The following is a 56725-nucleotide window of genomic DNA, read 5'->3' on the forward strand; positions in this document are numbered from 1 at the left end:
ATATAAAAACAAACTGTTTCCTCTATTTTATTGTTTGTTCTATGATTCTTTCATCAAATAAATATTTACTCCTTTGGAGACGTTAGCAATGTTAGACCAAAATACTTCAGCTCAATTAAAGACACTTCTTGAACGCCTTGAAAGCCCAATTGAAATTGTTGCGACTTTAAATGGTTCTGATAAATCAGACAAAATTAAAGAACTTGTGACTGAAATTGCTGCACTTTCTAATTTAGTCACTGCTCGTTTTGACGGTACTAATTCTCGTGCGCCAAGCTTTGGTATTGCTAAAGTAGGTGAGCAACCTCGCGTAAACTTTGCTGGTTTACCAATGGGACATGAGTTCACTTCTTTGATTCTTGCATTGTTACAAGTATCAGGTTATGCACCTAAAGTTTCTGATGAAGTTCTTGCTCAAATTAAAGGTTTAAACCTAACTGCTGACTTCGATGTATTTGTATCTTTAAGCTGCCATAACTGTCCTGACGTTGTTCAAGCGCTTAACTTAATTGCAATTAACAATCCAGGTACAACTGCAACTATGATTGATGGTGCATTCTTCCAAGACGAAGTTGAAGAACGCAAAATTATGGCAGTTCCAATGCTATTCCAAAATGGTGAGCACATTGGTCAAGGTCGTATGACTTTGGAAGAAATTATTGCAAAGTTAGATACAAATTCTGCTGTAAAAGATGCTGAGAAGTTAAATGCAAAAGAAGCATTTGATGTATTGGTAATTGGTGGTGGTCCTGCAGGTAACACTTCTGCAATTTATGCTGCACGTAAAGGTATTCGTACAGGTATCGTCGCTGAACGCATGGGCGGTCAGGTGATGGATACTATGGATATTGAAAACTTTACATCAGTACAAAAAACTCAAGGTCCTAAATTTGCTGCTGAAATGGAAGCACACGTTCGTGAATATGGTGTAGACATCATGAACTTACAACGTGTATCTGACATTAAAGGTGCAGATCAAACAGCAAATGGCTTAGTTGAAGTCACTTTAGAGAATGGTGCAAAACTAGAATCTAAAACAGTGATTCTTTCAACAGGTGCACGTTGGAGAGAAATGAATGTTCCTGGTGAGCAAGAATACCGTACTCGTGGTGTTGCTTACTGCCCACACTGTGACGGTCCATTATTCAAAGGCAAACGTGTTGCTGTGATTGGTGGTGGTAACTCAGGTGTAGAAGCAGCGATTGACCTTGCGGGTATTGTTGAACACGTAACATTGGTTGAGTTTGATACTAAATTACGTGCTGACCAAGTGCTTCAAGATAAATTGAACAGCTTGCCAAACACAACAGTCATCAAAAATGCGTTATCTACAGAAGTGGTGGGTGATGGTTCACAAGTAACTGCACTTAAATACAAAGACCGTGCAACAGATGAAATTAAAACGGTTGAGCTTGCTGGTATCTTTGTACAAATTGGTTTGTTACCAAACACAGACTTCTTAAAAGAAACTGCTGTTGAGCTTTCAAACCGTGGTGAGATTATGATTAACGACCGTAATGAAACCAATGTAAAAGGTGTATTTGCCGCAGGTGACTGTACAACTGTTCCTTACAAGCAAATTATCATTGCGACAGGTGAAGGTGCTAAAGCTTCTCTATCTGCTTTTGATTATATTATTCGCTCAGGTCAATAATATTCACTTTTAACTGTAAAGTTATTACAAAAGGTTTAGCTATTAAAACAGCTAAGCCTTTTTTTTAATAGAAGTTTTTACTCAAAGCAGGTTACATTTTGTAAACAATTATAGATATTTTTATTAAAGAAAATTAGATTATATTTTGAACTCACCCATAACTGGGTATAACAAAAGGAAAAAATCAAAATGAATAAGTTACTTCTTGCGTTAGGTCTTGTTGCTACTGTTGCTCTTGTAGGCTGTAACAAAGATAAAGCACCTGAAACAGGTGCAACTACTGGGGAGCATTTAGAAAATGCTGCATCTCAAGCAACTCAAGATATTGCAACTGCAACAGATCACGCTACATCTGAAACTAAAGCTGCCACAGACACTGCTGTTGCTAAAATTGATGCTGCAACTAAAGATGCCGCTGCTGATATTAAAGATGCAACAGCTCATGTAGCTGATGCTGTTGAGAAAGGCGCTGCAGACGTTAAAGAAAAAGTTCAACAATAATCCATTCTTTGAATAAGCCCCTTTCTAGGGGCTTATTTTTTATATTTAAATGTTATATCAATTGCATATTCATCAACATTATCGCTAAAGTGGTGTCACAAAATACAATAAGAGTAATGTAATGTCTTATTCACATCACCATGAAAAACATTTAATTCAACGTGCAGGTTGGCTTCGAGCATCAGTTTTAGGTGCAAATGATGGCATTATTTCTGTAACAAGCCTGATTATGGGTATGGCAGCAAGCGGTGCCTCTACTCAAACTTTACTTATTACTTGTATTGCAGGATTAATTTCAGGTGCAAGCTCTATGGCTGCAGGTGAATATATCTCTGTAAAATCTCAAGTAGATATTGAAGAAGCCGACTTACATACAGAGCGTAAAGAGTTAGAGAAAAATCCAGACTTAGAACTTAAAGAACTAACGCATATTTACGTATTACGTGGCTTAGACCCCAATTTAGCACATGAAGTTGCTGTTCAATTGACAGCTCACAATGCTTTGGAAGCACATGCACGCGATGAAATTGGTATTCATGAAAATACATCTGCAAATCCTTTACAGGCAGCAGGCTCTTCTGCCCTTGCATTTTCTTTAGGTGCTCTTTTTCCGATGTTTGCCATTCTGCTAAGTCCAGAAGGCTTAGTCGATAAAACTGTTATGATCGTAGGAGTTTTATCCTTAACAGTTTTAGGTGCAATATCAAGCTATTTTGCAGGAACATCAGTTATCCGAGGTGCTTTACGAGTCACGATTTGGGGAATTATTGCCATGGCATTTGCAAGCTTAATCGGCTCTTTTTTTGATGTAAGTTCTTTTTAATTCATCAATTAATAGTTATCAATATAACTGATTTAATACATCAATTATATTCAGGAAAAAATAACACTTTTCCAAAACAAATCTAATTAAAATAATCCCAACTATTTTAGTTGTATTTGTTTCTCCCATGTCAATTATTGCTGCGCCAGCAAATCGATCGAATACATCGGTTTGGGTGGCTTTTTTACTTTTAATTCTAGGTACGCTTGGTGCTTATCAAGTTGTCGGTCTAAATCAAGCACTATTATTTCTAATTGGTGGTGCTTTAGGTATGACGTTATACCACGCATCATTCGGCTTCACTTCTAGCTGGCGTGTATTTATTAAAGAACGTCGTGGTCGTGGCTTACGAGCTCAAATGATTATGCTTGCTTTTGCTGTTTTACTTTTCTTTCCTGCCTTAGGCGCTGGTGAGTTATTTGGTAATCCTGTAAAAGGAAATGTAAGCCCTGTTTCAATGTCTGTAATGATTGGTGCTTTTATCTTTGGTATTGGCATGCAATTAGGCGGTGGTTGTGCTTCTGGTACGCTTTACACCGTTGGCGGTGGTAGCGCACGTATGATCGTAACGCTGTTCTTCTTCTGTCTAGGCTCTTTAATTGCAACTTCACACATTGGCTGGTGGTTTGCACTTCCTCATTTAGAACCTATTTCTCTTGTAAAAAGCTTAGGGGTTGCTCCTGCTTTAATTCTAAACTTTGTTTTATTTGCTGTTATTGCCGCAATCACAGTTTTTGCAGAGAAAAAACGTCATGGTTCACTTGAAGTTGAACCAAAAAATGAACATCAAGGTTGGAAGCGCTTTATTCGTGGCCCTTGGCCTTTAATTTGGGGCGGTATCATCCTTACCCTTCTTAACTTTGCAACACTTGCACTTGCAGGTCGTCCGTGGGGTGTAACTTCTGCACTTGCTGTTTGGGCAGCTAAATCTGCAAGTTTTGTGGGTGTAGATGTTGCATCATGGTCATATTGGCAACAACCCGGCAATGCAAAAGCACTGACTGAGTCACTTTGGTTCGACATTACCTCAATGATGAACTTCGGGATTATGATTGGTGCTTTATTTGCAGCAAGCCTTGCAGGTAAGTTTGCACCAAACTTCAATATTCCAAAGCGTTCTTTAATGGCAGCTGTTATTGGTGGTTTATTGTTAGGTTATGGCGCACGTTTAGCTTATGGTTGCAACATTGGTGCTTATTTCAGCGGTATTGCTTCTGGTAGCTTACACGGTTGGTTATGGTTGATTTTCGCATTTATTGGTAATGGAATTGGTGTAAAACTTCGCCCTATTTTCTTCCCTGGTGAAAAACCAAAACCTGAACAACTGACTGGTTGTTAACTTAGAAATTCAATTTTTAAAAGCCCATCTCATGATGGGCTTTTTCTAACTAAAATAGATTTTTATCACGACCCAATCGCAACACAACCTACTCTTAAATTTATGTAAAATTTCACGCTCAATAATTTAAAAATCACAAAATGAAAAACATCTTTTATATTTAAAATTCTATTAATGATTATTCTATTTATAACTATGTTTATCGCTGGAAAAATAGCAACTATTTTTTAGTGCAGAAAAAAAATTTATAGGAAGTATTATTAAATGGATTTATTTTTATATTTCTTTTTTCATTGCAATATATGATTTCAATGATAAATCTAATGATATATAAACAATAAGTTTTCACAAAAAAAGCCCCGAGGGGCTTTTTAAAATTCTTAGATTAAGCTTTCTTTTTTAAAGTTTCATCTAATACTTCTTTATCTAAAGCATTGTCCCAACGAGCTACAACAATAGTTGCACACGCATTACCTACTAAGTTAGTTAATGCACGACATTCAGACATGAAGCGGTCAATACCAAGAATTAATGCCATACCTGCTACAGGAACCGCAGGAACAACAGATAACGTAGCCGCTAAAGTAATGAAGCCTGCACCAGTTACGCCTGCTGCACCTTTAGAACTAATCATAGCAACTAATAACAAAGTAATTTGTTCGCCAATCGTTAAGTCGATATTACATGCTTGTGCAATAAATAATGCTGCCATAGTCATGTAAATATTCGTACCATCAAGGTTAAATGAATAACCCGTAGGAACAACAAGACCAACAACTGACTTTTCACAGCCCGCTTTTTCCATCTTATTCATAAGCGTAGGTAACGCAGCTTCTGAAGAAGATGTACCTAATACAAGCCATAATTCATCTTTAATATAACGAATTAAATCAATAATTGAGAAACCGTTATATCTCGCTACCGCACCCAAAATAACCAATACAAAAAGTAAAGATGTAATGTAGAACGTTGCGATTAATAACATTAAGTTACCAATACTTGAAATACCGTATGCACCAATAGTAAATGCCATCGCACCGAAAGCACCGATCGGAGCAAACTTCATTAACATGCCTACAAGTTTAAATACTGGCGCAGTTAAATGATTTAAGAATTCTGTAATAGGTTTGCCTTTTTCGCCAACACTAGCAACAGCCAAACCAAATAATACAGCAACAAATAATACTTGAAGAATTTCGCCACCAACCAAAGGACTCACCAAAGTCTTTGGAATGATATTCATGAAGAAATCTACAATAGATGCATCATGTGCTTTTTCAACGTAAGTTGCTACTTTATCACCAGAAAGATGTGCAGGATCGATATTCAAACCTTTACCTGGCTGAATGACATTGGCAGTAACCATACCAACAATAAGTGCCAAGGTAGAGAATGTAATAAAATAAAGCATTGCTTTACCTGTTACACGACCTACAGACCCCATATTGGTCATACCAGCAATACCAGTACTTACCGTTAAGAAAATCACAGGCGCAATAATCATTTTTACAAGCTTAATGAATGCATCACCAAGTGGTTTTAAGCTTTCACCAAATTCAGGAGCAAAGTGACCTAATGCAATACCCGCAAGAATTGCAAAAATTACTTGTACATATAAAACTTGATAGAACTTTTGTTTTTTAGGCGGCTGAGCATGCTCATCTGCATGAATATCCATGGGAGACCCTTTCACAAAATCTAAAACATTTAAACGCTATATGCTTACAGTAACTATAAACAATAACTACAAAAAAAATAACTGCGGGGGATTTTAATGAAAAGTTATATCCAATGATAGTAATAGATCTAAGCCTTTAGTCTAGTATTTAGATTAAAAATATCGTTAATTTACAATGTCTTAAAAAAATACAGTACAAAATTAAATCAAAAAGTGGTTAAAAAATTAAGGTAGCAAAACCAACAATGTTTATAAATTAAACAAAATAATTCATATAAAAAATCTATTAATACATAAAATACAGATGCTTAATTATTTAAATAAAAAACCACAACAAGTGAATATTTATCAGAAATATTAAAGGACTTTTTGCATCCTCTTTATCAGTATTATTTTCTTAATTTATAGTTATACAAAAAAGTCTATCAATCAATGATAGACTTTTTAAAAATGTAATTACAATGCTGCTTTTAAATTACAACCATAGCCCATTACTTGTTGAACTTGGCGATAGGTTGTGTATCGATTTAAAATAAAATCATAAAAAGAATCTACCGATAAAAAATCCTGTTGAAGATTTTCTTTGTCAGCATTCGGCAATTTAATATCATTTATTAGCTGTAAATTGTAATGACCTAAACGGTACATTTCAGCAAAGTAACCATTCATCAAATCACAATATGCAATTTTAGTTGGTTTTAAAGATGTACTCGCAACTAAATGCATATTTAAGGTTTTCAAATCATTTACATCTAATGGAAATTGATGTGCAAAAGCAACACTTTCCGTTTGTTTGAATTTCTTAAAATCTACAGCAAAATTTTCATTTAATTGTACAAAACGCTTTTGTAAGGCCTCTGCACTGTCCACCTTATATTGGCTTGCATTCACAATAGGCTTAGCATCTTCAGTTTTCGAACAACCTGTAAAAACCACACTTGCAATTAAAGTCGTCCAAAGCAACGGCTTCATATTTCAATCACCAACATTTATTTAATTTCAAAATCATTATGCCTGAAACATTCAAGATCATGCTTTATTTAAATACTCTTTTTATTCACAACATGTGACCAACCAATTTAACTTCAACATTTTCACTTTTTATTCCAACAGTTAACCAATCTCTCTAAATGTTTACTGCTGTATTTTTAAAGTAAATATTGAATATTATTTGCCTATTTTTGCGAGCTTGGGCAAAGTATTCAAAAAGGAGACATTCAATGGATATACTTACACGCCTCGGCATTCGACACCCCATTTTCCTTGCCCCTATGGCTGGCGTCTCTACTCCAGAGCTAGCAGCAGAAGTCTCAAATCAAGGTGGTTTGGGTGCATTAGGTTTAGGTGCAAGCTCGGTTGAATCTGCTCGACAACAAATTATAAAAACAAAAGAACTCACCGATCATCCATTTCAAATTAATTTTTTTTGTCATAACAGCACATTAGTCGATGAAAATATTGCCACTCAATGGATTACTTCACTTCAAGATAAATTTGCAAAATATGGTGTAAAAGCCCCTCAAGCTTTGCAGTGTATTTATCCTAGCTTTAAAGATAACGATGATTTTTTAAATTTAGTATTAGAAACAAAACCTAAAGCGGTTAGTTTTCATTTTGGTTTGCCACATGCTCATCAAATTCAGGCATTAAAAGATGCTGGAATTATCACTATGGTATCTGCAACCAATCTTGCAGAAGCTAAAGTTATTGAACATGCTGGCATTGATATCATTATTGCTCAAGGTATTGAAGCAGGTGGGCATCGTGGTATTTTCAATGAGGATTTTGATGCTTCAATATGTACAAGCGACTTAGTTCAGCTTATTAAACAACACTGCACTCTGCCTATTGTTGCAGCAGGCGGTATTATGAATGGTCATCAAGCAAAACAATTTCTAGATTTAGGTGCAGATGGCGTACAGCTAGGAACTGCTTTTGTTCAATGTAAAACATCTAATGCAAATGAAGCTTATCGTAAGGCTTTATTTAACCAACCGCTTACTCAAATTACAGCAAGTATTTCAGGTCGCCCTGCTCGTGGTTTAATCAACCATTGGCATAAAGAAGTAGATACACCCAATCGACCTCTGGTTCCTCCTTATCCATACACTTATGATTTAGCAAAGCAGTTACATGCTGCTGCAAGCCAACACGGCGATCATGACTATGGTGCATTTTGGGCTGGTGCTCATGTTGCACAAATTCGTGAACTTGAAGCACCCGATTTAATAAATCAGCTTATTCTTGAAATGAATATAAACTAAGCTGTAATAAAAAAGCTTCTCTTAGAGAAGCTTTTTACTTTATTTCGTTTCAAGTAAATTCACGTGTTCAACTTGAACATCACTCATAATTTCACCATGAGCAAGTAAATTATTAAAGTAATCTTCCACAACTTTAAATTGATCGACCGTCGATTCTACCTTATACATATTTTGGCGAAACTCATTACTTGCACGTAAGCCTTTTGTATACCATGCAATATGCTTACGAGAGATACGACATCCTGAATATTCACCATAAAACTCATAAAGCTCAGATAAATGTCCAAGCAAAACATCTTTCACTTCTTGAATACTTGGTGCAGCTAAATGCTCACCTGTTTTTAAATAGTGTCCAATTTCACGGAATATCCAAGGTCGACCCTGCGCAGCACGACCAATCATGACAGCATCTGCACCTGTATAATCCAAGACATATTTGGCTTTTTCAGGGCTGTCGATATCACCATTAGCAATAACTGGAATGCTCAACATGTCTTTAACATCTTTAATTAAAGAATAACGAGCCGTATTTAAATACATATCTTCACGAGTACGACCATGTAAAGCTAACGCAGCAATACCTGCTTCTTCCGCACGTTTCGCTACTCGCATAATATTTTCATGACCATTTAAATAACCCAAACGGGTTTTTAATGTCACTGGCACATCTACGGCTTCCACAACAGCATCTAAAATACGGGCAACTAAATCTTCATCTTGAAGCAATGCCGAACCTGCAAGCTTATTACAAACCTTTTTTGCAGGGCATCCCATGTTGATATCTACAATTTGTGCACCATTTGCGACCTGATAACGTGCAGCTTCAGCCAAATCGGCAGGATCTGAGCCTGCAATTTGGGCAGAAATAGGCGCTAGTTCACCATCAAAGTTGGCACGATATAAGCTTTTCTTACTCATGCGTAAGGTCTTATCTGACGTCATCATTTCACTCACAGCATGCCCTGCACCAAAGTACTTGCATAGTGTTCGAAATGGACGATCTGTCACACCTGCCATAGGAGCGACAATCAAATTATTTGACAGTTGATAAGGACCAATATACATATATATTCTTAACTTTTAGGACTTGCGTAGTATACTGCATCTCCCCTATTAGCTCATCACCTGTGAACGAGTTTTCCATATATGAAAGAAAAAGTGTTTAGTTCAGTGCTTAAACCTGTATCTATTTTAGCCTTTTCAATTGCCTTAACAGCGTGTGGCAATGGCTCTTGGTGGGCAAGTGATGAACCGACATTAAAACAAGAACAACTCAAACGATTACTTCCAAATCGTGTAAACGACCGTGAATCTTGGTCTAAAGATATTTATGATATTGCTGAACAGTTTGGTATTCCACAAACCAAAGAAAACATGTGTTCTATTATTGCTGTGGTCGATCAGGAATCAAATTTCCATGCAGATCCAGAAGTTTCAGGCTTAGGTGCAAAAGCAGTTAAAGAAGTACAAGAACGCTTAGAAGAAAAATTTACTGACAAACTTGGTGATACTATTGGAACACCTATTGCAGGCTACTTCCAAGATGTTTTAAAAAATCAGCCAAGTCCTGAAGACAACTATTTAAGCCAAATGCGTCGAGTTAAAACGGAACGCCAACTTGATGAACTTTACCGTGAAATTTTTGACTATATGTCTAAACACTATCACGTTAGTGCTTTAACAGGCGCTGCAAAATTAGTAGGACAAGATATTGGCGAGAAGATGAACCCGATTACAACATTAGGTTCTATGCAAGTTCATATTGGTTATGCCAAAGAACATAAGCGTCAAAGTGGTAGCGTGGCAGATTTAAGAACCGATTTATACAGTCAATATGGCGGTTTATATTATGGAATTCATCGTTTAATGATGTACCCTGCTAGCTATGACAAACCGATATATCGTTTTGCTGATTACAACTCTGGACGTTATTCCAGCCGTAATGCTGCATTCCAAAGTATGCTCAATGACTTAACCACAACAAAACTTGATTTAGATGGTGACTTACTTCTTTACAATAAAGATGGTGATCCAAAATCGGTTCAAAGTCAGTCTGAACGTGAACTTATTAACGTGTTTTCAAAAAATAATGTTCTCATAACACCGCGCCAAATACGTTCAGATTTGAAAAAAGAAAAAGATCAGGATTTTGAAGACACAGCAACCTATGCCGCGGTTAGCAAACTTTATAAAGAAGCGACAAACAAAGAACCAATCTATGCGATTATGCCTGAAGTTGTTATTACAGGCCCGAAACTCAGTCGTGACTACAATACAAATTGGTTTGCTTCACGTGTAAATGGACGCTTTGAAACATGCATGAGAAAAGCAAGAAATATAAAAATTTAGCGATTTTTGATTTCGATGGAACCCTGTACAAGAAAGATAGTTTCACAGGGTTCATCTTCTATACACATTCAAAAAAGCACATCATAACGCAAGGGTTTAAAATTTTACCTTGGATTCAGGCTTATTATTTAAAAGCCTATCCTGCGCATGCGATGCGTCCAAAGTTATTTCAGGCGATGTTTAAAAATGCCGATGTAAATACCATTGAAAAAATTGCCGAAGAATATGCCCACCATATTACAAAAAACTATAATCCTGAACTATTACTCAGACTACGAGATCACCAAAGCTTAGGAGATGATGTTGTTTTAGTTTCTGCAACAATCGATATTTATTTAAAATATGTGGCTAAATACCTTAATATTGACTTCATCTGTTCACATGTTGAAATACAAAATGGGCAATATACTGGAAGCTACACTACACCAGATTGTAGCAACCAAGAAAAAGCCAACCGCCTTTTAAAACAATACAAACTTAGCCAATACCAACATGTTTATGCTTATGGCAATAGCGATGAAGATCTTGCCATGCTTAATTTGGCACATTACTCATATTATGTTGGCAAAAGCACTCAACTTCCTATATTAGAAAAAACTAAACAATTGGCTTAAACCACACAAAAAAAAAAGCCACTGATTTACAGTGGCTTTTTTAAACTTTATAAGCTTACTTTTTAAATGGGAACGCATATTTCACAATACGTTTAATTACACTGCCATATTGCTTAGCCAAGCTCGCATTATTGTAATTTAAGCCATATTTTTCACATACTGCCTGCACTTTGGGCGCCATTTTACGATAACGACGCGCAGGAATATCAGGATATAAATGATGTTCAATTTGATGGCTTAAGTGACCCGTCAGAATATGGAAAGCTTCAGAACCTGTTAAGTTTGAAGAGCCACGAATTTGACGCATATACCAATGACCACGACTTTCATTTTGTAGTACCTCTTTGGAAAACACTTCAACATCTTTAGTAAAGTGACCACAGAAAATAATACTGAACGTCCAAATATTACGAATACCGTTGGCAACACAGTTACCAGCTAAAACAGGTAATGCCGCAGGACCTGCAATTACAGGAAAGAATACATAATCTTTAACCAATTGCTTGGTAATTTTCTTTTTCATAGGAGCAAAGCGTGATTTAAACTCTTCTTTGCTCATACGTCCTTTCAAGTATTTACCAATTTCAAGGTTTTGTATTGCAACACCCCACTGGAACAGTAAACAGAATGGAATGCTATAAAGCGGTTGTAATAAATAACCTTTCTTCCAACGCTGCTCTGGAAATAAACGCAGTACACCATAACCAATATCATCATCCATACCTTTAATATTGGTATAAGTATGATGTTTGTAGTTATGCGTTTGACGCCAATCGTCTGCTGTACCTACAATATCCCATTCGTATTTTGTACCATCAAACTTAGGATCATTCATCCAATCATATTGACCATGAATAACATTATGTCCTAATTCCATGTTTTCCATGATTTTAGAAAAACCAAGTAAACCTGTACCTAATAACCATGCTGGCGGAAACCATCCTGCAAACAACAATGCACGACCAGCAATTTCTGAGTATTTCACTGTCGAATATACACGGTTAATATATTTTGCATCTTTTTCGCCTAAATCATCTAAGACCTCTTGGCGAATAGCATCAAGTTCACGTGCCAACTCATCTTGCTCAGCCAGAGTTAATTCACGATTTTTAGGGTTCTTAAAATATTCAAGTTTTACTGGCATATTCATATTTATAGCCTCTTATAAATCTATAACTAAGTCAGTTTGTGCCGAGTTAACACAAATTTTAAGTAAATTGCCTGGTTCGTTATTTTGCGAACCGTTTACCAAGTTTTTAGTAGAACCTTCCGATTTATTGCATGCGCATTTATTACAAATACCCATACGACAACCATGTTTAGGCTTAATATTCTGTTGCTCTAAGCCTAATAAAATTGGCTGACCTTTCGGAATTGCAACAATTTTATTTGACTGTGTGAGCGTCACATTCACAAATCCAACTTCATCATGTAAAACAGGTGTCATGCTAAATGCTTCTGTTTTTACATTTGTAGCATGAGCAAATAACGATTCAACATTTGCAGTAAAACCCGACGGTCCACATGCATATACCGTGCTCTGCTCAATATTGTCTAATGTTTGTAGATGCGATTCATTTAAACGTGCAGCAGCTTGCTCAATATCTTGCGTATAAAAAAATGTAACTTTGAAGTTTTCATACTGTGCTGCTAGTTTTTCAAACTCTGCCTTAAAAGCAACATCCGCTTGAGTTTTTACCCAATACAACAATGTCACCGGCATGGTTTTAATTTTAGCTGAAACCACTAAAGCTCGAATTAAGCTATACATAGGTGTGATACCACTACCCGCAGCAAGCAAAATTAAAGATGAATGATCTTTTGGAAGGAGCATGTCACCATATGGACGACCAAACTCTAGAATATCTCCAACTTTGGACTGTTCCAATAACCAAGAACTCGCCACACCATTTTCAACTTTCTTAGCCACAAGTAATACTTTTTTAGTATCAACCTGCGTCAAACTATAAGTGCGTTCGTAACGAATTCCATTTACCACGATAAATACTGGATGATGCTGTCCTGCTTCACCCACGCTAAATTTACGATTAAATTCAATCGTTAAAGCAACTGTGTCATTTGCAATAACTTCTTTTTTCACAATTGAACCTAAAGCCTGATTTACAGACCACAAAGGATTCAATTTTTGAAGCCAGAAATTTGTTGAATATGGATCAATCACCACATCAACTAATGTAGATAGAGGAGATTTCGTTTTTTCGATTGCATGCATAGTTCGTACACCACGCCTTTGAATTTTTAATTATTATACACATGTATATATATTTGTATATATACATGTATTGTATCCAATCATTTCAAAGTGTAGTCGTAATGGTTATAATAAGTTAAAGCGACCCTACAACCCAATTTATGATTAAACCACTAATGAAAACAAGCAATGACGCTACTTTGCATGAAGCAAAAAATGTACAGGAAACAATTCCTGCACGTACAGTTGGTCGTAAAGCAACTATTACAAAAGAAGAACTTTTCCAAGCTGCGCTTAATTTAATTGGTCCACAAAAAAGTATTGCATCATTAAGTTTACGTGAAGTTGCACGTGAAGCAGGCATTGCACCTAATAGCTTTTACCGCCATTTTAAAGATATTGATGAATTAGCAATTGAACTTATTGAACGCTCTGGTGGTGTATTACGTAAAATTTTGCATCAAGCACGTTTAAAGGCATCGCAACAAAGCAGTATTATTCGTACATCTGTTGAAGTATTTATTGAACAACTTAATGCTGATGAAGGCAATTTAAGCCTTTTATTACGTGAAGGTTATACAGGTTCTCATTCTTATAAATTAGCAGTAGAACACCAACTGAACTATTTTGAACAAGAGTTACGTGATGATCTTATTCGCTTAGAAAAAGAAAATAACAGTAAACTCATGCATCCTGAAATTGTTGCCAAAGCAATTACCCAACTTGTGTTTAATATGGGTGCTAAAGTCATTGAAATGCCCATAGAACAACGTAAAGAAATTGCTGAACAAACCATGATTATGATTCGAATGATCTTAGAAGGTTCACGCCATTTGGATGATGCAAAAATTCGTTAAATATTGAATATCCTAAAAACTCTTAAATAAAGCCTTAATGATTAAATTAAGGCTTTTTTCATCTTAATTATTTCACATGACAGTTCTATTTTTATTTTCATAGACCATATACGCCTTATATGAATTCACCATAAGCTTTGTACATTTTGATACTTAAGAACTATAGATACTTTATTATTCACACTTTAAAATATCCATCACATTGACCGTAAAGCCTCTCCCATGCGTTACCAAATCATTGATGTCTACAAAACTAAGTGTTTAAACCGATATATCGCAAAATGCTTAAAAAAACACTCTCCACAGTTTATTGTTATTGAAAGCAAAAGAACCTTTTGCCTAAATATTGATATCATTAATGTGAACCAACAACACACATCTGCAAGCTCTGCAACAGGTGAAGAAATTTCACTAAAGATACTTAATACCTTCGATACTTTTGATAAAACGTATATGTCTAGACTCTAAAGCTCATACAAACCAATTGACCATTATCTTTTTATTTCCTTATTCTAGTATGTAGATATATTTTAAAAATCATCTATAAATATTAAGGAAATAAAAGTGAATGTAAAGGAACTGTCTGGTCTAGAAATTATGCAAGCGATGTGTGATGGCACTATTCCGCCACCATCAATGAGCCTAACAATCCCTATGATTGCTGGACAAGTAACTCAAGGACACGTTGTTTTCAGCGTTAAAGCAGATGAGCGACATATCAACCCATTAGGTGGTGTTCATGGTGGTTTTGCTGCAACTGTTTTAGATTCAGTGACAGGTTGTGCTGTTTTTTCAATGCTTGAAGCTGGTGTTGGTTATGGCACAATAGATCTGAATGTAAAAATGTGTCGCCCTATTCCACTCAATCAAGAACTCATTGCTTATGGCGATATTATTAATATAAGTAAAAGCTTAGGAATAGCAGAAGGAAAAATTGTTGATAAAGATGGAAAGCTCTTTGCTCATGCGACTGCCACATGTATGATTTTTCGTAGTTAGCCTATTTATCAATAATATTTTGAGCGCTAAATTAAGTTTAATTTGCGCTCATTCAAAAAATTAAATTGCAGATTTCAACTTATCTGTTTGATTAAATATCTGAACAGGACGAGATAATCCTCTAAATACACAATAAAATTGAAAAATTGAACCTACTGAAATATCAACTGCTTTATTTTCACTTAATGACCAAGCTTTTGAAGCATCTTGACCAGTAATTGAACTACCTTTAATTTCATAGACAAACAAATCTTGTTCAACATGATCTAAAGATTTATCTCTCAGAATAGTGTTGATCAGTAGTTTCTTCTTCGAATCTACCGTCCATTTATCACCAAACCAAAGTTGCAATAAATCACCTAGAAATAATTGGTGAGATGTTAATGGCCAAATTTGTACTTCAGCACCTTGTACAGGTACATAGTATTGATCAGCATTATTGATAATTGAAAGATAGTTTTCTTTGTAAAAAGAAAAATTAGTGAAAATTTGAGGGATAGTGAGCGTATTCATTCGCTTTCTCCTGTTTAGCCATTTTAGTGCTGGCAAGTTGGTTTTAAATCCACACTGTTTAAACTTTCATTTAAACGCTCTGTTGTTAATATCAGATTAGCAACAGCAGTTTTTCTTTGCAAGTATTTCATTCAATTTTTCTTTAATTTTTTCATTTCTGCTCAAATAAAAAGCATACAGATTAAAAATGTAAGAAAGATGACAGTTTCCCCTTGACCCACTAGTAAATGTCCTTATAATCGCATGCAGATTCTCCAATAGCTCAGTCGGTAGAGCGACGGACTGTTAATCCGCAGGTCCCTGGTTCGAGCCCAGGTTGGAGAGCCAAATACTAAAAAGCCCAAGCATTTAAGACTTGGGCTTTTTTATGTCTTATTTAAAATAAAAGCACCTAACTTTTTTAGCTAGATGCCCTTTTAAGCAAATCAAATAACATTAAAACTCAAAGTATATTTATAGCGCTTTAAGCTATCACTTTTTATATCAAATGATTGTTGATAATCTATTTTCAACAAATATTGCCCTTTATCTTTAATTGTAAAATTCAAATTTCCTTGCGCATCTGTTGTTACCTCTTTATACACTTTAGTATCACGTGAGAAATTAACTGTTTGCGTTAAAACCTCAGCACTCAAATTAGAAATACCTTTTTTATTATCTATAAGCTTTAAATGAATAGGTTGATTCGCACGTATTGCATTTGGATGTGTTAAAAATTGAATATCCAAACCATCATGTAAATGCTCAAACACTTTAGTACTTGTATTTTTACGCGATACAAAGGTTTCTATAATCTCTGTGACCTGAACGGTTTTAACCTTGTTCTTTTTATCTAATTGCGATTCATATATAACTTTTGTAGAAGCTGGCTTAGTTGCTACTGATTTCCCTGCTATTACCACCTTCCACATCTTTCCATCTAGAGCAAATTGAGTTGTTGCCCCTTGTTTCACCCCACGAATTCGATAAGTTCCATCAACTTTATTTTCCAAACTCATACTACTTAGCGTTTGAGTTTTAGCCCACTGCTCATCTGCAATTTCAATCTTTTCACCTTGTGGATTGTGATAGTGAAATTTAAAATTTTTAATTGCAATCTCAGGGGAAAATGGATTGTCATAAAAACCCGAAACAATAGCAGAGTGATTATTAAAAGTTTGATAACTTAACGGAGCAACATAAGGGTAATGTGCATAAGTATGAGTCATTAAAAATATAGAACTACACAGCCACAGACCCGTCTTCAATAATTTCATGCGATATAATCTATATACAGTTTTCAGCCTCAAGATTAAATTAACCAGACCTATAATACAAATGATTATCATTAATATTTATTAGTATTAAGTATAATTACAGAAAAACAAAACCCCTCAAGAACTTAATTCTGAGGGGTTTTAGTATTCTTTAATATTTAAGCAGCCTTCATAGGTACACCACTATGGAAACGGAAAAGCTCATCTGGTGCTAAAATCAGATTCTTTTCTACTTCACGAATATGATCAATACGCTGTTGAATATCCTCTTCAGGATTTTTCAACTTGGATGTTTTAGCAACTTCTATTGCAAGTGCTAAATAATCCTCATAATGGCGAGATTCAGACTTCAATAAGTAACGGTAGTAACGTCCTAATTCTTCATCTACAAGTGGAGCAAGCGAATAAAAACGCTCACACGATCTTGCTTCAACAAATGCCCCAATCACCAATACATCAATTAATGCTTCAGGCTCATAAGTACGAATTTCTTTGCGCAAACCACCTGCGTAACGCCCTGCACTCAAATTTTGCCAAGCTTGCCCACGCTTATTCATTAGCGATAAAACTTGTTCATAATGTAACATTTCTTCACGTACAAGCTGTGCAAGTTTCACTTGTAAATCGACAAAATAGCTATATCGAAACATCAAGTTCATTGCTGTACTTGCTGCTTTTTTCTCACAATTAGCATGATCTTGCATTAAAATTTCTAAGTTATTTACTGCTTCATCTAACCAAGGCTGTGGCGTTTTACAACCCAAGAAACCAATAACTGGTTGCATGAGTTCATCATAATTAATTGTAGACATAACTTACTTACGTGCCGCCTTAATAACCGCTTTCATTTCTTTCACTGCTTCTGCTAAACCAATAAATACTGCATCAGCAATAATAGAATGACCAATGTTTAATTCGTGAATTTGTGGGATTTTCGCAATTGGTGTGACATTATGCAAATTTAAACCATGCCCTGCATTTACAACCAAACCTTTTGATGCTGCATATTCAGCACCTTTTACAATTCGATCAAGCTCTGCTTGCTGCTGTTCAGCTGTTTCTGCATCGGCATAAGCACCTGTATGGATTTCAATGGTTGGTGCACCACATGCAACAGCCGCATCAATTTGTGCAAAATCAGCATCAATAAATAATGAAACATCACAACCAATTGCGGTAAGTTCTTGAGTCGCTTTTTTTACATCATCAAAATGACCTACAACATCTAAACCACCTTCTGTTGTAACTTCTTGGCGCTTTTCAGGAACAAAGCAAATATGATGTGGCTTTACATTTTTAGCAATTTCAACCATTTCATTGGTTACTGCCATTTCCAAATTCATACGAGTTTTTAATACTTTACGCATACGATATACGTCTGCATCCTGAATATGGCGACGATCTTCACGCAAATGCAAAGTAATACCTTCTGCACCCGCTTGCTCACAAATTAATGCCGCATTTACAGGATCTGGATAAGAGGTGCCACGTGCTTGTCGCAAAGTTGCAACATGGTCAATATTTACACCTAATAATGCAGCCATAATACTTTCCTACTTACGATGAGTTTGAGCGTTTTGAACCCACAATTGCCTACTTTTTAAAGGGCGATCCCCTAATAGCGAAGTAATCACTTGTCGATATAGCTTAGTGAGTAATTGTAACTGTTGTAGATTAAATTCCCCACCTTTTTCATACTGCATCATTGTTTCAATTAAAGCACCCGAAATTGCAGATCGAGATGCTTGAGCAGTGGCAAGAAATCCATCATTCAGTTGAAACTGGTAATTCATTTCACTAGAAATAGGTGATTGATTTGAATCGACTGAAAAATCAATTGCATAACCTAAATCTTCTAATAATTCATGTTCAAATTGACGTAAAATTTGACGTAAAAATAAGTTTTGATCTTCTTGTTGAGATAACTTTTGTAATTGCTCTAACGTTTTTGAATATTGTACAAAGCTTTGAGGCATCTCTACCTCAAGTGGACAAAGTCTTAATAAAACTTCATTCAAATAAAAACCTGAAAAAAAGGCATCACCATGAAAAAAAATCGGCTGATTTACAATTTCTAATTTACTAAAATTTTTTAATTCAGATTTCCCTGATGCTTGCAGGCAGATCGGTTGATATTGAGGTGGTGGAGTTTGTCTTAAAATTCCATCGACACGACCATGCTCTTGTGTAAATAAATGCACAATATGGCTACGATCACGATATTTTCGGTGATGAATTAAATAACCATGCAAAATTTCATTGCGCATAAGGCAAGTTTTTAATCCTAATATTATTTTTTTTGCTTATCTTCATCATCTTCATTTGAATCAGCATCATCATGCCCATGTGGAACAACAGCACCCACAACTGCAACAGTACCTTTAACAACACCTTTTGTTGCTTTATAAGCAACTTTAACAGGAACTGTAACAATTTTAGTAATGCATCCTTGCAGAAATAAAATACATATTCCGACAATGACCACCTTAATCATTACAGCCCCACAGCTTTTAGCCAAGCGATATTAAATATCGCTATACCCTAAACTCTTTAATGCACGCTCATCATCAGACCAACCACCTTTCACTTTAACCCAAAGTGTCAGCATAATTTTCTGTTCGAACATTTTTTCCATGTCCACACGTGCATCCATACCAATTTTTTTCAGCTTCGCGCCACGCTCACCAATTACAATGGCTTTTTGGCTTGGACGATCTACAAAAATAGTGGCATCAATATATGTACAAGCAGCTTTTGGACGACCTGTTTTTTCATTTACTGTTGCTTCTTCTGTTTTAAAAGATTCAATTTGAACTGTTAAATCGTAAGGAAGTTCTTCACCTAATTGACGCATGATTTTCTCACGAATCGTTTCAGATGCTAAGAAACGCTCTGAACGGTCTGTGATTTGATCCATTGAATATAGCGGTGGTTGGAACGGCAAATAACGCTCAATGGTGTCACGCAAGTGGTCTAGATTCGCACCACGTAACGCAGATACAGGAACAATTTCAGCAAAATTCATAAGTTTTGCACGTTCTTGAATTAATGGTAATGCTTGATTCTTATTTTCAAAAGTATCAAGTTTATTAATTACCAAAATCACTGGCATATCAGCATTTTGAAGTTTTTCCAAAACAAGTTCATCGTTTGGTGTCCACTTCTGTGCATCAACCACAAATAAAACAAGGTTTACATCACGTAATGCAGAATGTGCAGCACGATTCATCATTTTATTGATCGCACGTACTTCTTTTTTGTGCATCCCTGGAGTATCTACAAATACAGCCTGAGATTTTTCACGTGTATCAATACCCACAATTTTATGACGCGTTGTTTGTGGTTTACGTGAAGTAATAGATAACTTTTGACCCAATATATGGTTCATTAATGTAGATTTACCCACGTTCGGGCGACCTACAATAGCAACAAATCCACTTTTATAATCCGCAGGAATATCTGTTCCTTGCGAACTAAAGAATTGGCTAATTAAGTCGTTACTGTCGCTTTCTTGCGACTCGTGATCAGCATCGATGTGATCGGAATGAGTAGTCATTAAGACTTGATCTCCAAAAGTTTTAAAATATCTGCCGCAACTGATTGTTCAGCATAGCGACGACTAGATCCTTCTCCATACTTCACAGGTAAGCCCTGAACAATACACTCTACTTTAAAGTGTTGATTCGGCGCATCACCCTGAATATCCACAACTTCATAAAGCGGGAGAGGCTTTTTACGTGCTTGTAAATACTCTTGTAAGCGCGATTTAGGATCTTTCAGTTGATCTGTTGGCTCAATATGATCTAAATAAGGTACATACCATTTTAAAACAATTGGTTCCAATATCGTAAGATCATTACAATCTACATAAATTGCACCAATAATTGCTTCTACAGTATCTGCCAAAATAGATTCACGGTGATGACCACCAGACTTTAACTCACCTGTACTTAAAATTAAGTTTTGGCTTAATTTTAAGTCGTTAGCAATTTTACCTAGTGCTTCTTGTCGCACTAAGGTTGCACGCATACGCGTTAAGCGCCCTTCATTTTCATGTGGATAAGCATGATAGAGATAATTCGCTATAATCATCCCTAACAATGAATCACCTAAAAATTCTAGACGCTCATAATTTAATTTATGGCTCACCGAGCGGTGGGTCAATGCCAGCTGTAACAATTCAGGTTGTTTAAACTGATACCCTATGCGACTCACTAAACGACTTTCATTTAGTTTGGACTGAGCTTTGATCAAAATTTTTCTCGAACTTTAACACTAAATCTATATTGAATAAGAAAGGTCTTCTTACTTCATACTTTTTCCTAACAAACAAACGGTCGTCTTTCGTTACTTTTGCAATATCTTTAAATTGAACATTCTTGATATTGTTCATTGAAAAACGCTGATTCATTTGCTTGTTTAGGTTATCCACAGAAATATCTTTAGTCGTGTTTTTCAACACACTCGATATTTCCTTATTAATCATTCTATCATCAAAGTATGGTCCTGAAATAGCAACCAAAAACTTCATGACCACAACAAAGCAAATTACAACAAACAAAATTGATATATACGAAGCCCCAAGCTGAGATTTACGCATAACGCCCCCACTTTAATTGTTATTAATCAATAGCCCCATTTCGACCAAAAGATGGGATTTTAAATCCAGGCTCTTTATGCATCCATTTATAGAAAGCGCGTCCTGTTAAGTTTTCTTCTGGTACAAATCCCCAAAAACGACTGTCAGCACTTTGATCACGGTTATCACCCATTGCAAAGTAGTGTCCTTCTGGAACTGTAACTTCCCAATATAAACCATTTGTATTTACATACTTACCATTTTCAATATAGTTGATAAACGGTGCTTGGCGTGCAACATTCACTCCATCAAGCTCACGCATAGTAAATGTGTGGTCGCCTAAAGTTTCTTTATGATAAATAGATGTCGGTGTATCTAATGCATCTTTTTCACGGCTAAATTCCACAGGAACTTTAGCAACTTTTGTACCATTAATTGTAAGTTGACCGTGATCATAAACAATATGATCACCCGGTAAACCTACAACACGTTTAATATAACTAATGGTAGGTTGTGGCGGGTAACGAAAAACAATAACGTCGCCACGCTCAGGCTCACCAACATCAATAATTTTTTTGTTGATAATAGGTAGGCGAACGCCATAATCAAACTTATTCACCAAAATAAAATCGCCAGTTTCTAAAGTAGGTACCATAGAATCCGATGGAATATTGAATGGCTCATACAAGAATGAACGTAAAACTAATACAACCGCTAAAACAGGCCAAAAGTCATAAGCCCATGTGATAATAAAATTTTCATTTCCACGCCCTTTCGTTTGTCTTTGCTTAAAGACAAACTTATCTAATAACCACACTAAAAAGAATATTAGTGTGGCTGGTACGAGGATTAAATTAAAATCAAAATCCATGAGCTAAATGACCTCTTTGTTTTATCTTTCTACTTTCAGTACTGCAAGGAACGCTTCTTGTGGAATTTCAACACTACCCACTTGCTTCATACGTTTCTTACCTTCTTTTTGTTTTGATAGAAGTTTCTTCTTACGTGAAACGTCACCACCATAACATTTAGCCAATACGTTTTTACGCATTGCTTTTACTGTTGAACGCGCAATAATTTGTGCACCAATAGCAGCCTGAATTGCAACATCAAACATTTGACGTGGAATCAAATCTTTCATTTTTTCAACAAGCGCAATACCACGATGACGAGCATCTTGACGGTGACAAATCATAGCTAAAGCGTCAACTTTATCGCCATTAATCAGCACGTCCACTTTAACCAAAGATGAACTTTCAAAACGTACAAAATTGTAATCGAGTGATGCAAAACCACGCGAGCAAGATTTCAATTTATCAAAGAAATCCATGACTACTTCAGCCATCGGAATTTCAAAAGTAATTGCAACTTGGTTTGCCATAAACTTCATGTCTTTTTGCACACCACGGCGCTCAACACACAATGTCATTACATTACCCAAGTATTCTTGCGGTACTAAAATATTACATTCAGCAATTGGTTCACGAAGATCTTCTACTGTAGAACCATCTGGCATTTTTGAAGGGCTGTCGATATAAATCGTTTCACCACTCTTCATCACTGCTTCATAAATTACAGTTGGCGCAGATGAAATCAGGTCTAAATCGTACTCACGCTCTAAACGCTCTTGTACAATTTCCATGTGCAGCATACCTAAGAAGCCACAACGGAAACCAAAACCTAAAGCATCAGAACTTTCAGGTTCAAAGAACAATGCCGAATCGTTAATTTGTAATTTCTGTAACGCATCACGGAATGGTTCAAAATCACTTGCATCAATAGGGAATAAACCTGCATATACTTGAGGCTTAACCTTTTTAAAACCAGGTAATGTTGCAACTTCTGGTGTTGTTGCAAGTGTAATAGTGTCACCCACTGGTGCACCAAAAATATCTTTAATACCCGCAATGACAAAACCAACTTCACCCGCTTCTAAGATGCCTGTTTCAGTATGTTTGGGATTAAAGATACCTACAGAAGTGATAATGTGCGTTTGGCCTGTTGATTTCATCAACATTTTATCGCCCTTACGTACACGACCTTCTTTAATACGAACTAACGATACAACGCCTAAGTAGTTGTCGAACCATGAGTCAATAATTAAAGCCTGTAATGGTGCATCACGATCACCCACTGGTGCAGGAATAATATTAACCAGTGTTTCTAAAACACCTTCAATACCTAAACCTGTTTTAGCAGAACATGTTGGTGCTTCAGTTGCTTCAATACCAATAATATCTTCAATTTCTTGAATGACACGCTCAGGCTCTGCTTGAGGTAAGTCAATTTTATTCAATACAGGAAGAACTTCTAAACCTTGCTCAATTGCTGTATAGCAGTTCGCAACCGATTGAGCTTCCACACCTTGTGCAGCATCGACCACAAGCAAAGCACCTTCACAGGCAGCAAGTGAACGAGACACTTCATAAGAAAAGTCTACGTGTCCAGGTGTGTCAATGAAGTTAAGTTGATATTCTTCACCATTCGGATGTGTGTAATACAACGTTACCGATGCTGCTTTAATGGTAATACCACGCTCTCGTTCTAATTCCATAGAATCTAGAACTTGTGCTTGCATTTCACGGTCTTGCAAACCACCACAGGTTTGAATAAAACGATCGGCTAGAGTCGACTTTCCGTGATCGATATGCGCAATAATCGAAAAGTTACGAATGTTTTTTATATCAACAGATTTTTTAGCTTGCGCCATGGGCTACCTTGGAAATAAACGCGCTATGCATGCAATAATTAATACACAGCAAAAGCAGAATAAAGTTGCGAGTGATTATAGCAGATGGTTTTTTCAAAGTATTCATTATAATAATTTAGTTTTCAGCTTTATAAATTCTTTAAAAATAGAGCCTCCTTTGCTTTATAGACAAAATTTAAAATCGGCTCAAATAAAATTACTCTCCATTTTTTAATACTCAGAGTCTAAAGCTGAAGGTTACTCACACCATTTCACAGCGATTCCCTTTTATCACTGCAATTGATTATTAAGCCAAACTTAATTTACAATTTATATTTTATATAGATTAATAAGGTCGCAATATGCTTTTAAAATCATTACTGATTATCTCTATTTCTATAGTTTCATTTCAGACATTTGCTCAAAGCTATAATTCGTGTCAGCTTAAAAAAGAAAAACTACAACAACAAATTACTTATGCGAAAAAACATAATAATGCAAATAGAGTTAAAGGTTTAGAAAAAGCGCTTGCTCGCGTAGGACAACAATGCGCAAAAATTAAAGCCAACCAAACATCACACGCTAAATAGAATTTACTCAAAATCCAATGCAATAAACTTTTTTCTGCGCTCAATACAGATCATGTTTATTTAAAATAGATTTACTACGACTTAATTCTACTTTAAAAATTTTAAAGGCTAATTTACCAACTTTATCAATACATCAGCCTCGTATCTAAGCTTTTACCTAACCTAAATCGATGAAAAATCAAAAGGATCTTTTTCATTTGAAATAGGTTGATAAGCATGCGTAAAAGTAGGTGACATTCTTTTAGGTCTACCCGTCTCTATTTCAATACATGCCCACTTCGTATTCGCAACAAATAATAACGTCTGATCTGATGGTCTATAAAAAGCATACTGTCTAAATAAGTATAATGAATTGATATCATTCAACCATGTTCTTAATACAATGGTTTCCCCTTCAAATGCTGCTTTTCGATATTGCATTTGATGCTCAACTGCGACCATGGCATGTTTAAGTTCAATATATTGTTTTAAACCTAAACCCAATTCTTCAATATGTGCTGATGCAACATCTTGCATCCACTGTACGTACACCACATTATTTACATGCCCCAAAATATCAATATGTTCTGGCTTTACAACCATTGTTAAATCAAAAATACCACTCATTTATTTCTCTTAAATTCTATAGCCACAACACATGTCTAAGTTTATCTAAATATCGCTCAATAAGAATAATAAAAACCGCTCATTAAGAACGGTTTTTATTAAAAAATTAATCTATAAATTTAATAAATACAGCTTATTGAATGCGAACACCAACAATTGCTGGCTGTCCATCTCGAATAATAGTTAGGCGTACAACATTATTCTTTTTAAATTGAGCTACAGTTTCAACAAATTCTGCTGCATTTTTTACATCGCGGCTATTTACTTGAACAATCACATCACCTGGAATTAAACGAGCTTGTGCAGCTGCTCCGCCACGTAATACATCTTGCAACAACACACCGCCTTTAATAGCTAAATGGCTTTGCTCTTGTGGTGTTAAATCGCGAATACTCACACCTAGTACTGGTCCTTTATTCTGTGCATTTCCTACTTTATCTTTAGCAGGAGTATCATCTGGAGCAGTTGATAATTGCGCTGAAATATTTCGACGCTTATCATCTCTTAATACTTCAAATTGTACAGTTTGACCCGGTGTAAGACGGTTTAAATACGTGAACAATTCAACGGTTCTTAAAATAGGAGTACCATTAAGTTTCAAAATCACATCGCCCGATTTCAAACCCGCTTTTTCTGCAGGTGAATTTGGTGCAATTTGTGTGATCAATGAACCTTCAGGTTTCGGCAACTTATACGATTCCGCTAAATCACGATCAATATCCTGTAAACCTAAACCTAAATACGCACGCGTAACCTTGCCATTTTTCTTCAGTTGATCTGCAACATCCATTGCCACATCAATTGGAATAGAGAATGAAAGCCCCATATAGCCTCCCGTACCACTAAAAATACGTGAGTTCACACCAACAACTTCACCTTTTTGGTTAAACAATGGACCACCCGAATTACCCGGGTTTAAAGCAACATCTGTTTGAATAAATGGTACTGTGGTTTCCCCAGTCATATTACGCATTTTTGCGCTGACAATACCCGCAGATGCTGAATAATCAAAGCCAAATGGAGAACCAATAGCAAGCACAGGTTCACCCACTTTTAAGGTATCTACATTTCCTGTTTTGAGTTCTGGAAAATTCTTACCTGCTACTTTTAACAAAGCGACATCTGTACGCTCATCACTTCCGACTACCGTTGCATCTAACTCACGGCGATCATTTAAAACGACAGTGACTTTAGAGGCATTTTCAACAACATGATGGTTTGTAAGCAAATATCCATCTTTACCAATAAAAAATGCACTACCAAAACCCGTCTTTTCTTGAGGTGCTTTTTGTTGTGGAATAATGATTTGATTACCAAAAAATCGGCGTAAAATTTCAGGAACTTGTTGTTGCATGAGCTCATCTTGAGTCATTTTTTTCACAACGTTTACACTTACAACTGCAGGGCTTACATTTTCTACTAAATTAGAAAAATCGACTGGAGTTCCTGCATTTGTTTGTACGGCTACCATCGTAAAAACTGCAGCATAAATCCCTTTTTTTAATTCATTTGTTTTCATATAAAATGTTCACTCAACCAATTACTTACACGTTATAGATAATTATTATCACAAAGGAATCTATTCTTTCGTAATAAAATGTTTCCCCTATATGTTTTATAAACAATAACTTAAATATTCCTTAATTTTTTAAATTAAATAAATTTATTTCATTATTTAACACTAAATTACGCTTGTTTTTTTGTATAAAAAGCGTTCTGATATTCAAACTTTTCTCAAAATTAGCTTATGGATATGACTAATTTAGATATTTCTCATCAATTCGATGTGATTATTGTGGGGAGTGGCGGTTCAGGTTTAACACTTGCATTATCTTTGCCACATCATTTTAAAATTGCTGTTTTAGCCAAATCATCACTCACCGATGCAAGCACCTATTATGCTCAAGGTGGAGTTGCTGCTGTTTTAGATCAAACAGACTCTATTGAACAACACATAAATGACACAATGATTGCAGGTTCATTTTTATGTGAAAAAAATGCTGTTCAACAAACGGTAGAAGGTGGTCAAGCTTCTGTTGATTTTCTATTAGAACAAGGTGTTCAATTTACGTTAGATGATCAAAATCAGCTTCATTTAACACGTGAAGGTGGGCATTCACAACGTCGAATTATTCATGCCGCAGATGCGACAGGTAAAGCAATATCCACTACCCTTATTGAACGTGCAAAAGAAAAAGAAAACATCCAAATTTTTGAAAACTTTATTGCTATAGACATCATCACATCACAAAAGCTCGGTCTAACAGAAGACAATCATGCTTTAGGTTTATATGTTTTAGATGAAACCACAGATCAAGTTCAAACCTTTTTAGCGCCATTTACTGCATTAGCTTGTGGTGGTGCAATGCGTGCCTATTTACATACATCCAACCCTGATATTGCAACAGGTGATGGTATTGCTATGGCGTATCGAGCAGGTTGCCGTGTGGCAAATATGGAATTTAACCAATTTCATCCCACATGTTTATACCACCCTCAAGCTCGCTCCTTCTTAATTACAGAAGCGATGCGTGGTGAAGGAGCTTATTTACGCCTGCCTGATGGCGAACGCTTTATGCTACGTTTCGATGATCGAGCTGAACTTGCTCCACGTGATATTGTGGCAAGAACCATAGACTATGAAATTAAGCGTTTGGGGATCCGTCACGTTTGGTTAGACATCACCCATAAATCTGAAGATTTTATTCAAGAACATTTCCCTACGCTTTATGCACGCTTACTCGAACTTGGTATTGATATCACCAAAGATATGATTCCTGTTGTACCCGCAGCACATTATACCTGTGGTGGTGTAATGGTAGATGAACATAGCCAAACAGATATTGTAGGTTTATATGCGATTGGTGAAACATCCTATACAGGTTTACATGGTGCTAACCGAATGGCAAGTAACTCACTTTTAGAATGCTTTGTTTATGGCATGAGTGCTGCACAGCATATTCAAGAGAATTTTAAGGAAAATTATCAATCGCCTAATGTTCCTGCTTGGGATGATTCTCAAGTCACCAATCCTGATGAAGATGTCGTCATTCTACAAAACTGGGATGAATTGCGCCAAACAATGTGGAATTACGTAGGTATTGTAAGAACCAACAAGCGCTTAGAACGTGCTTTACACCGTATTGAAATGCTCAAAAGTGAAATTCATGAGTATTATCAAGATTACAAAGTCAGTAAAAACCTGATTGAATTACGTAATTTAGTTTTAGTTTCTGAAATGATTGTTCGATGTGCAATAGAGCGCAAAGAGTCTCGTGGTTTACATTACACTCTAGATCATCCAAAACAATCAGATCACTTACAAAAAACGGTGCTCAGTCCATATAGCAACCAAACTATACTCGAAAACATTCACTCATAAAATGTATTCATCCTCTTCTAATTTAGGAGAGGAAGTTTTTCCATTTACTTAATAAGAAGAAATAAAATTTAATAATAAATCATATATGCCATTTCAAAAGTTTTGAGATGTAACGGTACTAAATCAGGTAGAGCCTGATATCCACCAGCCAAAACAAATAACAATGGAATTTTATGTTTTTTCGCCAAACTAAAAACCAATTCTTCTCGTTTTTCAAGTAGTTCTGTTGTCAGCCAAGGTGAACCAAAAGGATCATTTTGATGACAGTCCATACCTGCTTGATAAATCATTAAATCAGCATTCCAATCTATCGCTTTTTGAAACGCTTCATAAATTGCCATTGTATATTGAGCAAAATTGCCTTTATTTTTATGTATTACTCTCGACTCTGAACGCGCATTACCTGTAATTCCTAAAGGATCACCATGAATAGAAAAATTAAATAAATTTTCTAATTTTGCTGCAAAATCTGTAGTGCCATCCCCTACATGCTGATCACAATCTAAAACAAATATTTTCTTGGTTGAAAAATATTTTGCAACCAAAGCTAAACCATTGAATGTACAAAATGACCCACCATAAGCATAGGTCGCATGATGAAACCCCTGTGCAATATTTGCAGAAATACCATGTTCAAATGCTAATTCGGCAGCCAATATTTGCCCTGCGTTAATATGTAAAACAGCATCTCTATATTGCTCATTCCAAGGCTTAAATCCTGCCATAGTCGCAAGTTTGGTTGGTTCACCCGTTAAAACAGCATTTGTATATTTTTCATCATGCAAATCATAAAAAAGGGTTTGATCTAAAAGTTGTGGTTCATGAAATTGTACATAACCAAATTGAGAAAGTGCTTGTGCTACAGCCGTCAATTTTTCCATACTATTTGTATGTGTTTTTGCAAAATAACGTGGAGAATAACAAACTTGAAGCATCGCTATTTCTCCTTATATTTGCGCTTGTGCAATATTGAATAATTGAGTCAGTTCAGTTGTACCAGGACTATATAACCCATTCGCAACTTGTTGCTTATAGTGTGTTGAAAATGCTCTTTTTCTATTTTCAGGTGAAATAGCTAAAGTTGTTAATCTTAGAAACCAAAAGCCATTGAGTTCTTTATAAGACACTACATGCCCTTTAAATTGCTTATTTATTCTTTTATTTTCAATTTCACTAATATCATAATCTACTGAAAACAAAGAACCTGCGGGAACACGCACACCATTCATCAATAGTGCTTGTAAACTGATACAAGAATGGTTATCTCCCATATTCATTTTCTCAATGAGAATCGGACGCTCTTGATCATCAACAATAATATTAATTTCCCCTTGCCGAAGTACCGAACCATGTGCAATTTTTAGAAAAAAATTCTCTGCCATAGGGCAAGACCCAACTTTAGGTTTTTCTGCTAAAGTCTGTAATTCAACAATCTGACTCTGTTCTGAAATTTGAGGCAAAACAACATCTACTAACATTTGACAGAGAACTTTACTTTCTTCAAATTGCATTAAATTAGCTAATGACCTTAAATGTGCTTGAAACTCTCGTTCTATTTTCAAGCTTCGAACAAACTCATCATCATGCGGATTTTCATTTAAAAACATATCAATGCTTGGATTCAAATCTAGGCTACGCCACCCTGAAATTCCTATTGGATACAGTGATTTCAAATCTAAAATTTTCTTTAAATTTTTCCATGAATATTCATTAAATATTTTTAAATCAATAAACTCATTTTCTAATCTAGGTTGATTAATATATTCGGCAAGTAAACGAGTCGATTGTGTATATCCACACCCTCGTCTTTCTGTTTGATGGCTATAATGTTCATTCAACATTTCCTTTAACTTTTCAGATAATGGATAAACCTTATCTTGAAAAGCTTTTACCACCTCATGATCACTTACCTGCATAGTTATCCCACATCTATGTTTAATTTTTATTAAAGAAATTTTTATTTATAAACAACTTAGCACCATTTTAAAATTTGAACAATTAGTTTTCTAATTTTTAGGAATTGCATACGTTGCAGTAACATGAGCCACAGGATCATTCATTCCTATAGAATAAATCCAAACCTCACCTACAATTAAACTCCTCCCTACTTTTATTAATTTACACTCCCCTTTTAAGTTTTGATTACCTGCTGGCTTACGTAAAAAATTAATATTCAAATTAGTTGTAACTGCCAAAGCAACAATACCTATTTCACCTAAAATTGCGACATAAAGTGCTAAATCTGCAAGTGCCATCATAGTTGGCCCTGAAACAGTTCCACCTGGTCTTAATTGTTCTTGATCTATCTTATAAATTAAGCGTGATCCCTGAGAAAAAACTTCTTCGACCTCACAATTGACTAAGCTTTGTGAAAAATCACGTTTTAAAAATTCAATAATTTCTGTTTTAGTACTTTTCATTTTGATTAAAAAAATCCCTTATAGACGTTTTACTATAAGGGATTTAAAAAAATATACTGAAATTAAAATTTAATTATGCAGATTTTAAATAAGCCAATGCTTGTTCAAATACCTGATCTGGTGTTTGTGTCGCATCTAAACGCTTAATACGCTCAGGAGAACGCTCGGCCAATGTGGCATAACCAGCTCTTACTTTCTCAAAGAAAGTTACTTTCTCTTTTTCAAAACGATCTAATGCTCCACGCTCTCTAGCACGATTCATCCCAATTTCAATGGGTGCATCTAACCAAAAAGTAAAATCAGGCATACACGTTACAAAATTTGCATTTAAAAGCTCAAGTTTCTCTTGGCTCAAACCACGACCTGCACATTGGTAAGCAAAACTTGCATCTGTAAAACGATCACAAAGAACTGTCTTTCCTGCATTTAGTGCAGGCATCACAACTAAATCTAAATGCTGCGCACGTGCTGCATACATCAATAACAGTTCAGTATCATTACACATTTTTTCGTCATGATTTACAGATAACAATAGCGAACGAATCTGTTCTGCCATTGGCGTTCCACCTGGCTCACGAGTAAGTACAACATCTTTATTCTGTTGTTCTAAATACTCATAAATACGACGAATTAAGGTTGTTTTACCAACACCTTCTGTCCCTTCAAAACTAATAAACATCTTTACTCCTTATTTTTTAGATCTGATGACAGCCAGATATTCTTGTACCGCACGATTATGGTCTGCTAAATTACTTGTAAATTTGTGCCCACCATTACCCGTTGCCACAAAGTAAATATTATTAGAATTATCGGGATGTAATACTGCTTCAATTGCTTTCTTACTTGGTAAAGAAATTGGTGTTGGCGGTAAACCATTAATTCTATAAGTATTGTAAGGCGTCATGGTTCTTAAATCATTACGTGTAATATTGCCATTGTAACGATCACCCATACCATAAATTACCGTTGGATCTGTTTGTAGTCGCATACCAAGTTTTAAACGACGTTCAAACACACCCGAAACTTGTGCAAGCTCGCTATCTACATTTGTTTCTTTTTCAATAATTGAAGCCATCGTAAGTACTTCATATTTATCTTTATACGGTAAGTTTTCCTCACGCTGTTCCCATGCAGCATCTAAAGCTTTCATTTGACGTTTATATAAGTCTAATAAAATCGCTTTATCTGACTCACCTTTATCATAAAAATATGTATCTGGAGCAAATAAACCTTCAGGATGGTCGTAAGGAATATCTAAAGCTTTTAAAATTTCTGCATTAGACAAGTGGCTAACTTCATTTTTCACCAAAGGGTTCTTTCTTAAAGAGTTAATTAAATCTTTAAAAGTTGTACCCTCAATCACCTGAACTCGATTCATGTCAGCATTATCAATATTAGAAATCATATCCAATACTTGACGCACACTCATGCCTTTGCGGACTTCATAAACACCTGCTTTTAAGGTGTCATGAATCATTAGTTTTTGATAAAGCTTCAATACTATAGGGAAACTTACCTTGTCTTCTTGCGCCAAACTATCAATAAAACCTGAGTAAGTATCTCCATTACTAATGACAAGACGTTGTTTAGACGCCTCTACAGGATAATCCTTAAACAAGCTGCTCCAAAGTACACCTACAACTACAACCGCACAAAAAAGTACAGTAATAACAATAGCTTTAGGCGAAAAAACTAATGAGGTTTTTTTCGTTTTCTTTTTAACTTTTGGCTTCGGTTTAGACATATTAGTGAATCTGGTTCAATTGAAGATGATGAAATAAATCAATACATGCTTGTGTATTTAACTGTTCAGAATTAAGTTTTGCCACTATTTTCATAGGACTTAAGGCATTACAAAAAAATAGACTTTGAATGTTTTGTATTTCATTCTGATCTATACGGCGTTGCTCACAAACTACGCCTTGTTGTTGCATGCGCTTAAGAATTTCTGCGCGCATAATACCATGAACACCATTATAACGAAGTTCTGGTGTCAGCCACGTGTTGTTTATTCGCACAAAACAATTACTACTCACCCCTTCAACTACAGCACCTTGAATATCTGTCACTAAAGCTTCAGCCAAGTTCTTATCATCTGCTTCTTTTTTTAAGAGGACTTGTTCTATTCGATTTAAGCTTTTAATTCCAACCAAATTAGGCATAAGCATACCTATAGATTGCGTTAAAACACCTGCTTCAATTTTTTCATATTGAAAATCCTGAACGTCTTTAGGATAGAAGTAAAACCAAAGCTCTGCATCATGTTCAGGTAGACTGTATCCACGCTGTCCATCACCTCGGCTAATAATAATTTTAAAAGTGCCATTGAGCACGCCATGTTCTTGTTTAAGTTGATCAATGCTTTGATCGATTAAATCTAAACTGACATTTAACAGTAATTTTTCACAAGCAAGTTTTAAGCGTGATTGATGCAATTGTGCTAATTCAATTTCATTATTACGAATACGTCCTGTCGTAAAGCAACCATCGCCATAATGGAATGCTCTGTCTAACAATGAGATATCCAAAACTTTTTGAGCATTTTTAAAACATTGCATACAGCATATATCCTATGAGCCTTAAAACATTTTAGAAATGATTAGTTCATTTCTTATTCACATAAATTCACATCAAATTCGTTTTTTATTATTTTTTTGGAAAAAAAACTCCCGCTATTCTTGCCTGACTTTAACAAATTATTCAAATAATACTTTGAGGCAAAACATGAATATTACTCATAAATTAAAACTTGGGATTCTCACAGCTCTTATTTCAGCAACAGCTTTTAGTGTTTCTGCAAAAGACTTTTTAAACGTATCTTATGACCCAACACGTGAACTATACGATAATTTTAACAAAGAGTTTGGTGCATACTGGAAAAAACAAACAGGTCAAGATATCCGTTATAAGCAATCACATGGTGGTTCTGGAAAACAAGCACGCGCTGTTATTGATGGTCTAGATGCCGATGTAGTTACACTTGCCCTTGCTGCAGATATTGATGAAATTGCAGAACGGGGTTTAGTTGCAAAAGACTGGCAGAAGAAGTTTCCACAAAACTCTACACCCTACACATCAACTATTGTTTTCTTGGTTCGTAAAGGCAACCCTAAAGGAATTAAGGATTGGGGGGATTTAGTTAAAAATGATGTTGCTATCATTACACCAAACCCTAAAACTTCGGGTGGCGCACGCTGGAACTATTTAGCAGCATGGGCTTGGGCTAAACATCAAAAAGGTGGTAACGACAAAACTGCTCAAGAATTTGTACGCAAAATTTATCAAAATACCAAAGTACTCGACTCGGGTGCACGCGGTGCAACAACTACATTTGCAGAACGTGGTATTGGTGATGTACTACTTGCGTGGGAAAATGAGGCACATCTAGCAATTCGTGAACAACCAGATAAGTTTGAAATTATTACACCATCTCTTTCAATTTTAGCAGAGCCACCCGTGGCAATTGTAGAGAAAAATGCGAAGAAAAATGGCAATGAAAACCTTGCTAAAGCATATTTAAACTATTTGTATTCACCTGCAGGGCAAACAGTTGCTGCAAAAAACTTCTATCGCCCACGTAATGCCAGCGTACTTGCAAAATACAACACTGTATTTAAACCCTTAAAACTTGTGACGATTGATCAGGAGTTTGGTGGCTGGACAAAAGTACAAAAACAACACTTTGACAATGGTGGTATTTTCGACCAAATCGTAAAAGAAAATAGTAAAAAATAAAATTACACTCTATTTGAACCCTTTTAAAAACATTGGTTTTGTCCGCAGAATCAATGTTTTTTTGTATTTAATACATTTATCGTTTTTTTTCATATCAAATTCATTTTTTGTTATTTTTTTTGCATAAAGAAAATCGCTATTCTGCAACCATGTTTCAAAACATTAAAATATTGAGGTTGGCATGAGTGTTTCATCAAAATTAAAGCTTGGAGTCTTAGCTGCTCTAATCTCTGCAACATCGCTTACGGTTGCTGCTAAAGACTTTTTAAATGTTTCTTATGATCCTACTCGTGAATTATATGAAGATGTAAATAAGCAATTTGGTAAATACTGGGAAAGCCGTACAGGTCAAAAAATCAATTTTAAACAGTCACATGGTGGTTCTGGTAAACAGGCTCGTGCTGTGATTGATGGTTTAGATGCCGATGTTGTAACCCTTGCTCTTGCAGCCGATATTGATGTTATTGCTGAAAAAGCAAAATTATTACCATCCGACTGGCAACAGAAACTTCCTCAAAACTCAACACCTTATACATCTACAATCGTATTTCTTGTACGTAAAGGAAATCCAAAAGGCATTAAAGATTGGGGCGATTTAGTTAAACCTGACGTAGGAATTATTACACCAAACCCTAAAACGTCAGGTGGTGCACGTTGGAATTATTTAGCAGCTTGGGCTTGGGCGAAGCACCAAAAAGGTGGTAACGACCAAACTGCTCAAGAATTCGTTCGTAAAATTTATAAAAACACCAAAGTCCTCGATTCTGGCGCACGTGGCTCAACAACTACATTTGCAGAACGTGGTATTGGCGATGTACTACTCGCTTGGGAAAACGAAGCACATTTAGCCATTCGTGAACAACCTGGTAAATTTGAAATTATCACACCATCGCTTTCAATTTTAGCTGAACCACCTGTTGCTATTGTAGAGAAAAATGCTGCTAAAAAAGGCAATTTAAACTTAGCAAAAGGTTACTTAAACTACTTGTACTCACCTGCTGGGCAAGAAATTGCTGCGCGTAATTTTTACCGTCCACGTAACGCAACAACATTAGCAAAATATAAAGATACGTTTAAACCACTCAAACTAGTGACTATCGATCAAGAATTTGGTGGTTGGGATAAAGTACAAAAAGCACACTTTGAAAATGGTGGTGTGTTTGACCAAATCGTAAAAGCAAACAGCGCTAAATAACGAGCAGAAAAAAGGAGCAGGATCATGACACATACCGTAATTGTTCCAGGGGTTGGAGGTAGTGAATACAACCACTGGCAATCTATATTACAAAGACAGCTCATGCCCTCTTGCTCTCGTGTTCAACAAGCCAATTGGAATTTACCCATTTTAAAAAACTGGGTCGCAGAATTTGTTAAAACTGTAGCGCCCATTCAAGGTGATATTCAAATTGTTGCTCATAGTTTTGGTTGCCTAACTACTGTTGCTGCATTAGCACAGCACCCTGAACTGAAAAGCAAAGTTAAAAATTTAGTTTTAGTTGCACCTGCAAATCCTGCACGTTTTGGAAGTGCTGGTTTTGCTCGAAATAGCCATAACGACTATCAAGCTTATTTTCATCAGTTAAAAATACATGTGCCAACACATTTAATCATTAGTGAAAATGATCCGTGGTTAGAGTTTCAAGATGCCTTGCAATTGGCAAAATCGTGGGGCTTAAATCCAATTAATTTGGGTCAAGTTGGACATATTAATGTTGCATCTGGTTTTGGTTCTTTCCCTGAGTTAGAAAGCTATCTACTTTCAGATAAACCATCAAAACATATCAATATTTCTGATGTAGGCAAGTATTTTTTTAAATTTGCTATTTAACACTTGCAAACTATGCTTGTTTTCAATTTATTTATTTCACTAACTCATTTTAGTCAGTGCTCTCTTTTTGAGGAGTAATCATGTCGCAGCAATCCCGAGTGCTGCCAGGATTTGGTCTTTCTCTAGGCTTTACCCTAGCGTATTTATCATTAATTGTACTTATTCCACTTTCTGCGGTTTTTATTAAATCGTTAGGCATTGGATGGGATGGTTTGTGGGAAATTTTAACATCTGAGCGTATTTTAAAGTCTTTACAACTCAGCTTTAGTGCAGCGGTTATTGCTGCTTTTATTAATGTTGTTTTTGGCTTATTACTGGCTTGGTGTTTAGTTCGTTACAACTTCCCCGGCAAACGTATTGTAGATGCTTTAGTCGATTTACCATTTGCATTACCAACGGCTGTTGCAGGTATTGCGCTTACATCACTTTATGCACCTACAGGTTGGATTGGTCAATATCTTGAACCACTTGGTATTCAAGTCGCTTATACCCCTTTAGGTATTACGCTTGCACTTATTTTTATTGGTATTCCTTTTGTGGTTCGTACAGTTCAACCTGTACTTAGCGACTTAGAAACCGAACTTGAAGAAGCTGCTTCTGCTTTAGGGGCAAGTCGTTTCCAAATTATCACTAAAGTGATTTTGCCTATTTTATTGCCTGCATTAATTACGGGCTTCGCTTTAGCTTTTGCACGTGGTGTAGGTGAATATGGATCGGTTATTTTCATTGCAGGTAACCAACCATTTGAAACTGAAATTGCTCCACTCATGATTATTTCTCGCTTAGAAGAATATGATTATGCAGGTGCAACAACCATTGCTGTGGTCATGCTACTTCTGTCATTTGTAATTTTGTTCTTAATTAACTTATTACAAGCGTGGGCAAGTCGTCGTACAGGGAGAACTGCTCGATGAACACAAATAGTTTTGCTTTAGCTGAAAAACTACAATCTCGTGATGCGACACGTGAACCGACATGGGTACGTTATACGCTTCTAACTATTGCACTCATTTTCTTTTTAAGTTGCTTAATTTTACCTTTAGTTTTGGTATTTGTAGAAGCATTTAAACAAGGCGTTAGTGTTTATGTTCAAGCTTTGATTAATCCAGATACTTTATCTGCTGTGAAATTAACACTGTTGACCGCTGCAATTGCTGTACCACTAAACGTTGTATTTGGTATAGCCGCTGCTTGGTGTGTTGCGAAATTTCACTTCCGTGGTAAATCTATTTTAACCACTATTATCGACATGCCATTTTCGGTATCTCCTGTTATTGCAGGTTTAATGATTGTTCTCATTTTTGGGACACAAGGATGGATGGGCACTTGGCTCATGGATCACGACATTAAAATTTTATATGCCGTTCCTGCCATTGTTCTTGCAACTGTATTTGTTACTGTTCCTTTTGTTGCCCGTGAACTTATTCCTCTTATGGAAGCTCAAGGTACAGAGGAAGAAGAAGCTGCTATTGTATTAGGTGCTTCAGGTTGGCAAACCTTTTGGAAAGTGACCCTACCTAATATTAAATGGGGTTTAATCTATGGCGTCATTCTTTGTAATGCACGTGCAATGGGTGAATTTGGCGCAGTGTCTGTGGTTTCAGGACATATTCGCGGTGAAACCAATACATTGCCACTACACGTAGAAATTCTATATAACGAATATACATTCAGTGCTGCATTTGCTGTGTCTTCACTTTTGGCATTACTCGCAATTGTGACCCTTATTTTAAAAACATGGGTTGAGATTCGCCAAGAGAAACAAGACAAACGCAATGAAGATGCACAAGCTTAAGGAATGACCTCATGAGTATTCAAGTTAAAAATATTGAAAAACACTTTGGTGCATTCCATGCACTTAACAACATCTCTTTAGATTTCCCAGATGGTCAATTGGTTGCCCTACTTGGTCCATCTGGCTGTGGTAAAACAACATTACTTCGTATTATTGCAGGCTTAGAATCTGCAGATGGTGGTCAAGTTATTCTAGAAGGTGAAGATGCAACCAATGTTCATGTACGTGAACGTGAAGTTGGTTTTGTATTCCAGCATTATGCTTTGTTCCGCCACATGACTGTATTTGACAACATTGCATTTGGTTTACGTGTACGTCCACGTGCAACACGCCCATCTGAAGCTGAAATTAAAAAGCGTGTTACTCGTCTTCTAGATTTAGTCCAACTTGGTTTCTTAGCAGACCGTTACCCTGCTCAACTTTCAGGTGGTCAGCGTCAACGTATTGCACTTGCTCGTGCTTTAGCTGTTGAACCACGTGTACTTTTACTAGATGAACCATTTGGTGCACTAGATGCAAAAGTACGTAAAGAATTGCGTCGTTGGTTACGTACATTACATGATGAGCTTCACATTACCTCTATTTTTGTAACGCACGACCAAGAAGAAGCGCTTGAAGTGGCAGACCAAATTATTGTGATGAATAAAGGTAATGTTGAACAAATTGGTTCACCTCGTGAAGTTTACGAAAGACCAGCAACACCATTTGTATTCGACTTTTTAGGTCAAGCAAACCGTTTTGAAGGACACAATCAAAATGGTGTGATTCAAATTGGAGAAGATCGAGTTCAACTTGCAAGTTTACAAAATGCTCCACAAGGCAGTGTAATTGCATTTGCTCGTCCAGATGAGCTACATATTCATGCTCAACCGCAAAACAATGCAATTCAAGCAACTTTCTTACGTGAAGTATGGATTGCAGGTAAAGTTATTGCAGAATTACAAGATCGTCAGGGCAACTTAATTGAAATTACCTTAACGTCTGATGAAGCAAAATTACACCAATTCCGTCCTGACCAAACAGTTTGGTTAAGTGCAACGGCATTGCATTTATTTGAAAATCAAGTCGCTTAAGACTTTAGAGTGGGGTTAATTCCCCACTCACCAAAAGGGAACAAAGATAATGAATTTCCAACAACTACGAATCATACGAGAAACCGTAAGACAAAATTATAATCTTACAGAGGCTTCTGCAGCTTTATACACTTCACAATCTGGTGTAAGTAAACACATTAAAGATTTAGAAGATGAATTAGGCGTACAACTTTTTATTCGTAAAGGTAAACGCTTACTTGGCTTAACAGAACCTGGTCAATCTTTACTTGGTATCGTAGAACGAATGTTGGTAGATGCAGATAACATTAAACGTCTTGCAGATGATTTCAATAGAGTCGATGAAGGTACGCTGACCATTGCGACCACGCATACACAAGCACGCTATGTGTTACCGCCTATTGTAAATAAATTCAAAAAAGAGTTCCCTAAAGTTCACTTGATTTTACAACAAGCAAGCCCTGTTGAAATTACAGAAATGTTGCTCCAAGGCGAAGCTGATATTGGTATTGCAACAGAGTCTTTAACAACTGAAAGCAACCTTGCAAGTGTGCCATTCTACAATTGGCAACATAGTATTATTACGCCACAAAATCATCCGCTTGCAAGTAAAAGTAATATTACCATTCCAGATTTAGCAGAATACCCAATTATTACCTACCACGGTGGTTTCACGGGTCGTTCTAAAATTGATAAAGCATTTGAAGAATCTGGTGCAGATTTTGACATTGTAATGTCAGCACTAGATGCCGATGTCATTAAGACTTATGTTGAGCTTGGAATGGGCGTGGGTATTGTAAATGACGTTGCGTATGATGCTGAACGTGACCATCGTTTAAAGCAAATTCCAACAGATATTTTTGGTATAAATACGACATGGATTGCCGTTCGTAAAGGACATTTACTTCGTGGATATGGCTACGAATTTGTATCTTTATGCTCCCCAGAAACAGATATTAAAGCCTTAAAGAAAATGGCTTATCCTGAAGAATAATTTTAATCCTTAAAATTTAAGACATTAAAAAAGAGGCTATTAATAGCCTCTTTTTTAATTCAGACGTTAAATAAAATTACCAGTAGAAATTCACACCTACTTTACCAACGGGTAACCAAGCATATTTATTGTCATTTTCAAGTTTATGTGCTTCCTTTGCCAACTCTACATCTAAATTTGTTCCTGCATTATTGGTTGCCGAACCTGAAACAGTTTGTAAAGTTACAGTAGGATTACCTGTGTAGTAAGCACCAATTTCACCAAATACCCCCCAATTTTTGCCAAACTTAGGTGCAATACCCAAACCTAAATATGGTGCAAGTGCATTGTCATATTTCATTTTACCATTAATATGAACACCTTCAGCACCTGCTAAAAAGTCGGTATTATTTACTGTAAAGCCACGTGCTCCATCTACACGGCGGTCTAAGTCATAATCATTTTTTAAATATGCTGCACCTGCTGCAACATATAGTCCTTGTGCCCAACGATTTTCGCTTGTACCCCAAGGGTGAATTTCCGCATTTAAATAGATATTTTTATTGTTTATATCAACATCATATTTAGAGCCATTAATTTTAATATCATCAGACCATGACAAATCACCGCCATTATAACCTAGCGATAAACCGACATAAGGACTTGCAGTCCATTGAATTGCACCACCGTATCCCGTTGTACCAACTTCAGCACGCACACCTGTGGGGATTAATCGATTTTGTTCAAAAATATAACCATCTTTAATAACAGCATCTTCAGCCATTACCGTACCTGTCGCTGTTGTTAAAACAGATGCAACTAAGGCTGTTTTTAAATATTTCATTTCATACTCCATTAAGTGCGACATTGCCTTAAGCCATGAATCGTATAAATAACCAACGAATTCACTATAGTTTGAAAGTCGCTAATTTTTTGAGCGTGTTTTGCTTATTTTTGTTTTGTTTTACGTCATTTTCATAAAATTTAGTACAATTATGAAGGAAGATAGAATATATGATCACATTCAGTTATAAAAGATTAAAAAAATCAAAATATTTAAGAATAAATTCATTGCAAACTCGGTTTTAAGTCATTTTTTTAGTCAATATAGTGTAAAATCGTTAAAAATTTTTTTCTGGAAGGAAGATCATGTCTCAGCTTTCAACAATCATTGAACAAGCGTTTGAAGACCGTGCTAATTTCACAGCAGCGGATTGCTCTACTGAAATTCGCTCAGCAGTAGAAGAAGTTATTGCTGGCTTAGATAACGGCTCATTACGTGTAGCTGAAAAAATCGATGGTGAATGGGTTGTTCATCAATGGATTAAAAAAGCGGTATTGTTATCTTTCAAATTGAATGACAACAAACCAATGGAAGCTTGTGATCTTCGCTTCTATGACAAAGTTGATACTAAATTCAATGGCTGGACTGAAGAGCAATTTAAAGCTGCTGGTGTACGTGTAGTACCTCCTGCTGTTGCTCGTAAAGGTTCTTTCCAAGCAAAAGGCGTAATTTTAATGCCTTCTTACGTAAACATTGGTGCTTACGTAGATGAAGGTACAATGGTAGATACATGGGCAACTGTTGGTTCATGTGCTCAAATTGGTAAAAATGTTCACTTGTCTGGTGGTGTTGGTATTGGTGGTGTTCTTGAGCCACTTCAAGCAAACCCAACGATCATTGAAGATAACTGTTTCATCGGTGCACGTTCTGAAATCGTTGAAGGCGTAATCGTTGAAGAAGGTTCTGTAATTTCAATGGGCGTATTTATTGGTCAATCGACTAAAATTTATGACCGCGCAACTGGCGAAATCCATTACGGCCGTGTACCAGCAGGTTCTGTAGTTGTTGCAGGTAGCTTGCCTTCTAAATGCGGTACTTACAGCCTTTACGCTGCAATTATCGTGAAAAAAGTTGATGCGAAAACTCGCGCAAAAACAAGCTTGAACGATTTATTACGTGAAGATTAATCTTCTTCATTAAATAGATTACGGAACTTTAATTGTTCCTTGTCTCTACGGTCAGCCATGATCGTAGAGATTTTTATTTTTATAGTGTTCTATCTTCCTTGGTTAATTTTGTTATGAATAATCTCCGATCTTCCGCTATTCCTGTTTCTGATCCGTCTGCGGGTTTACGTATTACGGAGATTTTTTATTCATTGCAAGGTGAAGCAAATGCAGCTGGCTTGCCTACGGTTTTTATCCGCTTAACGGGTTGCCCTTTACGCTGTACATATTGCGATACAACTTATTCTTTTGAAGGTGGTGAACGCCAATCATTAGATGACATTATTCAAACAACACTAGATTTTAAAACACCTTATATTTGTGTCACGGGTGGTGAACCACTCGCTCAACCCAATGCATTACCTCTTATGCAGCGTTTGGCAGATTTAGGTTGTGAAGTTTCTTTGGAAACAAGCGGTGCTTTAGATGTTTCTAAAGTAGACCCTCGTGTTTCAAAAGTTTTAGATTTAAAAACACCAACTTCAGGTGAAGTTGCACGGAATTTGCTTTCAAATCTTGACCACTTAACAGCACACGACCAAATCAAATTTGTGATTTGTAACCGTGAAGATTATGAATGGTCTAAACAACAAGTTGAGCAATACAAACTGAATGAAAAAGTAAGCACTGTTTGGTTTTCGCCTGCATTTGCAGTTGAAAAAGGTGCAGTTCGTTTACCTCAACTTGCGCGTGATTTAGCGCAATGGATTTTAGACGACCATCTCCCTGTTCGTTTCCAATTGCAATTACACAAGTTGCTTTGGAATGATGAAACTGGTCGTTAATTTGATGCTGTTATAACTGCATCTCAGTATTTATTCTATATTTTTGGAGATTTAATATGCGCCCTCGTGCGATTGTATTGTTGTCTGGCGGTTTAGATTCAACTACATGTTTAGCTTGGGCTCAAGCTCGCTATGAATGTACAGCACTAAGCTTTATGTATGGTCAACGTTCAACGACTGAGTTAGTTGCTGCACAAGAACTCGCTAAGCGTTCAGGTGTAGAACATCGCATTATTAATATCGACTTAGGTAATTTAGGTGGTTCTGCATTAACAGATCACAATATTGAAGTTCCTGAGCAAGAACAAGAAGGTATTCCTGTTACTTATGTACCTGCACGTAATACCATCTTCCTGTCTTATGCTTTGGCTGCAGCTGAGGTTTTTGGTGCTGAAGCGATTGTAATTGGTATTAATGCAGTAGATTATTCAGGTTATCCTGATTGCCGACCTGAATTTATTGAAGCATTTGCCAACATGGCTCGCCTTGCTACAAAAGTTGGTGTGGAAGGTAAACCTTTAAAATTTGAAACTCCACTTTTACTATTATCTAAAGCAAATATTATTCGCTTAGGTCTCGAGCATGGCGTAGACTATAGTCAGACCGTGTCTTGCTACCAAGCAGATGACCAAGGACGTGCTTGTGGTGTTTGTGATAGCTGTCGTTTACGTAAACAAGGTTTCGTAGAAGCAGGTGTCGAAGATCCAACACGCTACATTCCAGTATAAAGGGGTATTTTGACCTAATGAAATCTAAAATTATTATTGCAAGTCTAGCTGCTGTGACTACTCTTTTTTCAGTAGCATCTTTCGCTGCTGCCGATCAATCTAAAATGGCTGCAGCTTATAAAAGTAATAATGTTAAACAAAGTTTAATTAATGTTTGTGTTGATGAGCAAACTAAAGCTGGTGCTTTAAAAGCAATTACTAAAGATGAAGTAAGTAAACTTTGTAAATGTAATGTTGAATCTCAAGGTCGTATGCCACAGTCTCTTCAATGGGAACTTCAAGGCGCTCAAAATGCGAAAGACCAAAAACGCTTTGCAACTGCAATGCAAGGTTTCGCAAAATCAGAGCAACCTAAAGTGAAAGCATGTTTAGGTAATGCTTTAGAAGCAAAATTATCTAAATTACAAAAGTAATTTATTGAAGTTAAAAAAGCCACGTCATGTGGCTTTTTTATTGAATAAACACATGGCTTAAAAAAACAAAAAATCATTGAAAAGTCTTATCTATTTTTCCTCGCATTGAGTATGATCATCTACATAATTGAGAATTTTTAGAGTTTTAATATGTCTACTGAATTAAGTTTACTCAACCAAGTTTTCCCGACCACGTCAGGTGAAATTAATTTAACTGAAGTTCCTACAGAATGGTTAATTGTTTATTTCTACCCTAAAGATTCAACACCAGGTTGTACAACTCAAGCGGTTGGCTTTTCTTGTTTAAAAGATCAATTTGATACTTTAAACACCACTATTTTTGGTGTTTCTCGTGATTCTGTAAAAGCGCATCAAAACTTCACAGAAAAGCAAAACCTAACAATTGATTTAATTAGTGATAAAGAAGAAGTGCTTTGCCAGCATTTTGATGTGATTAAAGAAAAAAATATGTACGGTAAAAAAGTAATGGGCATTGAACGCTCTACGTTCATTTTCCATAATGGTAAATTAGTTAAGGAATACCGTAAAGTAAAAGCAGCTGGTCATGCTGAACAAGTTTTAGAAGATTTAAAAGCGCTTCAGGGTTAATTAAATCGTTAAGTTTAAAAGCAGGATACCTAAAAGCATCCTGCTTTTTTATGCAATTAACGAATACGCAATTCCCCACATCAAGAAACCAATACCCACATCTAAAACCTTCCAAGCCCTATAATCTTTAAACAATGGTTGTAAATATTTCGCACCATAACCCAAGCTAAAAAAGAAGATGAAAGACGCTAAACTTGCACCTATCGCAAAATGAACTTTATCCCCTGAAATTTGCGTAGAAATTGCGCCTATTAAAATGACTGTATCTAAATATACATGTGGATTTAGCCACGTAAATGCTAAACAAATCAGTAAAACTTTAACCAAGTTTGCTTCATCTTTGCCATTTGCCTCTAAGCTTTGTTTTTTTGTCCAAGCTTGATAAAAATGCTGTAAGCCATATAAAAATAAAAACATCGCACCTAAATATTTAGCAACATCCACCCAAGCTGTATGACTTTGTACAATATGACCAAAACCAAATACACCTGCAAAAATTAAAATGGCATCGGATATTGCACAAATCAAGCAAATCCAAAAAATATGTTCTTGTTTTAAACCTTGTTTCAATACAAAAGCATTCTGTGCTCCAATTGCAACAATCAGCCCAATACTCACTAAAAAGCCTTGAAGTACCGTATGTAGCATTTCAAATCACCGTCATTTAAATATGCGGGGAATTATGTCGTAAATTTTTAAAAATTAAGTATTATTGAGAAAATATCAATATAACTAAATTTTTTTTAGGATTAACTATGCTTCCACATAAAGCTTGCGAAGCCTTTCTTGCTGTAGCAGAAACAGGAAGTTTTGAGCAAGCTGCAATTCGCTTACACATTACTGCTTCTGCGGTCACACTTCGTGTGCAAAGTTTAGAAAAAGATTTAGGTAATACACTCATTGTGCGTGAACGCCCTTGTCGTGTGACATCAACAGGTCAATTACTTTTGGAACATTTGCAACATCAACGCTTAATGGAACAAAATTTATTACAACAACTCAAAGGAAAATCGGATACATCTTCCTTTTTTAAATTAAACATTGCGACTAATGCAGATTCACTTGAAACGTGGTTACTCCCTACGCTTCAACCCACGCTTATTCATGAACGCATTGCACTTCAATTAAGTATTGATGATCAATCCCAAACGCATCAGCTGATGGAAGCTGGTATTGTGAATGCCTGTATTAGTTCTGAACAATTACACGTGAAAGGTTGTGTCACACATCACCTAGGGGCAATGCGTTATTTGATGGTTGCGACACCTGAATTTAAAAATACGTGGTTTCAACATGGTGTTAACCGTGAAAGTATTCGACGTGCTCCTGCGGTTATTTTTGGAGACAAAGATCAACTTCATTCAGATTGTATTTTGAAGTTATTTGGATTAAATATGCAAAGTTACCCCTATTACTTTGTTCCATCTTCATCGGCTTTTGCTGATGCAATTATTCTAGGTTTAGGCTATGGCATGGTACCCGAAATGCAAATTCGTAAAGAACTAAAAAATGGTCAATTAATTCCTCTTATTCCTGAAGCAGAAACTGATGTTCAATTATATTGGCATCACTGGAAACAACAGTCCGATGCCTTAAAAACCTTAACAACCATCATCCTTGAGCATACAAATAAGCTATTTATTCAAAATACAAAAGAGCCATCTTAAAGATGGCTACATAAGTAAGAAAATGCTTAAAGATCAATATTTGTTTTATCTTGATCTTTAAATTTCTGCTGTAGTTTTTTATAAATTTCAGTATTTTGGAATTTTTCTAGAAATTGGATTGAGCCTTCAGGAAAAGCTTCACGTAAAATATGACCATCATAATATGCTTCACGCATAGGTGTTGCAGACATTGAGCCTTCAAGGCTTTCAAGCTCCACCATTTCCCATTCAGGAAAAAATTTTAAATAGTAAGATGAATCATCTTTGAAATGTCCAATTAAACCAATTTTAGCCTCAGGTACAACAACGTCAGCGACTAAAGATTTAACAAGTTTCTGCCATTTTTCATCGTTATACACATCAATAACATGAACAAACTTAATCCGTTTTTGATCATCTTCTGAAAAATTAGAGAGCACCATTTTTTCACGTTCTGTCGCTAAAAATGGATTTTTGATATTACGTTCAAGTTGCGCCGAACCTAATGCTAAAACCACAAACTGACTTTGCTCTAAAGCAATTTGAATGGTTTTCATGTGTGCCAAATGAAATGGCTGCAGACGACCAATAAAAACGAGATAATCAAATTTATAATTCATAACCGATCTGACTTTTTATGACTCATGAGTTGTGTCCATATTAAAAATATGCGACATAATGAACCATAGAATAAATTAAGTTTAAAGCAAGGATAGTACGATGACACTCAGTTGTATTCAACAACCTCATCAACATTTAAACGCATCTTTAGAAAATGGCGTATTAACTTTAGCAATCAATCGCCCTGAAGCAAAAAATGCAATTTATGGTGAACTCTATTTAAAAATTGCTGAAGCTTTAGATCAAGCAGATTTAGATAACAGTGTTCGTGTTGTGATTTTACGTGGTCAAGATGCCGACTTTAGTGCGGGTAATGACATGCAAGATTTCATGAAGTTTATTCAAACACCACTACAAACTAAAGCAGATGATGCGCCTCCATTTGTGGTATTAAAATCAGCTGCTCGTTTTTCTAAACCGTTAATTTCTGCAGTTCGTGGTGTTGCCATTGGTATTGGTGTCACTATTTTGTTACATGCAGACCTTGTTTATAGTGACAACACTGCCCTATTCCAAATTCCATTTGTAAGCTTAGGCTTATCGCCTGAAGGTGCTTCAAGTAAATTGCTCATTCAACAAGCGGGTTATCATAAAGCTGCTGAACTATTATTTACTGCTCAAAAATTTAATAGCGAAAAAGCTTTAAGTGCTGGTATTGTAAATAGTATTGAAGATGATGTTTATGCAACTGCTTTAAAACAAGCACAGCATTTAGCGGCTTTACCTTTAGCATCTTTACGTCAAACGAAAGCACTCATGAAGCACAATTTAACAGAAATTGTAGAATGTATTGACCATGAAGCTGAAATCTTTATGAAGCGTGTTGCTTCACCTGAAATGAAAGAGGCGCTTTCTGCATTTATGCAAAAACGTAAACCCGATTTTACACAGTTCAACTAAAGTCCATGATGCACTTTTTACTTTCATTTAAAGTGCATCATCTTATGAAGAATAAACATGACCACTTCTGAAAAAAAGCGTTATTACGAGCCTGCTCCTCAAGATATTGATATTAATAACTTCCGTAAAGTTATTGAAAGCCGTCGTTCTGTACGTAAATTTACCGAAAAAGCTATTCCTGAAGATGTGCTTGATGCCTGTTTAGATTTAGCCTTACTTGCACCTAATTCTTCAAATTTACAGCCTTGGACATTCTATGTTGTTCAAAATCCTGAGAAGAAAAAACAACTCATCAAAGCTTGTTTAGGTCAATTAGCAGCAAAAACTGCTTCCGAGCTCATTGTATGCGTAGCACGTACAGACCGAATTGATGAAATGGCAAAACGTAATATCAAGGAATTTCCACTTCCGAAAGTTCCTGCTATGGTTCAAAAATATTACAAGTTCATTCCATACAACTATAAGACAGGTTACTTTAATTCACTAGGTAACTTTAAGAAAGTAGCTTTCAAAGTTGCACGTACACTAGATAAGCAACTTCCAGTTACAGCATTCAGCACAGATGATGCAAAACTTTGGGCAACAAAAACTACAGCACTTGCTTGTGAAAATCTTGTATTAGCTCTTCGTGCTTATGGCTTTGATAGTTGTATGATGGAAGGATTCGATGAGCCTTTAGTCGCTAAAATTTTAAAACTTAACCATCAGCAGTACCCAGTAATGGTCATTGGTGCAGGTGAACGTGCTGAAGATGGTGTGTTCTTCCCACAGTATCGTTTTGATCGAAATCTATTTATTCAAAAAGTTTAAAATAAAAAGACCTATATTAAATATAGGTCTTTTTATTTAGGTTCATTTATTTAAAAGCGTTTATTTTTGTGAGTCATAAGACAAACTTTTCACTCATAAAATGAATGTACCTGTATTGGCATCACGACCTCATAATCAATATTTTGGGTTTTGCATGCTATAAACATTAAAAGCTACTGTAGAAAACTATCCAATAATCATTGAGCTTTTACCTTTCCCTTGAGTTTGCAAATAATCATTATAAAATTTAGGTGGGAAATTATGAGGTTCTCAGTACTATTTTTAAACATACTTACAACCTTTATCACGTTTCAAACATTTACCTATTTCAAAATAAATGATGTGGAATTTTTATTATTTAGAATTTTATACAAGATACAAAAACTTATTTGATCAAAAACAGAGCAAATATTTTTATTCCAATATTTATCTATTTTTTCTTAGAACCCTTATTACTCCTAAAATTCAGACGAATCACTACACTATAAAACCAATGATATTAACAATTTATAATAAATATAAGTGTGCAAATTTTATGAATTTAATGTAAATATAAATTCATTATTAGAATTTGATTTTGTAGATTTTTTAATAAATCAGTTCAATAATTAATGGAATATTAAAATAAAGGAGTATCAAAATAATGATTAAAAAATCACTATTCATTACAGGCTCAGTGCTGACAATTGGACTTAGTCTTGCAGGCTGTAATAAAGAAAAAATTACATCTGGTGAACCTAAACGACCTGAATGTATTGCCCCAGCTAAACCAGGTGGTGGCTTTGATCTGACCTGTAAGCTCGCTCAAAATGGTTTAAAAGCAACTGACATTCTTGAAGCTCCTATGCGAGTAACATACATGCCAGGTGGTGTTGGTGCAGTTGCATATAACAAAATTATTGCCAACGACCCTGCAAATGACAATGCTATTGTCGCTTTTTCGACAGGATCTTTACTCAATATCGCTCAAGGTAAGTTCGGTAAATATACAGAAAAAGATGTCCGCTGGTTGTCTGTTATTGGTACAGACTACGGTATGGTTGCGGTAAAAGCAGACTCTCCTTACAAAAATTTAAATGATCTTGTTGAGGCATTGAAAAAGAATCCTCAAGCAGTAAGCTTTGGTGCGGGTGGTAGTGTTGGTGGTCAAGATTGGATGCAGACTGCCATGCTCGCAAAAGTTGCAGGTATAGACCCTAAAAATATGACCTACATTGCTCTTGAAGGTGGTGGTGAGGCCGTAACAGCTGTACTTGGTGATCATATTCAAGTTGTAAGTGCAGGCGTTGCTGAAATTGTTCCACACATGAAAGCAGGTAAAATGCGTGTATTAGCCGTATTTTCAAAAGACCGCTTACCAGGCAATTTAGCATCTATACCAACAGCAAAAGAACAAGGTTTTGATATTGAATGGCCTGTAATTCGCGGTTATTACATGGGGCCTAAAGTCAGTGACGAAGCATATAACTGGTGGAAATCTTCATTCGATGCTATGGCAAAAAATGAAAAATTTGAACAAATTCGTCAACAATATGACTTATTGCCTTTAACTTTGACTGGTGATGAGTTAACTCAATATGTGTACAAGCAAACGAATCAACTTCGTGAATTATCAAAAGAATACGATCTAATTGGTAAGTAGTCAGAATTAAAAACAAAAAAGGAAGAATAAGCTCAAGCTTTAATGAGCTTATTCTTATTATTAAAAGGAAATATCATCATGCTTTTTGAAAGGATTTTTATAAGCAGTATCGGTATTGCATGCTTTGGATTACTCTTTATTGCATGGGGTTTTGTGGCTCCAATTGCATACGATCCGCTTGGACCAAGACCCTACCCACTACTTCTACTTTCACTTCTGATTATTAGTTGTATTTATTTAGTTTTTAGACCTAAAAAACTCTCAGACAAAGTTGATGTCGGTTTTTTAAATCCTCTTATATTAAAAAAAGTGTGCTTAACACTTCTCTTCTTTTTTATTTATGCATTTACCTTCGAATTTCTAGGTTTCATTCTAGCAACTACCATTATGTGTTTTGCCCTTAGTATTTTATTTGGTGGAAATATTAAAGTTTCCCTCATTAGTGCTATTTCACTTAGCGTGTTTTGCTACCTGATGTTCGACTATGGTTTAGATGTTCCTTTGCCTTTAGGCTTTTTCTTTAGCAAGTGAGATAACAATAAATGGATACTTTAGCGTACCTTGCACACGGATTTGAAATTGCCTTACAACCACAAAATTTATTAATTGCTTTAATTGGTGCTTTCATTGGCACCATTGTCGGTTTATTACCAGGTTTAGGACCAATTAACGGTGTTGCTCTACTTTTACCTTTTGCATTTGCATTAGGTTTACCACCCGAAAGTGCTCTAATTTTACTTGCTGCCGTGTATTTAGGTTGTGAATATGGTGGACGTATTTCAGCTATTCTCATTAACGTACCTGGAGATGCTGCCGCCATTATGTCTACCTTAGATGGTTATCCACTTGCTAAACAAGGTAAAGCTGGAATTGCACTCTCTTTATCTGCGGCTAGTTCATTTATCGGAAGTATGGTTGCTACCTTAGGTATTGTTCTATTTGCACCACTTTTAGCAAAATGGGCAATTGTATTTGGTCCTGCCGAATATTTTGTTCTAATGGTCTTTGCATTGACCTGCTTAAGTGGTCTTATTAGCGACCAACCTGTAAAAACAGGCATAGCCGCTTTAATTGGTCTTGGTTTAGCCACTGTTGGTGTGGATGCAGTCACAGGTGTTTATCGTTTTACCTTTGACTCTGTAAACCTAAGTGATGGTATTCAATTTACAACTATTGTGATTGGTTTTTTCAGTATCAGCGAAATTCTCATTATGCTTGAACAAACCACACTTGGACAAAAAGCCTTAAGCCAAGGCAAACGTACCCTCTTCAACTTTAAAGAGTTTATATTCTCTTTGGGCGCTATTATTCGTTCTTCATTTTTAGGTTTCATTGTGGGTATTTTACCTGGTGCAGGTGCAACAATTGCAAGTGCTATGGCATATACCAGTGAACGCAAACTTGCAGGAAAAAACAATCAGTTTGGTGAAGGTGACTTACGAGGTATTGCAGCACCAGAAGCAGCAAATAACGCTTCTGCATGTGGTTCCTTTGTTCCAATGTTAACTTTAGGTGTCCCTGGCTCAGGTACAACGGCGGTAATGCTTGGTGCATTAACCCTTTACAACATTACACCAGGACCACAACTTTTTACGGAACAACCGACTATTGTTTGGGGCTTAATTGCATCGCTTTTCATTGGTAATGTCATTCTATTGGTCATGAATATTCCAATGGTTGGCTTCTTTGCAAAGCTTCTCACTATTCCGAATTACATTCTTATTCCTGCAATTGCAACAGTAAGCTTTGTTGGTGTATATGCAATTCACAGTACCGTATTTGATCTTGTATTTATGGTGGTATTGGGCATTTTTGGTTATTTATTAAGAAAAATGAATTTCCCACTTTCCGCATTAATTTTAGGTTATGTACTGGGTGAGCTTATGGAATCTAGCTTAAGACGTGCACTATCTATTTCTCATGGTGATTTATCTATTTTATTTCATGGTCCAATCACTAAAGTACTTTGGATTCTTGCAGGGCTAATGGTTGTATTACCATTATTCCGTTATATCCGTAACCGTCGCAATCCAACTTCTGCTTAATTTATAAGGAGTAGCAACATACAAATTGTGTGTTGATACTCCTCTTTAAGATACGTATAAAACGGTATGCTTTATTTCAAATATTTCTACAGTTTTTGCTTTGCCCTTTGTGGTGCATTTATAGCGCAGCAACTCAACTTGCCTATTCCTTGGTTACTTGGTCCTTTATTTGTAACCGCTCTTTTAAAAATCAACAATGCACCTATCGAATGTCATAAATCTGCACGTCAAATTGGTCTGCTTATTATTGGCTTATCACTAGGTTTATATTTCACCCCCGATATGATTCGAACAGTACTCAGCCATTGGGCAATTTTACTAGTAGGATTAGCTTTTGCATTAATCATGGGTGCAATAACTGCATGTATTGTTTTTAAATGGGGACATGTCGACTTTAAAACAGCATGGTTTGGTTCTGCGGTTGGTGGTGCAAATGAAATGTCGAATTTAGCCGAACATTATCAAGCTCGCGTAGATAAAGTAGCATCTGCACATGCTTTACGTGTTCTGTTAGTCGTTGTATTTATCCCCTTCTTTTACCGTTTAATGGGTTGGCATGGCTCAGATCAATCTTTAATTTCAAGCATCCCTATTCATTGGGGAAATTTCATTTTGCTATTTGTCTTATGTTTATTAGGGTGCTTTATTTTTAAAAAATTTAAACTTCCTAATCCTTGGACATTTGGTCCTTTATTTGTCGCTATTCTTCTAACATCAAACAGCATTCAACTATCATCTATTCCACCATCTATTTTGCATTTAAGTCAGGTGCTTTTAGGTTGGTCTTTAGGAAATAAGTTTAGTCAAAGTTTCTTTAAAACCGCACCAAGATATATGTCTGTTGTAGCAGGAGCAAATATCTTGAGTATTGGTATGGCATTTTTATGTTCTTATGCCTTGGTTTATTTTGTTGATATTCCTATACCCACTATTTTATTGGGTTTATCACCTGGTGGAGTTGCTGAAATGACCCTAACCGCTAAAGTACTTCATTTAGGTGTTCCTATGGTCACGGCATTTCATGTTGTACGAATGATTGGAGTCATGAGCACCGTAGGTCCTTTATATCTTTATATTGATAAAAAACTTAATCCCGACAAAAAATGATTTTTCAGCCCTGTCTTACATTTAAATATCAATAATTTGTAAAAACTCAAAAGCAGGTTCTTCATAGGGATGACTTGCTTTCAATGCATTTACCACAATTTTGGCTTTTTCTTCAGGCACAATGGTTTCGACTCTCCATTCAGGTAGCTGTTCCAATGTTTCAAGTTCACCAATAAATGGATTCGCGCCTTTTACAGGTTTAAATTGACCTGTACCAAGCACTTGCCAAGCACAATGTTCATAATGACCTATACCACCTGCACCCGCTTCAAAGATAGCAAGTTTAGTAGTTTCAAGATGAGACTCAGGAACGTAATAAATAAGCTTTAACATTAGCCAACTACCCCATAATTACTGTTATCAATTTAACAAATATTACCCATGATCTATAATCATTTTTTATTCCAACTTTCAGTCATATCACTTTGTATAGTTGAACCTAAGCGTTAAATCACAAGCTACATATAAAATACTAAATTCCATAATGGTTTAAATTTCAATCAATAAAAAATAAAAACCGACCTAAATACTATAAAATAAATAGATGATTGTTAATAAATCTTGTATTCATCTTTTTTATTCCTTAAATTAATAAAAACAGATATTTAAATTGCACTAGTACAACAAGGGAACACCAATGAATATGCTTTATGAACACATGCTGACTGTCTTTATGGCGTTCTTTGCAATCATGAATCCAATTGCAAATACTGCTGCATTTGCCGGTTTAACAGGCAGTATGAGCAATGAAATGAAAAAAGCGACTGCTCTAAAAGCACTTACTTTAACTTTCATATTAATTTCATTGTTTGCATTACTTGGACAAAAAATCTTTACCTTATTTGGAATTACCTTACCTGCACTACGTATTACAGGCGGTATTCTTGTATTTATGATTGGTTATCACATGCTGCAAGGTTCTGCATCTACAATCCACTCTTCAAGTAATGCAGATACCAATAATGATATTTCAATTTCTCCATTAGCCGTACCCTTACTTGCGGGACCTGGAACGATCGCAACAGCAATGAGCTATTCTTCTGGCGGTATTGAAACAGATTTATTAACAATCGCTGTTTTCTTTGTTCTATGTGTCATCACTTACTTCTGTTTTATTTTTTGTAATCAAATTATTTCCAAAATTGGTCAAAATGGTTTAAACATTGTGACGCGTTTAATGGGGCTTATTTTGGCTGTCATTGGTACGCAAATGTTAATTGCAGGTATTACAGGCGCTTTTAACTTAGGCTAATTGTGTTCACCCTTACTTTAAAAGTTTTAGTTATAACTAAAGCTTTTTTTACCTCTCTATTTCACATCCCTACCCCTAAGATGATAAGTTGCTCTTTTCAGGAAACCTGTAAATGAGTTTAAGTATTTAAATTCATTACTATAATATTAATAAACATAAAAAATTAATATTGGTATTCCCTCTCCTTTTAAGAGAGAGTTAGGGAGAGGTTTCCCCTCATCCCAACCTTCTCCCACAGGGAGAAGGAGCATTCATTGATAGATTAAATAACTTTTATAAGTCTTAAATATTTTAATTTAATCAAATTTTCTTTAATTGTACTTTTTTTCTAATAGCATAAAAATTTCTAAATAATTGAATAGCTTGTCGTTCTTCCTCCTGATATTCATTAGCCTTTTCATAAGAATCTTCATATCGCACGTTAGACTGTGAAGAAAAAATGCTTCTTCATTCTAATAAAAGTTTTTTATTACTATTGCCCTTTCAAAAGTAAGAGAAATATTTCCAGCAATAAAAAAACCACCTTACGGTGGTTTTTTTATTCTATTTTTAAAAACTATTCAACACATAACTTGCACTCAGCAATACAGCCTGAACCACAATAACAGCACCAAATAATTTCCAACCTTTCTGCTTTAGTTCAACTTTATCATCCGTGAGCTTTTCACTATTAATCATTTCATCACCTCATACTTGAGTGTTGATACTGAAATTATCGAGTTATCCAACTACTTAATTGTTGTAATTTTTCTGTGCATAAAACACACAAAAACATCATTACCTTTATATAAATGCAAAATATGAACCAAGTCTAGCAAGTTTATGTACAAATCATCTTTAAATTGCAACAAAATAAAAAAGCCACCCGAAGGTGGCTTTTTCTAAACGCAGTTCAAATTAACCAATGAACTTACGTGCATTACGGAACATACGTAACCATGCACCATCTTGATCCCAATCTTCAGGTTTCCAAGAATGCTGAATAGCACGGAAATTACGTTCAGGGTGTGGCATCATAATTGTTGCACGACCATCTGTAGACGTAACACCTGAAATCGCTTCAGGCGAACCATTCGGGTTCATTGGGTAATGTTGCGTTGGGTTACCATAGCTATCTACATAACGTAAAATCACTTGGTCACCCGCATTCAACGCAGCAATATTAGATTCAGGCGCCACAACACGACCTTCACCATGTGCAACCGCAATTGGTAAAATCGAACCTTCCATACCTTCTAACAATAAAGACTTCGATTTTTCAACACGTACGTTTACAGCACGTGCTTCAAACATTTCAGATGTATTACGATGGAAACGTGGCCAAGCTTCTGCGCCAGGAATTAATGGCGCAAGTTGTGACAACATTTGACAGCCGTTACAAATACCTAAAGAGAATGTTTCATCACGGTTGAAGAATTTCTCGAACTGGTCACGAAGCTTCGGATTGAA

Annotated in this window: 62 protein-coding genes and 1 tRNA gene (1 of these 63 cut by a window edge); 33 read left to right on the forward strand and 30 right to left on the reverse strand. The window is 35.9% G+C overall.

Going from position 1 to position 56725, the window contains the following annotated elements; translation table 11 throughout:
• Positions 1–88 precede the first annotated feature (88 nt).
• The 4 genes from ahpF (at position 89) to AC5YC8_RS00020 (ending at position 4317) form a co-directional block, all read left to right on the forward strand.
• Positions 89–1654 (forward strand): alkyl hydroperoxide reductase subunit F, encoded by a 1566-nt coding sequence (ahpF, locus tag AC5YC8_RS00005; RefSeq protein ID WP_496163151.1) that lies wholly within the window; start codon positions 89–91, stop codon positions 1652–1654.
• Positions 1655–1843: 189 nt separating this feature from the next.
• Positions 1844–2155 carry a hypothetical protein gene (locus AC5YC8_RS00010; protein ID WP_496116783.1) on the forward strand — a complete coding sequence of 104 codons (312 nt, stop codon included), beginning with the start codon at positions 1844–1846 and terminating at the stop codon, positions 2153–2155.
• A 121-nt stretch (positions 2156–2276) separates the two neighbouring features.
• A complete protein-coding gene (locus AC5YC8_RS00015; protein WP_496163152.1) occupies positions 2277–2978 on the forward strand; it encodes a VIT1/CCC1 transporter family protein in 702 nt (233 codons plus the stop codon).
• 127 nt (positions 2979–3105) lie between these two features.
• The gene (locus tag AC5YC8_RS00020) at positions 3106–4317 is read left to right on the forward strand and encodes a YeeE/YedE family protein (RefSeq protein ID WP_496163153.1); all 1212 of its coding nucleotides are present in this window, start codon (positions 3106–3108) and stop codon (positions 4315–4317) included.
• Between the two features lie 385 nt (positions 4318–4702).
• Here the strand turns inward: AC5YC8_RS00020 and AC5YC8_RS00025 are convergent, their stop codons facing one another.
• Both AC5YC8_RS00025 and AC5YC8_RS00030 read right to left on the reverse strand, forming a co-directional pair.
• The gene (locus tag AC5YC8_RS00025; RefSeq protein ID WP_496116780.1) at positions 4703–5995 is read right to left on the reverse strand and encodes a dicarboxylate/amino acid:cation symporter; all 1293 of its coding nucleotides are present in this window, start codon (positions 5993–5995) and stop codon (positions 4703–4705) included.
• Between the two features lie 456 nt (positions 5996–6451).
• A complete protein-coding gene (locus AC5YC8_RS00030; protein WP_496163154.1) occupies positions 6452–6967 on the reverse strand; it encodes a hypothetical protein in 516 nt (171 codons plus the stop codon).
• Positions 6968–7215: 248 nt separating this feature from the next.
• On the opposite strand from AC5YC8_RS00030, the gene AC5YC8_RS00035 reads away from it, so the two are divergent.
• A complete protein-coding gene (locus tag AC5YC8_RS00035) occupies positions 7216–8259 on the forward strand; it encodes an NAD(P)H-dependent flavin oxidoreductase (protein ID WP_496163155.1) in 1044 nt (347 codons plus the stop codon).
• A gap of 39 nt (positions 8260–8298) precedes the next feature.
• On the opposite strand, the gene dusB is transcribed toward AC5YC8_RS00035, so the two are convergent.
• Positions 8299–9324 carry a tRNA dihydrouridine synthase DusB gene (gene dusB, locus AC5YC8_RS00040; protein WP_496163156.1) on the reverse strand — a complete coding sequence of 342 codons (1026 nt, stop codon included), beginning with the start codon at positions 9322–9324 and terminating at the stop codon, positions 8299–8301.
• Positions 9325–9405: 81 nt separating this feature from the next.
• On the opposite strand from dusB, the gene AC5YC8_RS00045 reads away from it, so the two are divergent.
• Together AC5YC8_RS00045 and AC5YC8_RS00050 are read left to right on the forward strand one after the other, a co-directional pair.
• Positions 9406–10608, forward strand: a complete 1203-nt coding sequence (locus AC5YC8_RS00045; protein ID WP_496116776.1) for a DUF1615 family protein — start codon at positions 9406–9408, stop codon at positions 10606–10608.
• Positions 10575–11222, forward strand: coding sequence for an HAD-IB family hydrolase (locus tag AC5YC8_RS00050; RefSeq protein ID WP_496163157.1), 648 nt, complete (start codon positions 10575–10577; stop codon positions 11220–11222). The genes AC5YC8_RS00045 and AC5YC8_RS00050 overlap by 34 nt, the downstream gene beginning before the upstream one ends.
• A 55-nt stretch (positions 11223–11277) precedes the next feature.
• Here the strand turns inward: AC5YC8_RS00050 and AC5YC8_RS00055 are convergent, their stop codons facing one another.
• Both AC5YC8_RS00055 and AC5YC8_RS00060 read right to left on the reverse strand, forming a co-directional pair.
• Complete coding sequence (locus AC5YC8_RS00055; RefSeq protein WP_496163158.1) at positions 11278–12372, reverse strand: fatty acid desaturase family protein; 1095 nt, start codon at positions 12370–12372, stop codon at positions 11278–11280.
• 12 nt (positions 12373–12384) lie between these two features.
• Positions 12385–13455 carry a flavin reductase family protein gene (locus tag AC5YC8_RS00060; RefSeq protein WP_496163159.1) on the reverse strand — a complete coding sequence of 357 codons (1071 nt, stop codon included), beginning with the start codon at positions 13453–13455 and terminating at the stop codon, positions 12385–12387.
• Positions 13456–13610: 155 nt separating this feature from the next.
• Here AC5YC8_RS00060 and fabR point away from each other — a divergent pair, with 155 nt between their 5' ends.
• Positions 13611–14291, forward strand: a complete 681-nt coding sequence (gene fabR / locus AC5YC8_RS00065) for an HTH-type transcriptional repressor FabR (RefSeq protein ID WP_496116772.1) — start codon at positions 13611–13613, stop codon at positions 14289–14291.
• A gap of 597 nt (positions 14292–14888) precedes the next feature.
• Positions 14889–15290: a PaaI family thioesterase gene (locus AC5YC8_RS00070; protein WP_496163374.1), complete on the forward strand. Its 402-nt coding sequence runs from the start codon at positions 14889–14891 to the stop codon at positions 15288–15290.
• Positions 15291–15350: 60 nt separating this feature from the next.
• Here AC5YC8_RS00070 and AC5YC8_RS00075 read toward each other — a convergent pair whose 3' ends face one another.
• The gene (locus AC5YC8_RS00075; protein WP_496163160.1) at positions 15351–15803 is read right to left on the reverse strand and encodes a hypothetical protein; all 453 of its coding nucleotides are present in this window, start codon (positions 15801–15803) and stop codon (positions 15351–15353) included.
• A 251-nt stretch (positions 15804–16054) separates the two neighbouring features.
• On the opposite strand from AC5YC8_RS00075, the gene AC5YC8_RS00080 reads away from it, so the two are divergent.
• A tRNA-Asn gene (locus AC5YC8_RS00080) sits at positions 16055–16130 on the forward strand.
• Positions 16131–16228: 98 nt separating this feature from the next.
• On the opposite strand, the gene AC5YC8_RS00085 is transcribed toward AC5YC8_RS00080, so the two are convergent.
• From AC5YC8_RS00085 to lepA, 10 genes are all read right to left on the reverse strand, one after another.
• Positions 16229–17059 (reverse strand): DUF4198 domain-containing protein, encoded by an 831-nt coding sequence (locus AC5YC8_RS00085; RefSeq protein WP_496163161.1) that lies wholly within the window; start codon positions 17057–17059, stop codon positions 16229–16231.
• A gap of 158 nt (positions 17060–17217) precedes the next feature.
• Entirely contained in the window at positions 17218–17871 is a 654-nt protein-coding gene (locus tag AC5YC8_RS00090; protein ID WP_496163162.1) for a MiaE family protein, read from the reverse strand.
• Between the two features lie 3 nt (positions 17872–17874).
• Positions 17875–18603 (reverse strand): pyridoxine 5'-phosphate synthase, encoded by a 729-nt coding sequence (pdxJ, locus tag AC5YC8_RS00095; protein WP_496163163.1) that lies wholly within the window; start codon positions 18601–18603, stop codon positions 17875–17877.
• A 9-nt stretch (positions 18604–18612) separates the two neighbouring features.
• Positions 18613–19326: a DNA repair protein RecO gene (gene recO / locus AC5YC8_RS00100; protein WP_496116767.1), complete on the reverse strand. Its 714-nt coding sequence runs from the start codon at positions 19324–19326 to the stop codon at positions 18613–18615.
• Positions 19327–19349: 23 nt separating this feature from the next.
• Complete coding sequence (locus AC5YC8_RS00105; protein WP_496163164.1) at positions 19350–19553, reverse strand: NF038104 family lipoprotein; 204 nt, start codon at positions 19551–19553, stop codon at positions 19350–19352.
• Positions 19554–19583: 30 nt separating this feature from the next.
• Positions 19584–20615, reverse strand: a complete 1032-nt coding sequence (gene era, locus AC5YC8_RS00110; RefSeq protein WP_496116765.1) for a GTPase Era — start codon at positions 20613–20615, stop codon at positions 19584–19586.
• On the reverse strand, positions 20615–21313 hold the full coding sequence (gene rnc / locus AC5YC8_RS00115) for a ribonuclease III (RefSeq protein ID WP_496116764.1): 699 nt from the start codon (positions 21311–21313) through the stop codon (positions 20615–20617). Before rnc ends, era begins: the two co-directional genes overlap by 1 nt.
• Complete coding sequence (locus AC5YC8_RS00120) at positions 21285–21659, reverse strand: DUF4845 domain-containing protein (RefSeq protein WP_496163165.1); 375 nt, start codon at positions 21657–21659, stop codon at positions 21285–21287. The genes rnc and AC5YC8_RS00120 overlap by 29 nt, the downstream gene beginning before the upstream one ends.
• 22 nt (positions 21660–21681) lie before the next feature.
• Positions 21682–22509, reverse strand: coding sequence for a signal peptidase I (lepB, locus tag AC5YC8_RS00125; protein WP_496116762.1), 828 nt, complete (start codon positions 22507–22509; stop codon positions 21682–21684).
• A 21-nt stretch (positions 22510–22530) separates the two neighbouring features.
• Positions 22531–24348: a translation elongation factor 4 gene (gene lepA, locus AC5YC8_RS00130; protein WP_496163166.1), complete on the reverse strand. Its 1818-nt coding sequence runs from the start codon at positions 24346–24348 to the stop codon at positions 22531–22533.
• Between lepA and AC5YC8_RS00135 the strand changes: the two genes are divergently transcribed.
• Both AC5YC8_RS00135 and AC5YC8_RS00140 read left to right on the forward strand, forming a co-directional pair.
• Positions 24347–24562, forward strand: a complete 216-nt coding sequence (locus AC5YC8_RS00135; protein WP_496163167.1) for a hypothetical protein — start codon at positions 24347–24349, stop codon at positions 24560–24562. The two genes, lepA and AC5YC8_RS00135, sit on opposite strands and share 2 nt — an antisense overlap.
• Positions 24563–24689: 127 nt before the next feature.
• Positions 24690–24917: a DUF1090 family protein gene (locus AC5YC8_RS00140; RefSeq protein ID WP_496163168.1), complete on the forward strand. Its 228-nt coding sequence runs from the start codon at positions 24690–24692 to the stop codon at positions 24915–24917.
• A gap of 162 nt (positions 24918–25079) precedes the next feature.
• On the opposite strand, the gene AC5YC8_RS00145 is transcribed toward AC5YC8_RS00140, so the two are convergent.
• Together AC5YC8_RS00145 and AC5YC8_RS00150 are read right to left on the reverse strand one after the other, a co-directional pair.
• On the reverse strand, positions 25080–25523 hold the full coding sequence (locus tag AC5YC8_RS00145; RefSeq protein ID WP_496163169.1) for an acyl-CoA thioesterase: 444 nt from the start codon (positions 25521–25523) through the stop codon (positions 25080–25082).
• Between the two features lie 133 nt (positions 25524–25656).
• Positions 25657–27042 (reverse strand): Do family serine endopeptidase, encoded by a 1386-nt coding sequence (locus tag AC5YC8_RS00150; protein ID WP_496163170.1) that lies wholly within the window; start codon positions 27040–27042, stop codon positions 25657–25659.
• Positions 27043–27270: 228 nt separating this feature from the next.
• Here AC5YC8_RS00150 and nadB point away from each other — a divergent pair, with 228 nt between their 5' ends.
• Positions 27271–28905, forward strand: coding sequence for an L-aspartate oxidase (nadB, locus tag AC5YC8_RS00155; RefSeq protein ID WP_496163171.1), 1635 nt, complete (start codon positions 27271–27273; stop codon positions 28903–28905).
• 68 nt (positions 28906–28973) lie between these two features.
• Here nadB and AC5YC8_RS00160 read toward each other — a convergent pair whose 3' ends face one another.
• From AC5YC8_RS00160 to pabC, 6 genes are all read right to left on the reverse strand, one after another.
• Entirely contained in the window at positions 28974–29840 is an 867-nt protein-coding gene (locus AC5YC8_RS00160; RefSeq protein ID WP_496163172.1) for an arginase family protein, read from the reverse strand.
• A 12-nt stretch (positions 29841–29852) separates the two neighbouring features.
• The gene (locus AC5YC8_RS00165; protein WP_496163173.1) at positions 29853–30821 is read right to left on the reverse strand and encodes a hypothetical protein; all 969 of its coding nucleotides are present in this window, start codon (positions 30819–30821) and stop codon (positions 29853–29855) included.
• A gap of 90 nt (positions 30822–30911) precedes the next feature.
• Positions 30912–31325, reverse strand: coding sequence for a PaaI family thioesterase (locus tag AC5YC8_RS00170; RefSeq protein ID WP_496116716.1), 414 nt, complete (start codon positions 31323–31325; stop codon positions 30912–30914).
• Between the two features lie 73 nt (positions 31326–31398).
• Complete coding sequence (tmk, locus tag AC5YC8_RS00175) at positions 31399–32004, reverse strand: dTMP kinase (RefSeq protein ID WP_496163174.1); 606 nt, start codon at positions 32002–32004, stop codon at positions 31399–31401.
• A 9-nt stretch (positions 32005–32013) separates the two neighbouring features.
• A complete protein-coding gene (gene mltG, locus AC5YC8_RS00180; RefSeq protein WP_496163175.1) occupies positions 32014–33069 on the reverse strand; it encodes an endolytic transglycosylase MltG in 1056 nt (351 codons plus the stop codon).
• 1 nt (position 33070) lies between these two features.
• Complete coding sequence (pabC, locus tag AC5YC8_RS00185) at positions 33071–33883, reverse strand: aminodeoxychorismate lyase (protein ID WP_496163176.1); 813 nt, start codon at positions 33881–33883, stop codon at positions 33071–33073.
• A gap of 166 nt (positions 33884–34049) precedes the next feature.
• Here pabC and AC5YC8_RS00190 point away from each other — a divergent pair, with 166 nt between their 5' ends.
• The 7 genes from AC5YC8_RS00190 to AC5YC8_RS00220 all read left to right on the forward strand — a co-directional run bounded on the left by AC5YC8_RS00190 (position 34050) and on the right by AC5YC8_RS00220 (position 40729).
• Positions 34050–35060 (forward strand): sulfate ABC transporter substrate-binding protein, encoded by a 1011-nt coding sequence (locus tag AC5YC8_RS00190; protein WP_496116712.1) that lies wholly within the window; start codon positions 34050–34052, stop codon positions 35058–35060.
• Positions 35061–35241: 181 nt separating this feature from the next.
• Positions 35242–36255, forward strand: a complete 1014-nt coding sequence (locus tag AC5YC8_RS00195) for a sulfate ABC transporter substrate-binding protein (protein WP_496116711.1) — start codon at positions 35242–35244, stop codon at positions 36253–36255.
• Between the two features lie 24 nt (positions 36256–36279).
• On the forward strand, positions 36280–36888 hold the full coding sequence (locus AC5YC8_RS00200) for an alpha/beta hydrolase (RefSeq protein WP_496116710.1): 609 nt from the start codon (positions 36280–36282) through the stop codon (positions 36886–36888).
• 80 nt (positions 36889–36968) lie between these two features.
• On the forward strand, positions 36969–37802 hold the full coding sequence (cysT, locus tag AC5YC8_RS00205; protein WP_496116709.1) for a sulfate ABC transporter permease subunit CysT: 834 nt from the start codon (positions 36969–36971) through the stop codon (positions 37800–37802).
• Complete coding sequence (gene cysW, locus AC5YC8_RS00210; protein ID WP_496116708.1) at positions 37799–38683, forward strand: sulfate ABC transporter permease subunit CysW; 885 nt, start codon at positions 37799–37801, stop codon at positions 38681–38683. Before cysT ends, cysW begins: the two co-directional genes overlap by 4 nt.
• An 11-nt stretch (positions 38684–38694) precedes the next feature.
• Positions 38695–39756: a sulfate/molybdate ABC transporter ATP-binding protein gene (locus AC5YC8_RS00215; RefSeq protein WP_496163177.1), complete on the forward strand. Its 1062-nt coding sequence runs from the start codon at positions 38695–38697 to the stop codon at positions 39754–39756.
• 49 nt (positions 39757–39805) lie between these two features.
• Complete coding sequence (locus AC5YC8_RS00220) at positions 39806–40729, forward strand: CysB family HTH-type transcriptional regulator (protein WP_496116706.1); 924 nt, start codon at positions 39806–39808, stop codon at positions 40727–40729.
• A 76-nt stretch (positions 40730–40805) separates the two neighbouring features.
• Here the strand turns inward: AC5YC8_RS00220 and carO are convergent, their stop codons facing one another.
• Positions 40806–41552: an ornithine uptake porin CarO gene (carO, locus tag AC5YC8_RS00225; RefSeq protein ID WP_496163178.1), complete on the reverse strand. Its 747-nt coding sequence runs from the start codon at positions 41550–41552 to the stop codon at positions 40806–40808.
• Between the two features lie 305 nt (positions 41553–41857).
• Between carO and dapD the strand changes: the two genes are divergently transcribed.
• From dapD to AC5YC8_RS00250, 5 genes are all read left to right on the forward strand, one after another.
• On the forward strand, positions 41858–42679 hold the full coding sequence (dapD, locus tag AC5YC8_RS00230; protein ID WP_496116704.1) for a 2,3,4,5-tetrahydropyridine-2,6-dicarboxylate N-succinyltransferase: 822 nt from the start codon (positions 41858–41860) through the stop codon (positions 42677–42679).
• A 113-nt stretch (positions 42680–42792) separates the two neighbouring features.
• Positions 42793–43503: a 7-carboxy-7-deazaguanine synthase QueE gene (gene queE / locus AC5YC8_RS00235; RefSeq protein WP_496163179.1), complete on the forward strand. Its 711-nt coding sequence runs from the start codon at positions 42793–42795 to the stop codon at positions 43501–43503.
• 56 nt (positions 43504–43559) lie between these two features.
• On the forward strand, positions 43560–44231 hold the full coding sequence (gene queC, locus AC5YC8_RS00240; RefSeq protein ID WP_496116702.1) for a 7-cyano-7-deazaguanine synthase QueC: 672 nt from the start codon (positions 43560–43562) through the stop codon (positions 44229–44231).
• Positions 44232–44248: 17 nt separating this feature from the next.
• Complete coding sequence (locus tag AC5YC8_RS00245; RefSeq protein WP_496163180.1) at positions 44249–44644, forward strand: hypothetical protein; 396 nt, start codon at positions 44249–44251, stop codon at positions 44642–44644.
• 150 nt (positions 44645–44794) lie between these two features.
• Positions 44795–45253 (forward strand): peroxiredoxin, encoded by a 459-nt coding sequence (locus AC5YC8_RS00250; RefSeq protein ID WP_496116700.1) that lies wholly within the window; start codon positions 44795–44797, stop codon positions 45251–45253.
• Positions 45254–45301: 48 nt separating this feature from the next.
• Here the strand turns inward: AC5YC8_RS00250 and AC5YC8_RS00255 are convergent, their stop codons facing one another.
• On the reverse strand, positions 45302–45901 hold the full coding sequence (locus tag AC5YC8_RS00255) for a LysE/ArgO family amino acid transporter (RefSeq protein WP_496163181.1): 600 nt from the start codon (positions 45899–45901) through the stop codon (positions 45302–45304).
• A gap of 107 nt (positions 45902–46008) precedes the next feature.
• Here AC5YC8_RS00255 and AC5YC8_RS00260 point away from each other — a divergent pair, with 107 nt between their 5' ends.
• Positions 46009–46920: a LysR family transcriptional regulator ArgP gene (locus tag AC5YC8_RS00260; protein ID WP_496116698.1), complete on the forward strand. Its 912-nt coding sequence runs from the start codon at positions 46009–46011 to the stop codon at positions 46918–46920.
• Positions 46921–46946: 26 nt separating this feature from the next.
• Here the strand turns inward: AC5YC8_RS00260 and AC5YC8_RS00265 are convergent, their stop codons facing one another.
• Positions 46947–47519 (reverse strand): nicotinate-nicotinamide nucleotide adenylyltransferase, encoded by a 573-nt coding sequence (locus AC5YC8_RS00265; protein WP_496163182.1) that lies wholly within the window; start codon positions 47517–47519, stop codon positions 46947–46949.
• A 100-nt stretch (positions 47520–47619) separates the two neighbouring features.
• On the opposite strand from AC5YC8_RS00265, the gene AC5YC8_RS00270 reads away from it, so the two are divergent.
• The 6 genes from AC5YC8_RS00270 to AC5YC8_RS00295 all read left to right on the forward strand — a co-directional run bounded on the left by AC5YC8_RS00270 (position 47620) and on the right by AC5YC8_RS00295 (position 54024).
• Entirely contained in the window at positions 47620–48420 is an 801-nt protein-coding gene (locus AC5YC8_RS00270; protein WP_496163183.1) for an enoyl-CoA hydratase, read from the forward strand.
• Positions 48421–48477: 57 nt separating this feature from the next.
• Entirely contained in the window at positions 48478–49230 is a 753-nt protein-coding gene (locus tag AC5YC8_RS00275; RefSeq protein ID WP_496163184.1) for a nitroreductase family protein, read from the forward strand.
• 643 nt (positions 49231–49873) lie between these two features.
• Positions 49874–50872: a tripartite tricarboxylate transporter substrate binding protein gene (locus tag AC5YC8_RS00280; RefSeq protein WP_496163185.1), complete on the forward strand. Its 999-nt coding sequence runs from the start codon at positions 49874–49876 to the stop codon at positions 50870–50872.
• A gap of 78 nt (positions 50873–50950) precedes the next feature.
• A complete protein-coding gene (locus tag AC5YC8_RS00285) occupies positions 50951–51403 on the forward strand; it encodes a tripartite tricarboxylate transporter TctB family protein (RefSeq protein WP_496163186.1) in 453 nt (150 codons plus the stop codon).
• Between the two features lie 11 nt (positions 51404–51414).
• Complete coding sequence (locus AC5YC8_RS00290) at positions 51415–52917, forward strand: tripartite tricarboxylate transporter permease (RefSeq protein WP_496163187.1); 1503 nt, start codon at positions 51415–51417, stop codon at positions 52915–52917.
• 66 nt (positions 52918–52983) lie between these two features.
• Positions 52984–54024, forward strand: coding sequence for an AbrB family transcriptional regulator (locus AC5YC8_RS00295; RefSeq protein ID WP_496163188.1), 1041 nt, complete (start codon positions 52984–52986; stop codon positions 54022–54024).
• A 21-nt stretch (positions 54025–54045) separates the two neighbouring features.
• Here AC5YC8_RS00295 and AC5YC8_RS00300 read toward each other — a convergent pair whose 3' ends face one another.
• Positions 54046–54357 (reverse strand): NGG1p interacting factor NIF3, encoded by a 312-nt coding sequence (locus tag AC5YC8_RS00300; protein ID WP_496163189.1) that lies wholly within the window; start codon positions 54355–54357, stop codon positions 54046–54048.
• A 304-nt stretch (positions 54358–54661) separates the two neighbouring features.
• Between AC5YC8_RS00300 and AC5YC8_RS00305 the strand changes: the two genes are divergently transcribed.
• Positions 54662–55276 (forward strand): MarC family protein, encoded by a 615-nt coding sequence (locus tag AC5YC8_RS00305; protein WP_496116689.1) that lies wholly within the window; start codon positions 54662–54664, stop codon positions 55274–55276.
• Between the two features lie 549 nt (positions 55277–55825).
• Here AC5YC8_RS00305 and AC5YC8_RS00310 read toward each other — a convergent pair.
• Complete coding sequence (locus tag AC5YC8_RS00310) at positions 55826–55954, reverse strand: KGW motif small protein (protein ID WP_496116688.1); 129 nt, start codon at positions 55952–55954, stop codon at positions 55826–55828.
• Between the two features lie 219 nt (positions 55955–56173).
• A protein-coding gene (gene purL / locus AC5YC8_RS00315) for a phosphoribosylformylglycinamidine synthase (RefSeq protein ID WP_496163190.1) crosses the window boundary here: on the reverse strand, positions 56174–56725 show its end. Its footprint extends 3285 nt past the window's final position; only the last 552 of its 3837 coding nucleotides appear in the window; the start codon falls outside the window, past its right edge; it ends in the stop codon at positions 56174–56176.

It is taken from the genome of Acinetobacter sp. FY731 (genome assembly GCF_059515905.1).

What these genes read in the sequence shown, in the direction of transcription:
- ahpF (WP_496163151.1), top strand. Translation starts at nt 89, where the DNA reads ATGTTAGACCAAAATACTTCAGCTCAATTAAAGACACTTCTTGAACGC.
- AC5YC8_RS00010 (WP_496116783.1), top strand. Translation starts at nt 1,844, where the DNA reads ATGAATAAGTTACTTCTTGCGTTAGGTCTTGTTGCTACTGTTGCTCTT.
- AC5YC8_RS00015 (WP_496163152.1), top strand. Translation starts at nt 2,277, where the DNA reads ATGTCTTATTCACATCACCATGAAAAACATTTAATTCAACGTGCAGGT.
- AC5YC8_RS00020 (WP_496163153.1), top strand. Translation starts at nt 3,106, where the DNA reads ATGTCAATTATTGCTGCGCCAGCAAATCGATCGAATACATCGGTTTGG.
- AC5YC8_RS00025 (WP_496116780.1), bottom strand. Translation starts at nt 5,995, where the DNA reads ATGGATATTCATGCAGATGAGCATGCTCAGCCGCCTAAAAAACAAAAG.
- AC5YC8_RS00030 (WP_496163154.1), bottom strand. Translation starts at nt 6,967, where the DNA reads ATGAAGCCGTTGCTTTGGACGACTTTAATTGCAAGTGTGGTTTTTACA.
- AC5YC8_RS00035 (WP_496163155.1), top strand. Translation starts at nt 7,216, where the DNA reads ATGGATATACTTACACGCCTCGGCATTCGACACCCCATTTTCCTTGCC.
- dusB (WP_496163156.1), bottom strand. Translation starts at nt 9,324, where the DNA reads ATGTATATTGGTCCTTATCAACTGTCAAATAATTTGATTGTCGCTCCT.
- AC5YC8_RS00045 (WP_496116776.1), top strand. Translation starts at nt 9,406, where the DNA reads ATGAAAGAAAAAGTGTTTAGTTCAGTGCTTAAACCTGTATCTATTTTA.
- AC5YC8_RS00050 (WP_496163157.1), top strand. Translation starts at nt 10,575, where the DNA reads ATGCATGAGAAAAGCAAGAAATATAAAAATTTAGCGATTTTTGATTTC.
- AC5YC8_RS00055 (WP_496163158.1), bottom strand. Translation starts at nt 12,372, where the DNA reads ATGAATATGCCAGTAAAACTTGAATATTTTAAGAACCCTAAAAATCGT.
- AC5YC8_RS00060 (WP_496163159.1), bottom strand. Translation starts at nt 13,455, where the DNA reads ATGCATGCAATCGAAAAAACGAAATCTCCTCTATCTACATTAGTTGAT.
- fabR (WP_496116772.1), top strand. Translation starts at nt 13,611, where the DNA reads ATGAAAACAAGCAATGACGCTACTTTGCATGAAGCAAAAAATGTACAG.
- AC5YC8_RS00070 (WP_496163374.1), top strand. Translation starts at nt 14,889, where the DNA reads ATGCAAGCGATGTGTGATGGCACTATTCCGCCACCATCAATGAGCCTA.
- AC5YC8_RS00075 (WP_496163160.1), bottom strand. Translation starts at nt 15,803, where the DNA reads ATGAATACGCTCACTATCCCTCAAATTTTCACTAATTTTTCTTTTTAC.
- AC5YC8_RS00085 (WP_496163161.1), bottom strand. Translation starts at nt 17,059, where the DNA reads ATGAAATTATTGAAGACGGGTCTGTGGCTGTGTAGTTCTATATTTTTA.
- AC5YC8_RS00090 (WP_496163162.1), bottom strand. Translation starts at nt 17,871, where the DNA reads ATGTCTACAATTAATTATGATGAACTCATGCAACCAGTTATTGGTTTC.
- pdxJ (WP_496163163.1), bottom strand. Translation starts at nt 18,603, where the DNA reads ATGGCTGCATTATTAGGTGTAAATATTGACCATGTTGCAACTTTGCGA.
- recO (WP_496116767.1), bottom strand. Translation starts at nt 19,326, where the DNA reads ATGCGCAATGAAATTTTGCATGGTTATTTAATTCATCACCGAAAATAT.
- AC5YC8_RS00105 (WP_496163164.1), bottom strand. Translation starts at nt 19,553, where the DNA reads ATGATTAAGGTGGTCATTGTCGGAATATGTATTTTATTTCTGCAAGGA.
- era (WP_496116765.1), bottom strand. Translation starts at nt 20,615, where the DNA reads ATGACTACTCATTCCGATCACATCGATGCTGATCACGAGTCGCAAGAA.
- AC5YC8_RS00120 (WP_496163165.1), bottom strand. Translation starts at nt 21,659, where the DNA reads ATGCGTAAATCTCAGCTTGGGGCTTCGTATATATCAATTTTGTTTGTT.
- lepB (WP_496116762.1), bottom strand. Translation starts at nt 22,509, where the DNA reads ATGGATTTTGATTTTAATTTAATCCTCGTACCAGCCACACTAATATTC.
- AC5YC8_RS00135 (WP_496163167.1), top strand. Translation starts at nt 24,347, where the DNA reads ATGGGCTACCTTGGAAATAAACGCGCTATGCATGCAATAATTAATACA.
- lepA (WP_496163166.1), bottom strand. Translation starts at nt 24,348, where the DNA reads ATGGCGCAAGCTAAAAAATCTGTTGATATAAAAAACATTCGTAACTTT.
- AC5YC8_RS00140 (WP_496163168.1), top strand. Translation starts at nt 24,690, where the DNA reads ATGCTTTTAAAATCATTACTGATTATCTCTATTTCTATAGTTTCATTT.
- AC5YC8_RS00145 (WP_496163169.1), bottom strand. Translation starts at nt 25,523, where the DNA reads ATGAGTGGTATTTTTGATTTAACAATGGTTGTAAAGCCAGAACATATT.
- AC5YC8_RS00150 (WP_496163170.1), bottom strand. Translation starts at nt 27,042, where the DNA reads ATGAAAACAAATGAATTAAAAAAAGGGATTTATGCTGCAGTTTTTACG.
- nadB (WP_496163171.1), top strand. Translation starts at nt 27,271, where the DNA reads ATGGATATGACTAATTTAGATATTTCTCATCAATTCGATGTGATTATT.
- AC5YC8_RS00160 (WP_496163172.1), bottom strand. Translation starts at nt 29,840, where the DNA reads ATGCTTCAAGTTTGTTATTCTCCACGTTATTTTGCAAAAACACATACA.
- AC5YC8_RS00165 (WP_496163173.1), bottom strand. Translation starts at nt 30,821, where the DNA reads ATGCAGGTAAGTGATCATGAGGTGGTAAAAGCTTTTCAAGATAAGGTT.
- AC5YC8_RS00170 (WP_496116716.1), bottom strand. Translation starts at nt 31,325, where the DNA reads ATGAAAAGTACTAAAACAGAAATTATTGAATTTTTAAAACGTGATTTT.
- tmk (WP_496163174.1), bottom strand. Translation starts at nt 32,004, where the DNA reads ATGTTTATTAGTTTTGAAGGGACAGAAGGTGTTGGTAAAACAACCTTA.
- mltG (WP_496163175.1), bottom strand. Translation starts at nt 33,069, where the DNA reads ATGTCTAAACCGAAGCCAAAAGTTAAAAAGAAAACGAAAAAAACCTCA.
- pabC (WP_496163176.1), bottom strand. Translation starts at nt 33,883, where the DNA reads ATGCAATGTTTTAAAAATGCTCAAAAAGTTTTGGATATCTCATTGTTA.
- AC5YC8_RS00190 (WP_496116712.1), top strand. Translation starts at nt 34,050, where the DNA reads ATGAATATTACTCATAAATTAAAACTTGGGATTCTCACAGCTCTTATT.
- AC5YC8_RS00195 (WP_496116711.1), top strand. Translation starts at nt 35,242, where the DNA reads ATGAGTGTTTCATCAAAATTAAAGCTTGGAGTCTTAGCTGCTCTAATC.
- AC5YC8_RS00200 (WP_496116710.1), top strand. Translation starts at nt 36,280, where the DNA reads ATGACACATACCGTAATTGTTCCAGGGGTTGGAGGTAGTGAATACAAC.
- cysT (WP_496116709.1), top strand. Translation starts at nt 36,969, where the DNA reads ATGTCGCAGCAATCCCGAGTGCTGCCAGGATTTGGTCTTTCTCTAGGC.
- cysW (WP_496116708.1), top strand. Translation starts at nt 37,799, where the DNA reads ATGAACACAAATAGTTTTGCTTTAGCTGAAAAACTACAATCTCGTGAT.
- AC5YC8_RS00215 (WP_496163177.1), top strand. Translation starts at nt 38,695, where the DNA reads ATGAGTATTCAAGTTAAAAATATTGAAAAACACTTTGGTGCATTCCAT.
- AC5YC8_RS00220 (WP_496116706.1), top strand. Translation starts at nt 39,806, where the DNA reads ATGAATTTCCAACAACTACGAATCATACGAGAAACCGTAAGACAAAAT.
- carO (WP_496163178.1), bottom strand. Translation starts at nt 41,552, where the DNA reads ATGAAATATTTAAAAACAGCCTTAGTTGCATCTGTTTTAACAACAGCG.
- dapD (WP_496116704.1), top strand. Translation starts at nt 41,858, where the DNA reads ATGTCTCAGCTTTCAACAATCATTGAACAAGCGTTTGAAGACCGTGCT.
- queE (WP_496163179.1), top strand. Translation starts at nt 42,793, where the DNA reads ATGAATAATCTCCGATCTTCCGCTATTCCTGTTTCTGATCCGTCTGCG.
- queC (WP_496116702.1), top strand. Translation starts at nt 43,560, where the DNA reads ATGCGCCCTCGTGCGATTGTATTGTTGTCTGGCGGTTTAGATTCAACT.
- AC5YC8_RS00245 (WP_496163180.1), top strand. Translation starts at nt 44,249, where the DNA reads ATGAAATCTAAAATTATTATTGCAAGTCTAGCTGCTGTGACTACTCTT.
- AC5YC8_RS00250 (WP_496116700.1), top strand. Translation starts at nt 44,795, where the DNA reads ATGTCTACTGAATTAAGTTTACTCAACCAAGTTTTCCCGACCACGTCA.
- AC5YC8_RS00255 (WP_496163181.1), bottom strand. Translation starts at nt 45,901, where the DNA reads ATGCTACATACGGTACTTCAAGGCTTTTTAGTGAGTATTGGGCTGATT.
- AC5YC8_RS00260 (WP_496116698.1), top strand. Translation starts at nt 46,009, where the DNA reads ATGCTTCCACATAAAGCTTGCGAAGCCTTTCTTGCTGTAGCAGAAACA.
- AC5YC8_RS00265 (WP_496163182.1), bottom strand. Translation starts at nt 47,519, where the DNA reads ATGAATTATAAATTTGATTATCTCGTTTTTATTGGTCGTCTGCAGCCA.
- AC5YC8_RS00270 (WP_496163183.1), top strand. Translation starts at nt 47,620, where the DNA reads ATGACACTCAGTTGTATTCAACAACCTCATCAACATTTAAACGCATCT.
- AC5YC8_RS00275 (WP_496163184.1), top strand. Translation starts at nt 48,478, where the DNA reads ATGACCACTTCTGAAAAAAAGCGTTATTACGAGCCTGCTCCTCAAGAT.
- AC5YC8_RS00280 (WP_496163185.1), top strand. Translation starts at nt 49,874, where the DNA reads ATGATTAAAAAATCACTATTCATTACAGGCTCAGTGCTGACAATTGGA.
- AC5YC8_RS00285 (WP_496163186.1), top strand. Translation starts at nt 50,951, where the DNA reads ATGCTTTTTGAAAGGATTTTTATAAGCAGTATCGGTATTGCATGCTTT.
- AC5YC8_RS00290 (WP_496163187.1), top strand. Translation starts at nt 51,415, where the DNA reads ATGGATACTTTAGCGTACCTTGCACACGGATTTGAAATTGCCTTACAA.
- AC5YC8_RS00295 (WP_496163188.1), top strand. Translation starts at nt 52,984, where the DNA reads ATGCTTTATTTCAAATATTTCTACAGTTTTTGCTTTGCCCTTTGTGGT.
- AC5YC8_RS00300 (WP_496163189.1), bottom strand. Translation starts at nt 54,357, where the DNA reads ATGTTAAAGCTTATTTATTACGTTCCTGAGTCTCATCTTGAAACTACT.
- AC5YC8_RS00305 (WP_496116689.1), top strand. Translation starts at nt 54,662, where the DNA reads ATGAATATGCTTTATGAACACATGCTGACTGTCTTTATGGCGTTCTTT.
- AC5YC8_RS00310 (WP_496116688.1), bottom strand. Translation starts at nt 55,954, where the DNA reads ATGATTAATAGTGAAAAGCTCACGGATGATAAAGTTGAACTAAAGCAG.